This window comes from Nocardioides ginkgobilobae, assembly GCF_054781275.1.
The window spans coordinates 55,846-112,173 of the sequence record NZ_BAAGUS010000008.1 but is presented as its reverse complement, the minus strand read 5'-3'; the positions used below and the strand labels follow the sequence as shown (position 1 = coordinate 112,173).

The 56,328-nt window shown below is 72.0% G+C and carries 52 protein-coding genes (2 of these 52 cut by a window edge); 28 read left to right on the top strand and 24 right to left on the bottom strand.

The genetic code is table 11. The features are described 5' to 3' along the window. The 3 genes in view from ACYVID_RS09840 to ACYVID_RS09830 are tightly spaced (each overlapping or abutting the next) and all read right to left on the bottom strand, a layout consistent with a single transcriptional unit that may run on beyond the window. On the bottom strand, positions 1-670 hold the 5' portion of the coding sequence (locus tag ACYVID_RS09840; protein ID WP_460736532.1) for an acyl-CoA dehydrogenase family protein. It extends 239 nt beyond the left edge of the window; the window shows 670 of its 909 coding nt (coding positions 1-670); the start codon lies at positions 668-670; the stop codon falls past the left edge of the window. Beyond that, a complete protein-coding gene (locus tag ACYVID_RS09835) occupies positions 667-1,860 on the bottom strand; it encodes an acyl-CoA dehydrogenase family protein (RefSeq protein ID WP_460736531.1) in 1,194 nt (397 codons plus the stop codon). The genes ACYVID_RS09840 and ACYVID_RS09835 overlap by 4 nt, the downstream gene beginning before the upstream one ends. Continuing rightward, entirely contained in the window at positions 1,857-3,389 is a 1,533-nt protein-coding gene (locus ACYVID_RS09830; protein ID WP_460736530.1) for a FadD3 family acyl-CoA ligase, read from the bottom strand. Before ACYVID_RS09830 ends, ACYVID_RS09835 begins: the two co-directional genes overlap by 4 nt. A gap of 61 nt (positions 3,390-3,450) precedes the next feature. On the opposite strand from ACYVID_RS09830, the gene ACYVID_RS09825 reads away from it, so the two are divergent. The 4 genes from ACYVID_RS09825 to ACYVID_RS09810 are packed head-to-tail and all read left to right on the top strand — an operon-like array spanning position 3,451 to position 7,243. Continuing rightward, a complete protein-coding gene (locus ACYVID_RS09825; RefSeq protein ID WP_460736626.1) occupies positions 3,451-4,671 on the top strand; it encodes an acyl-CoA dehydrogenase family protein in 1,221 nt (406 codons plus the stop codon). A gap of 2 nt (positions 4,672-4,673) precedes the next feature. Continuing rightward, positions 4,674-5,477: an SDR family oxidoreductase gene (locus tag ACYVID_RS09820; RefSeq protein WP_460736529.1), complete on the top strand. Its 804-nt coding sequence runs from the start codon at positions 4,674-4,676 to the stop codon at positions 5,475-5,477. Then, positions 5,470-6,087, top strand: a complete 618-nt coding sequence (locus ACYVID_RS09815) for a TetR/AcrR family transcriptional regulator (RefSeq protein ID WP_460736528.1) — start codon at positions 5,470-5,472, stop codon at positions 6,085-6,087. The genes ACYVID_RS09820 and ACYVID_RS09815 overlap by 8 nt, the downstream gene beginning before the upstream one ends. Beyond that, a complete protein-coding gene (locus tag ACYVID_RS09810; RefSeq protein WP_460736527.1) occupies positions 6,080-7,243 on the top strand; it encodes an acetyl-CoA C-acetyltransferase in 1,164 nt (387 codons plus the stop codon). The genes ACYVID_RS09815 and ACYVID_RS09810 overlap by 8 nt, the downstream gene beginning before the upstream one ends. 27 nt (positions 7,244-7,270) lie before the next feature. On the opposite strand, the gene ACYVID_RS09805 is transcribed toward ACYVID_RS09810, so the two are convergent. Continuing rightward, positions 7,271-8,794, bottom strand: coding sequence for a right-handed parallel beta-helix repeat-containing protein (locus tag ACYVID_RS09805; protein ID WP_460736526.1), 1,524 nt, complete (start codon positions 8,792-8,794; stop codon positions 7,271-7,273). Positions 8,795-8,956: 162 nt separating this feature from the next. After that, positions 8,957-10,249 (bottom strand): CehA/McbA family metallohydrolase, encoded by a 1,293-nt coding sequence (locus tag ACYVID_RS09800; protein ID WP_460736525.1) that lies wholly within the window; start codon positions 10,247-10,249, stop codon positions 8,957-8,959. Between the two features lie 157 nt (positions 10,250-10,406). Here ACYVID_RS09800 and ACYVID_RS09795 point away from each other — a divergent pair, with 157 nt between their 5' ends. After that, positions 10,407-11,060, top strand: coding sequence for a sulfotransferase family protein (locus ACYVID_RS09795; protein ID WP_460736524.1), 654 nt, complete (start codon positions 10,407-10,409; stop codon positions 11,058-11,060). 13 nt (positions 11,061-11,073) lie between these two features. Here ACYVID_RS09795 and ACYVID_RS09790 read toward each other — a convergent pair whose 3' ends face one another. From ACYVID_RS09790 to ACYVID_RS09775, 4 genes are read right to left on the bottom strand one after another with little or no spacing between them, the layout of a single operon-like run. Continuing rightward, the gene (locus ACYVID_RS09790; RefSeq protein WP_460736523.1) at positions 11,074-12,156 is read right to left on the bottom strand and encodes an NAD(P)H-dependent flavin oxidoreductase; all 1,083 of its coding nucleotides are present in this window, start codon (positions 12,154-12,156) and stop codon (positions 11,074-11,076) included. Further along, entirely contained in the window at positions 12,156-12,938 is a 783-nt protein-coding gene (locus ACYVID_RS09785; protein WP_460736522.1) for a CoA-transferase subunit beta, read from the bottom strand. Before ACYVID_RS09785 ends, ACYVID_RS09790 begins: the two co-directional genes overlap by 1 nt. Beyond that, positions 12,935-13,843: a CoA transferase subunit A gene (locus ACYVID_RS09780; RefSeq protein WP_460736521.1), complete on the bottom strand. Its 909-nt coding sequence runs from the start codon at positions 13,841-13,843 to the stop codon at positions 12,935-12,937. The genes ACYVID_RS09785 and ACYVID_RS09780 overlap by 4 nt, the downstream gene beginning before the upstream one ends. Beyond that, entirely contained in the window at positions 13,840-14,595 is a 756-nt protein-coding gene (locus ACYVID_RS09775) for an enoyl-CoA hydratase family protein (protein ID WP_460736520.1), read from the bottom strand. Before ACYVID_RS09775 ends, ACYVID_RS09780 begins: the two co-directional genes overlap by 4 nt. Positions 14,596-14,705: 110 nt before the next feature. Here ACYVID_RS09775 and ACYVID_RS09770 point away from each other — a divergent pair, with 110 nt between their 5' ends. Further along, the gene (locus ACYVID_RS09770; RefSeq protein WP_460736519.1) at positions 14,706-15,452 is read left to right on the top strand and encodes an SDR family oxidoreductase; all 747 of its coding nucleotides are present in this window, start codon (positions 14,706-14,708) and stop codon (positions 15,450-15,452) included. A gap of 32 nt (positions 15,453-15,484) precedes the next feature. After that, positions 15,485-16,366, top strand: a complete 882-nt coding sequence (locus ACYVID_RS09765; RefSeq protein ID WP_460736518.1) for an SDR family oxidoreductase — start codon at positions 15,485-15,487, stop codon at positions 16,364-16,366. 142 nt (positions 16,367-16,508) lie between these two features. Here ACYVID_RS09765 and ACYVID_RS09760 read toward each other — a convergent pair whose 3' ends face one another. Continuing rightward, positions 16,509-17,444 (bottom strand): type IV toxin-antitoxin system AbiEi family antitoxin domain-containing protein, encoded by a 936-nt coding sequence (locus ACYVID_RS09760; protein WP_460736517.1) that lies wholly within the window; start codon positions 17,442-17,444, stop codon positions 16,509-16,511. Between the two features lie 181 nt (positions 17,445-17,625). Next, positions 17,626-18,789: a steroid 3-ketoacyl-CoA thiolase gene (locus ACYVID_RS09755; protein WP_460736516.1), complete on the bottom strand. Its 1,164-nt coding sequence runs from the start codon at positions 18,787-18,789 to the stop codon at positions 17,626-17,628. A 164-nt stretch (positions 18,790-18,953) separates the two neighbouring features. Between ACYVID_RS09755 and ACYVID_RS09750 the strand changes: the two genes are divergently transcribed. The 3 genes from ACYVID_RS09750 to ACYVID_RS09740 all read left to right on the top strand — a co-directional run bounded on the left by ACYVID_RS09750 (position 18,954) and on the right by ACYVID_RS09740 (position 22,804). Further along, positions 18,954-20,210 (top strand): cytochrome P450, encoded by a 1,257-nt coding sequence (locus tag ACYVID_RS09750; protein WP_460736515.1) that lies wholly within the window; start codon positions 18,954-18,956, stop codon positions 20,208-20,210. Between the two features lie 88 nt (positions 20,211-20,298). Further along, a complete protein-coding gene (locus ACYVID_RS09745; RefSeq protein WP_460736514.1) occupies positions 20,299-21,543 on the top strand; it encodes a cytochrome P450 in 1,245 nt (414 codons plus the stop codon). 25 nt (positions 21,544-21,568) lie between these two features. Continuing rightward, positions 21,569-22,804, top strand: coding sequence for a SpoIID/LytB domain-containing protein (locus ACYVID_RS09740; protein WP_460736513.1), 1,236 nt, complete (start codon positions 21,569-21,571; stop codon positions 22,802-22,804). 9 nt (positions 22,805-22,813) lie between these two features. On the opposite strand, the gene map is transcribed toward ACYVID_RS09740, so the two are convergent. Genes map through ACYVID_RS09720 form a run of 4 tightly spaced genes read right to left on the bottom strand, consistent with a single transcriptional unit; the run spans position 22,814 to position 26,801 of the window. Next, a complete protein-coding gene (gene map / locus ACYVID_RS09735) occupies positions 22,814-23,581 on the bottom strand; it encodes a type I methionyl aminopeptidase (RefSeq protein WP_460736512.1) in 768 nt (255 codons plus the stop codon). A gap of 30 nt (positions 23,582-23,611) precedes the next feature. After that, positions 23,612-24,772, bottom strand: a complete 1,161-nt coding sequence (locus ACYVID_RS09730) for a thiolase domain-containing protein (protein WP_460736511.1) — start codon at positions 24,770-24,772, stop codon at positions 23,612-23,614. After that, on the bottom strand, positions 24,772-25,821 hold the full coding sequence (locus ACYVID_RS09725; RefSeq protein WP_460736510.1) for a thiolase domain-containing protein: 1,050 nt from the start codon (positions 25,819-25,821) through the stop codon (positions 24,772-24,774). The genes ACYVID_RS09730 and ACYVID_RS09725 overlap by 1 nt, the downstream gene beginning before the upstream one ends. 17 nt (positions 25,822-25,838) lie before the next feature. After that, positions 25,839-26,801, bottom strand: a complete 963-nt coding sequence (locus ACYVID_RS09720) for a Zn-ribbon domain-containing OB-fold protein (protein ID WP_460736509.1) — start codon at positions 26,799-26,801, stop codon at positions 25,839-25,841. Positions 26,802-26,859: 58 nt separating this feature from the next. Here ACYVID_RS09720 and ACYVID_RS09715 point away from each other — a divergent pair, with 58 nt between their 5' ends. Beyond that, the gene (locus ACYVID_RS09715; protein WP_460736508.1) at positions 26,860-27,903 is read left to right on the top strand and encodes an LLM class F420-dependent oxidoreductase; all 1,044 of its coding nucleotides are present in this window, start codon (positions 26,860-26,862) and stop codon (positions 27,901-27,903) included. A 70-nt stretch (positions 27,904-27,973) separates the two neighbouring features. After that, positions 27,974-29,578, top strand: coding sequence for a fatty-acid--CoA ligase FadD8 (fadD8, locus tag ACYVID_RS09710; protein WP_460736507.1), 1,605 nt, complete (start codon positions 27,974-27,976; stop codon positions 29,576-29,578). A gap of 28 nt (positions 29,579-29,606) precedes the next feature. Here the strand turns inward: fadD8 and ACYVID_RS09705 are convergent, their stop codons facing one another. The 3 genes from ACYVID_RS09705 to ACYVID_RS09695 all read right to left on the bottom strand — a co-directional run bounded on the left by ACYVID_RS09705 (position 29,607) and on the right by ACYVID_RS09695 (position 31,739). Then, a complete protein-coding gene (locus tag ACYVID_RS09705; protein ID WP_460736506.1) occupies positions 29,607-30,185 on the bottom strand; it encodes a LemA family protein in 579 nt (192 codons plus the stop codon). Beyond that, positions 30,182-30,883: a hypothetical protein gene (locus ACYVID_RS09700; RefSeq protein ID WP_460736505.1), complete on the bottom strand. Its 702-nt coding sequence runs from the start codon at positions 30,881-30,883 to the stop codon at positions 30,182-30,184. Before ACYVID_RS09700 ends, ACYVID_RS09705 begins: the two co-directional genes overlap by 4 nt. Positions 30,884-30,956: 73 nt before the next feature. Further along, complete coding sequence (locus ACYVID_RS09695; protein ID WP_460736504.1) at positions 30,957-31,739, bottom strand: crotonase/enoyl-CoA hydratase family protein; 783 nt, start codon at positions 31,737-31,739, stop codon at positions 30,957-30,959. Positions 31,740-31,786: 47 nt separating this feature from the next. Between ACYVID_RS09695 and ACYVID_RS09690 the strand changes: the two genes are divergently transcribed. Genes ACYVID_RS09690 through ACYVID_RS09680 form a run of 3 tightly spaced genes read left to right on the top strand, consistent with a single transcriptional unit; the run spans position 31,787 to position 36,054 of the window. Continuing rightward, positions 31,787-33,430, top strand: coding sequence for an acyl-CoA synthetase (locus ACYVID_RS09690; protein WP_460736503.1), 1,644 nt, complete (start codon positions 31,787-31,789; stop codon positions 33,428-33,430). A gap of 46 nt (positions 33,431-33,476) precedes the next feature. Then, entirely contained in the window at positions 33,477-34,583 is a 1,107-nt protein-coding gene (locus tag ACYVID_RS09685; RefSeq protein ID WP_460736502.1) for an NAD(P)H-dependent flavin oxidoreductase, read from the top strand. Between the two features lie 4 nt (positions 34,584-34,587). Continuing rightward, positions 34,588-36,054: an LVIVD repeat-containing protein gene (locus ACYVID_RS09680; RefSeq protein WP_460736501.1), complete on the top strand. Its 1,467-nt coding sequence runs from the start codon at positions 34,588-34,590 to the stop codon at positions 36,052-36,054. 27 nt (positions 36,055-36,081) lie between these two features. Here the strand turns inward: ACYVID_RS09680 and fadD1 are convergent, their stop codons facing one another. From fadD1 to ACYVID_RS09660, 4 genes are all read right to left on the bottom strand, one after another. Next, a complete protein-coding gene (fadD1, locus tag ACYVID_RS09675) occupies positions 36,082-37,659 on the bottom strand; it encodes a fatty-acid--CoA ligase FadD1 (RefSeq protein WP_460736500.1) in 1,578 nt (525 codons plus the stop codon). Positions 37,660-37,720: 61 nt separating this feature from the next. Then, positions 37,721-39,340: an AMP-binding protein gene (locus ACYVID_RS09670; RefSeq protein ID WP_460736499.1), complete on the bottom strand. Its 1,620-nt coding sequence runs from the start codon at positions 39,338-39,340 to the stop codon at positions 37,721-37,723. A 15-nt stretch (positions 39,341-39,355) separates the two neighbouring features. Then, on the bottom strand, positions 39,356-40,459 hold the full coding sequence (locus ACYVID_RS09665) for an acyl-CoA dehydrogenase family protein (protein WP_460736498.1): 1,104 nt from the start codon (positions 40,457-40,459) through the stop codon (positions 39,356-39,358). 40 nt (positions 40,460-40,499) lie between these two features. Next, on the bottom strand, positions 40,500-41,687 hold the full coding sequence (locus tag ACYVID_RS09660; RefSeq protein ID WP_460736497.1) for an acyl-CoA dehydrogenase family protein: 1,188 nt from the start codon (positions 41,685-41,687) through the stop codon (positions 40,500-40,502). Between the two features lie 138 nt (positions 41,688-41,825). Here ACYVID_RS09660 and ACYVID_RS09655 point away from each other — a divergent pair, with 138 nt between their 5' ends. Genes ACYVID_RS09655 through ACYVID_RS09645 form a run of 3 tightly spaced genes read left to right on the top strand, consistent with a single transcriptional unit; the run spans position 41,826 to position 44,427 of the window. Then, on the top strand, positions 41,826-43,022 hold the full coding sequence (locus ACYVID_RS09655) for a Rieske 2Fe-2S domain-containing protein (protein WP_460736496.1): 1,197 nt from the start codon (positions 41,826-41,828) through the stop codon (positions 43,020-43,022). A gap of 1 nt (position 43,023) precedes the next feature. Continuing rightward, the gene (locus tag ACYVID_RS09650; protein WP_460736495.1) at positions 43,024-43,329 is read left to right on the top strand and encodes a hypothetical protein; all 306 of its coding nucleotides are present in this window, start codon (positions 43,024-43,026) and stop codon (positions 43,327-43,329) included. 6 nt (positions 43,330-43,335) lie between these two features. Then, on the top strand, positions 43,336-44,427 hold the full coding sequence (locus ACYVID_RS09645; RefSeq protein WP_460736494.1) for a 2Fe-2S iron-sulfur cluster-binding protein: 1,092 nt from the start codon (positions 43,336-43,338) through the stop codon (positions 44,425-44,427). Here ACYVID_RS09645 and ACYVID_RS09640 read toward each other — a convergent pair. Then, positions 44,418-44,729, bottom strand: a complete 312-nt coding sequence (locus tag ACYVID_RS09640) for a GNAT family N-acetyltransferase (protein ID WP_460736493.1) — start codon at positions 44,727-44,729, stop codon at positions 44,418-44,420. The two genes, ACYVID_RS09645 and ACYVID_RS09640, sit on opposite strands and share 10 nt — an antisense overlap. A gap of 24 nt (positions 44,730-44,753) precedes the next feature. On the opposite strand from ACYVID_RS09640, the gene ACYVID_RS09635 reads away from it, so the two are divergent. Both ACYVID_RS09635 and ACYVID_RS09630 read left to right on the top strand, forming a co-directional pair. Continuing rightward, on the top strand, positions 44,754-45,149 hold the full coding sequence (locus ACYVID_RS09635) for a DUF6338 family protein (protein WP_460736492.1): 396 nt from the start codon (positions 44,754-44,756) through the stop codon (positions 45,147-45,149). Positions 45,150-45,158: 9 nt separating this feature from the next. Then, positions 45,159-45,320, top strand: coding sequence for a hypothetical protein (locus ACYVID_RS09630; RefSeq protein WP_460736491.1), 162 nt, complete (start codon positions 45,159-45,161; stop codon positions 45,318-45,320). Positions 45,321-45,326: 6 nt separating this feature from the next. Here the strand turns inward: ACYVID_RS09630 and ACYVID_RS09625 are convergent, their stop codons facing one another. Continuing rightward, on the bottom strand, positions 45,327-46,037 hold the full coding sequence (locus tag ACYVID_RS09625; RefSeq protein ID WP_460736490.1) for an MBL fold metallo-hydrolase: 711 nt from the start codon (positions 46,035-46,037) through the stop codon (positions 45,327-45,329). 210 nt (positions 46,038-46,247) lie between these two features. Between ACYVID_RS09625 and uvrA the strand changes: the two genes are divergently transcribed. The 8 genes from uvrA to ACYVID_RS09585 form a co-directional block, all read left to right on the top strand. After that, positions 46,248-49,307, top strand: coding sequence for an excinuclease ABC subunit UvrA (gene uvrA / locus ACYVID_RS09620; protein ID WP_460736489.1), 3,060 nt, complete (start codon positions 46,248-46,250; stop codon positions 49,305-49,307). A 70-nt stretch (positions 49,308-49,377) separates the two neighbouring features. Further along, positions 49,378-49,884 carry a Rieske (2Fe-2S) protein gene (locus ACYVID_RS09615; protein ID WP_460736488.1) on the top strand — a complete coding sequence of 169 codons (507 nt, stop codon included), beginning with the start codon at positions 49,378-49,380 and terminating at the stop codon, positions 49,882-49,884. A 95-nt stretch (positions 49,885-49,979) separates the two neighbouring features. Then, positions 49,980-51,992, top strand: coding sequence for an excinuclease ABC subunit UvrC (uvrC, locus tag ACYVID_RS09610; protein ID WP_460736487.1), 2,013 nt, complete (start codon positions 49,980-49,982; stop codon positions 51,990-51,992). Between the two features lie 2 nt (positions 51,993-51,994). Then, a complete protein-coding gene (gene rapZ / locus ACYVID_RS09605) occupies positions 51,995-52,885 on the top strand; it encodes an RNase adapter RapZ (RefSeq protein ID WP_460736486.1) in 891 nt (296 codons plus the stop codon). Between the two features lie 7 nt (positions 52,886-52,892). After that, on the top strand, positions 52,893-53,963 hold the full coding sequence (locus ACYVID_RS09600; RefSeq protein ID WP_460736485.1) for a gluconeogenesis factor YvcK family protein: 1,071 nt from the start codon (positions 52,893-52,895) through the stop codon (positions 53,961-53,963). Positions 53,964-53,985: 22 nt separating this feature from the next. Next, positions 53,986-54,972, top strand: coding sequence for a DNA-binding protein WhiA (whiA, locus tag ACYVID_RS09595; RefSeq protein ID WP_460736484.1), 987 nt, complete (start codon positions 53,986-53,988; stop codon positions 54,970-54,972). Positions 54,973-55,143: 171 nt separating this feature from the next. Continuing rightward, on the top strand, positions 55,144-56,139 hold the full coding sequence (gene gap, locus ACYVID_RS09590) for a type I glyceraldehyde-3-phosphate dehydrogenase (RefSeq protein ID WP_460736483.1): 996 nt from the start codon (positions 55,144-55,146) through the stop codon (positions 56,137-56,139). Between the two features lie 2 nt (positions 56,140-56,141). Beyond that, positions 56,142-56,328: the start of a phosphoglycerate kinase gene (locus tag ACYVID_RS09585; protein WP_460736482.1), read on the top strand. It continues 1,019 nt past the right edge of the window; 187 of the gene's 1,206 nt are visible here — the first part of the coding sequence; the start codon lies at positions 56,142-56,144; its stop codon lies off the right edge, out of view.

Genomic DNA, 56,328 nt, shown 5'->3' with positions numbered 1-56,328 from the left:
GCACCAGAGGTCGGGCGAAGTCGAGCGCGATCCGCACGTCGGCCAGCGCGTGCTTGATCGCCTGGTACGACCCGATCGGGCGGCCGAACTGGGTGCGCTGCCCCACGTAGGTCACCGAGTCGGCCAGCACCCGCTCCCCGGCACCGAGGAGCTCGGCGGAGCAGGCCAGCACGGCCAGGTCGAAGGCCTCCTGGTGCAGCGGGGCGCCGGAGCCCTCGGAGTCCTCGACCCGGAACAGCCGGCGCGTGCGGTCCACGGAGCCCAGCGGGTCACCGATCGACGCGCCGCTCGGAGCCGGGTCGCCGCCGACGTACACCGCGTCGGCGACGTCGGCGTCCAGCGCGAGGGGCACGTGCGGGGGGACGACGGCGGTCGCGACCCCCTCGACCTCGTGGCCCAGCAGCACCGGGAGGAAGGCCGCGGACTCGATCCACGGGCCGGGCACGACGTGCCGGCCGATCGCCTCGAAGGCGATCGCCACCTCGACCGGCGAGGCCTCGGTCGCCAGGGAGGTCACGCCGAGGTCGGCCAGCCGCTTCCACAGCCCCAGGCCGGGGGCGTGGTCGCCCTCGGCCCAGGCGCGGGCGGCCGCCACCGTGCCGGCGCCGGCGAGCAGGGACTCCAGCGCGGACGCGAAGTCGCGCTGGTCCTCGTCGAGCTCGAACCTCACGTGACTGCCCCCTTCGACTCGGGCTTGGGCTGGTGGGCCTTCGGCTCGCGGGGGAGCCCCAGGATCCGCTCCGCGACGATGTTGCGCTGGACCTCGTTGGTGCCCGCGTAGATCGGCCCGGACAGCGAGAAGGTGTAGCCGTCGAGCCAGGTCGACTCGACCTCGCCCTCGGGGCCGAGCAGGTCGAGCGCGGTCTCGTGGAGGGCCACGTCGAGCTCGGACCAGAAGACCTTGTTGACCGAGCCCGCTGCGCCCATGTCGCCGCCGTCGCGCAGCCGCGTCACGGTGCCCCAGGTGTAGAGGCGGTAGGCCTGCGCGGCGATCCACGCGTCGACGACCCGGTCGCCGGCGGCGGCGGGCGCGTGCGGCGTACGCCGGTAGAGCTCGAGCAGCCGGTCGGCGGCGGCGCAGAACCGGCCGGGGGAGCGCAGGGAGAGCCCGCGCTCGTTGCCGGCGGTGCTCATGGCCACCCGCCAGCCGTCACCGACGCCGCCGAGCACGTCGGCGTCGGGGACGAAGACCTCCTCGAAGAAGATCTCCGCGAAGCCCGCCTCGCCGTCGAGCTGGGCGATCGGGCGCACGGTGATGCCGGGGGCGTCGAGCGGGAAGAGGAAGTAGGTGAGCCCGGCGTGCTTCTGCGCCTCGGGGTCGGAGCGGAAGAGCCCGAAGCCCCAGTGGGCCAGCGCCGCGCGGGAGGACCAGGTCTTCTGCCCGTTCAGGACCCAGCCGCCGCGCTCGTCGTCGCGCCGCGCGGTCGAGCGCAGGGAGGCGAGGTCGGAGCCGGCCTCCGGCTCGGACCAGCACTGCGCCCAGACCTGCTCGCCGGTGGCCATGCTGGGCAGGAAGCGCTGCTGCTGCTCGGGGGTGCCGTGCTCGAAGAGGATCGGGGCGAGCAGGAAGATGCCGTTCTGGGAGACCCGGCCGGGGGCCCCGGCACGGTAGTACTCCTCCTCGAAGACCACCCACTCCACGAGCGAGGCCTCGCGGCCGCCGAACTCCCGGGGCCACGACACCACCGAGAAGCGGGCGTCGGCGAGCGTGCGCTCCCACTCCTGGTGCCGCGCCCAGCCCTCGGGGGTGTCCATGGAGGGGAGCGGCTCGGCCGGGACGTTCTCGGCGAGCCAGGCCCGGGCCTCGGCCTGGAACGCCAGCTCGGACTCGGACAGGTCCAGGCTCATGGTCTCGTTCATCGCAGATCCTTCTTCAGCACCTTGCCGGACAGGTTGCGCGGCAGCGCGCCCGTGAACTCCACCTGTCGCGGCACCTTGAAGTTCGCCAGGTGCTCCCTGGCGAACGAGGCGACGACCTCGTCGGTGAGGTCCTCGCCGGCGGGGGTCGCGGCCCGGACGACGAAGGCCTTGCCCACCTCGCCCATCCGCTCGTCCGGGACCCCGACCACGGCGACGTCCGCCACGCCGTCGAGGCGCATCAGCTGCTGCTCGACCTCGGCGGGGTAGACGTTGAAGCCGCCCGAGATGTACATGTCCTTGAGCCGGTCGGTGATCCGCAGGTTCCCGGCCCCGTCGAGGACGCCCACGTCGCCGGTGTGCAGCCAGCCGTCGCCGTCGATCGCCTCGGCCGTGGCCTCCGGGTCGTCGAGGTAGCCGAGCATCACGAAGTCGCCACGCACGAGGAGCTCGCCGCTGCCGTCCTCGCCGGGGGAGTCGATCCGCGTCTCCATGCCGGGGATCGCGCGGCCGCACGTGGTGGCCACGAGCTCGGCCGGGTCGCCGTCGCGGGCCATCGTGACGACCACGGCCTCGGTCATCCCGAAGGCGGTGACGACCTGGTCGATGCCGAGCCCCTCGGGGGCGGCGGCGCGCATCCGCTCGATGAGCACGACCGGCACCACGGCGGCGCCGGTGACGGCGAGGCGGAGGCTGGAGAGGTCGCGCTCCGCGCGGCCCGGCGCGGCCAGCAACGACTGGTAGATCGTCGGCGCGCCGGGGAGGACGGTGATCCGCTCGGTCTCGATCAGCCGCATGGTCTCGTCGAGGTCGAAGGTCGCCACCGGGTAGAGGGTGGCGCCGGTGAGAAGGCCGACGAGGATGCCGATCTTGTAGCCGAACGAGTGGAAGAATGGGTTGACCACGAGGTAGCGGTCGTCCTGCCGGACGCCCCCGAGCTCGGCCCACGCGCGGGCGACACCGATCGACTGGCGGTGCGCGGACATCGCGCCCTTGGGCTTCCCGGTGGTGCCCGAGGTGAACAGGACGTCGGCGACGTCGTCGGTGGTGACCGCGTCGGCCCGCTCCTCGACCTCGGCTGCCGGCACCTGCTCGCCGGCCTGCCGCACCCGAGCGAGGTCGGCCAGGTCGACGATCGCCTCGGGGGCGTCACCGCCGCGGGCGGCGGCCAGCTCCGCACGCTGGCTGCGGCCCAGGAAGCCGTCGGCCAGCACCACGACCGGGGCCGCGGTCCGGGCGACCAGGTCCGCGACCTCCGCGCCGGTGTAGCGGGAGTTCGCGGGGACGAGCACGCCGCCGGCGTACGTCACCGCGAGGGCCGTGACGGCCCAGTCGATGCTGTTCGGTGCCCACAGGACGACCCGGTCGCCGACGCCGAGGCCGTGGGCCACCAGGCCTCGGGCCACCGCGCGCACCTCGTCGAGGAGCGCGGCGTGGGACAGGGTGCGGTCGCCCTCGACGTACGCCGGGTGGTCGCCGAAGCGCGCCGCAGCGGCGCGGAGCACCGCGGGGATGGTCTGCTCTGTGATCACGCTGATCGACGTCGCCTCTCACTCAACCAAGCAAGTGCTTGGTAGGGTAGCACCCGTGGACATGGGTTACTCAGCAGCCGACGAGGCGTTCCGCGCTGATCTGCGCGCCTTCCTCGAGGACCACCTGGCCGGGGAGTGGAAGGGCCTGCGCGGCCTCGGCGGACCCGGTCGCGACCACGAGGCCCTCGACGAGCGGCTGGAGTGGAACCGCTTCCTGGCGCGCGAGGGCTGGACGTGCGTGGGGTGGCCGACCGAGCACGGCGGACGGGGACTGAGCCTGTGGCAGCAGGTGATCTTCCACGAGGAGTACGCCCGGGCGAACGCTCCCGCCACCGTCAACCACCTGGGCGAGCAGCTGGTCGGGCCGACCCTGCTGGCCTTCGGCACCGACGCGCAGCGCGAGCGGTTCCTGGGTCCGATCCTGCGCGTCGAGGAGCTGTGGGCCCAGGGCTACTCCGAGCCCAACGCCGGCTCCGACCTCGCCAACGTCCAGACCCGCGCCCGGCTCTCCGACGACGGCTCCCAGTGGGTCGTCGACGGGCAGAAGGTCTGGACCTCCAACGCGCACTTCTCCCAGTGGGTCTTCGTCGTCGCCCGCACCGAGCCCGGCTCGCAGCGCCACCACGGCCTCTCCTTCCTGCTCGTCCCGCTGGACCAGCCGGGCATCGAGGTGCGCCCGATCGAGCAGCTGACCGGCGGGTCGGAGTTCAACGAGGTCTTCTTCACCGGTGCCGTCACCGACGCCGACCTCGTCGTGGGGGAGCCCGGTCGCGGCTGGGGCGTGGCGATGGGCCTGCTGGGCTTCGAGCGCGGCGTGTCCACGCTCGGCCAGGTCGTCGGGTTCCAGCGCGAGCTCGCCGTGGTCTGCGAGCGGGCTCGCGCCAACGGCGCGATCGACGACCCCGTGCTACGCGACCGGCTCGCCTCGCTGCAGGCGGAGCTGAGCGTCATGCGCTCCAACGGCATCCGCGGCCTGTCGGCGGTCAGCGGCGGTGAGGACTCCGCCGCCGGCGGCGGAGCCGGATCGATCTTCAAGATCGTCTGGGCCAACTGGCACCAGCGCCTCGGCGAGGTGGCGATGGACGTGCTCGGCACCGACGGACTGCTGCAGGCCGCCCCCGAGCAGTCCGGTGCCGGCCACGGCACCTACGAGCTGGACGAGCTCCAGCGGATCTTCCTCTTCGCGCGTGCCGACACCATCTACGGCGGCAGCGACGAGGTGCAGAAGAACATCCTGGCCGAGCGCGTGCTCGGTCTGCCCCGCGAGCCCAAGGGAGCCTGACCATGACGAACACTCGGCCGGAGCAGCCGACCCCGGCGTACGTCCCCCCGCACGACCTGCTGCGCGGCAAGGTGGTCGCCGTGACCGCCGGTGCGGGTGCCGGCATCGGCGCCGCGGTCGTGCGGCGGGTGCTGGAGGAGGGCGCGAAGGCGGTCGTCTTCTCCGACACCCACGCGCGCCGGCTCGCCGAGGCCGAGGAGGCCCTGGCGGCTGAGTTCGGCGCCGAGCGGGTGCGCCAGCTGGTCTGCGACGTGACCGAGGAGGAGGACGTCCAGGCGATGCTCGACGTCGCCGACGAGCTCGGTGGCGTGGACGTGATGATCAACAACGCCGGCCTCGGCGGCACCGCCTCGGTGCTGGAGATGACCGACGAGCAGTGGCTCAAGGTCCTCGACATCACGCTCAACGGCGCCTTCCGGTGCGTGCGGGCCGCCGGCCAGCGGATGGTCGCCGCGGGCACCCGCGGGGTGATCGTCAACAACGCCTCGGTCATCGGCTGGCGGGCCCAGGAGGGACAGGCCCACTACGCCGCCGCGAAAGCCGGCGTCATGGCACTGACCCGCTGCGCGGCGCTCGACCTGGCGCCCCACGGCATCCGGGTCAACGCGGTCAGCCCGTCCCTGGCCATGCACCCGTTCCTGGAGAAGGTCACCTCCCCGGAGCTGCTGCACGAGCTGAAGCAGCGCGAGGCGTTCGGCCGCGCCGCCGAGCCGTGGGAGATCGCCAACGTGATGGTGTTCCTGGCCAGCGACTACGCCTCCTACCTCACCGGCGAGGTCGTGTCGGCGAGCAGCCAGCATGCCTGACCAGGCCGACGGCTCGACGACCACGGAGTCGCGGCGCGAGGAGCTGCTGCGGATCGCGGCCGACCTCTTCGCCAGCAAGGGCTTCCGCAACACCACGGTCCGCGACATCGCCGACGCCGCGGGCATCCTCTCGGGCAGCCTCTACCACCACTTCGACTCCAAGGAGTCGATGGTCGACGAGCTCATGCGCACCTTCCAGGCCGAGCTCTTCGCGGCGTACGACGAGATCCTGGCCAGCAGCGACGACGCCCGCACCAAGCTGGAGCGGGCCGTGCGGCTGTCCTTCGACACCATCGAGCGCCGCGGCGCCGAGGTGGCGATCTTCCAGAACGAGGCGGCCACGCTCGGCACCTCGGAGCGCTTCGGCTACCTCGCCGAGCGCAACCGACAGTCCCGCGACGTCTGGGTCACCTTGCTGACCGAGGGGGTGGAGTCCGGGGCGCTGCGCCCGGACCTCGACATCACCCTGACCTACCGTTTCATCCGCGACACCGTCTGGGTCGCGGTCCGGTGGTACCGCCCCGGGGGGCCGCACACGGCCACCCAGGTGGCCGACCAGTACCTCACCATCCTGCTCGACGGAATCGCGAAGGGAACCCCCCATGCCTGAGGCCTACATCATCGACGCCGTCCGCACGCCGGTCGGCAAGCGCGGGGGCGCCCTCGCGGGCGTGCACTCCGCCGACCTCGGTGCGCACGTGCTCTCCGCCCTGATGACCCGCACGGGCGTCGACCCGGGCGCCGTGGACGACGTGATCATGGGGTGCTGCGACACCATCGGCTCGCAGGCGGGCGACGTCGCCCGCTCCGCCTGGCTCGTCGCCGGGCTGCCCGACCACGTGCCCGGCGTGACCATCGACCGGCAGTGCGGCTCCTCGCAGCAGGCGGTCCACTTCGCCGCCCAGGGCGTCATGTCCGGCACCCAGGACCTCGTCGTCGCCGGCGGCCTGCAGAACATGTCGGCGATCCCGATCTCGGCTGCGATGCTGGTCGGTCAGCAGTACGGCTTCACCACGCCCTTCGCGGAGTCGCCGGGCTGGAACGCGCGCTACGGCGACCAGGAGGTCTCGCAGTTCAGGTCGGCCGAGATGATCGCGGAGAAGTGGGACATCTCGCGCGAGGACATGGAGGCCTTCGCGCTCGCCTCGCACCAGCGTGCGCTCGCCGCCATCGCCGAGGGCCGCTTCGCCGGCGAGATCGCTCCGGTCACGCTCGCCGACGGCACGGTCTTCGACACCGACCAGTGCCCGCGGGAGACCTCGCTGGAGAAGATGGCCGGCCTACAGCCGCTGGCCCCCGGCGGCCGGATCACCGCCGCCGTGGCCTCGCAGATCTGCGACGCCTCGACCGCGATGCTCATCGCCTCGGAGGGGGCCGTCTCCGAGCACGGGCTCACGCCCCGCGCCCGCGTGCACCACCTGTCGGTGCGCGGCGACGACCCGATCTGGATGCTCACCGGCCCGATCGAGGCGACCAAGCACGCCCTGGCCAGGTCCGGGCTCTCGATCGACGACATCGACCTGTTCGAGTGCAACGAGGCCTTCGCCTCCGTCGTCCTGGCCTGGATGAAGGAGACCGGCGCGCCGCACGAGAAGGTCAACGTCAACGGCGGCGGCATCTCGCTCGGCCACCCGATCGGCGCCACCGGCACCCGGCTCATGACCACGATGCTCAACGAGCTCGAGCGCACCGGCGGCCGCTACGGCCTGCAGACCATGTGCGAGGGCGGCGGCCAGGCCAACGTCACCATCATCGAGCGTCTCTGACGGCGCGGCGCCCGGCTCTCCTGGACCTCAGGGGAGCCAGGTGTCGCCGATGCCGAGCGGGAACCAGAGCTCCCCGCGGTAGTGGTTGTCCCTGCTGGTGAAGGTGCCGTCCACCCATCCGACGTACCAGCCCGCGCGGATGTCGTTGCCCCTCAGCACCAGGTGCGCGGGCGTGCAGGCGCCGTAGCAGCCGAACCCGTAGGACTTCGCGCCGGTGAGCCGGACGGTGTTGCCGGTGGCCACCGTGTCGACGACCGGGCCCCAGACCTGCCCCGGGCCGCGGGTCATGAGGAACGTGCCCTCCTCGGCGCTGCTAGTCACGGTGTTGCCCAGGACGCGGGTCCCCGTGGTGCGGGAGCCGCCGAGCTCGGTGAACGCCAGGTCGTCGGTGGAGGTGTTGCCCTCGATCAGGGTGTCGACGGCCTGGTAGACCTCGACCGCGGCGCCGTCGACCCGGTAGTCCGGCGAGGGGGCGTGGTGCCCGGAGATCCGGTTGCCGAGGACCCGGGCGTGGTCGCCGTTCACCTCGATGCCGAAGGCGCCGTAGTCGTCGTCCGGACCGTGGGTGTCGGGTGCCATGAGCGTGTTGTCGTGGACGTACGACGCCGTGACGGTCGCGCGCTGCGAGCCCTCGCGGATCCAGACGCCGGCGACGCTGCCCGAGGCCTCGACCCCGTCGAGCAGGACGTCGTCGCCCTCGACCCGGAAGCCGGCGCGGCCGCAGTCGTGGGCGTGCACGCCGCTCACGGTCGACCAGCTGCCCTGCAGCAGGACGCACCGGCCGTCGGAGACCAGCGGGGCGGATCCTTCGCCGTACGCCTCGACCCGGATGGGTGCGGCGGCAGTGCCGCTCTCGCCGAGGACGAGCTCACCCACGTGGACCGAGCCGGCACGCAGCCGCAGCACCTCGCCGGGGGCCAGGGTCTCCGCGCTCGCGCGGGTCAGGGTGCGCCAGGCCGTGGCGGGGCTGCGTCCGTCGGCGGTGTCGGAGCCCGCGACCGGGTCGACGTGGAAGGCGGTCGGTGCGGGGTCGGGGGTGGCCGTGGGACCCGGGGTCTCGGGCGTGGGGGTGGGCTGCGGGGTGGGCAGCACGGTCGGCTCGGTCGTCGGCGAGGACGACACGGTCGCCGTGGGCGTCGGCTCGGCAGTGGGGGTCGGCTCGACGGTGGGGGTGGCGGTCGGCTCGGCAGTGGGGGTGGCTGTCGGGGTGGCGGTCGGCTCGACGGTGGGGGTGGTGCCGCCGCCCGTACCGCCCTGCCCGCCCTTGCCGCCGCCCTTGCCCCCCTTCTTGTCGTCCTGCTGCCGCTTGCAGCGGCGCTCGCGCTTGGCGCTGTCGAGCTTGGCGCAGGCCCGGCGCTGGGCGCGCTCGCCCGTGTCCGCGCGTCGTGCGCTGGTCGACACCGCGGCGGCGCGTGAGCCGAGGTCGTCGGTGCCACGGGAGACCGGCTCGTCGGCGGTGCGGGCCGAGACGGGCGTGGTGGCCATGGCGGCGAGGATCACCAGGACCGAGACCGAGAAGAGCAGGAGTCGCCAGAGGGACGCAACGGGCATGGGGGTGCTCCGAGACCAGGGGGGGTGGGGGGTGAGCCCACCGGTGGGTCGCCGGAGGGATCACCCCACGCTTCGGTCGCGGGACACGCGGACCTGAGGTCCCGCGCACGAAACCGCCCTCGTGGTCCCGGAGATGGCCCGAACGGGCCATGCCGGGCAGCGTCAGGCGGCGGGTTCCACCCACCACGGACTGGTGTAGGCGATCCCCAGGTCGTTGCAGGGGTGGCCGTCGGGCCCCGGCGTGTCATTGGCCTGGTCGGGGTCGGAGATCCGCACGAGCAGCCAGTCGCCGTCCGCCACGTCGACCCGGGTCCCCAGCTCGAGCACGGGCCCGACCGAGAACTCCTCGACGGCCACCACCTCCGGCACCTCGTTGCCGGGTCGCAGCACCTGGGCGGCGAGGCGCCGCCCGCGCCAGGAGCGGTCCCGGGCCAGGTCCAGCCGCAGGGTCAGCTCCCCCTTCCCGCCGCGCAGGGGGATGGTGCTGCCCATCCGTACCGGGCGGCCGCGGCGTGGTGTGGCCGTGGCGTCCAGGCGCAGCCCCGAGGTGCGGGTCGCGAAGAACCGGCGCTGCCGCATCGCGCGCTTCACCTCGGCGCGGGTGTGGTCGGTGACCCACAGCCCCGTGCGGCCCTTGCCCTCCGGGAAGCCCCAGTCGGTGCCGTGCTCGTCGGTCACCCCGGCGATGCCCGTGCGCCAGCCGGCGTTGAGGCAGGCCACCAGGGGACTGGACCGCCCGTCGGCGTACCCCTCGAAGAGGTAGTCGTCGGTGCGGTTGAACATCTCCAGGCTCACCACCCGGTCGCGCACCCGCTCGTCGTAGTAGAACTCCTGGAAGCGGCCGGGCTCGCGGCCCGGGTGGTTGAAGCCGGCCAGGCCGTCCGCGCCTCCGTCGAGGAGCAGGCCGGGCTCGCGGGCCAGCCAGCTGAGGAACGGCTGCATGAGGCCGGCTTGCAGCACGTCGACGTAGTGCTCGGTGAACCACACGTTGACGTGCCCGATCAGGGGCTCGGTCCACTCGAACCCACGGATGGCCGTGAAGGCGCCGTCGGTGTCGGCGGCGTCGGCGAGCACCTTGGTCCGGGCCCAGTCGGCCTGGTGGATGCCCGCGAACTGCTTGTACTCCGGCGGCAGGGCCCCCGCGAGGACCTCGCCGAGCAGGTTGTCGCCGATGGTCGCGTGGTCGGTCAGCGCCGCGACGTCCAGACCCGCCGCGCGCATCGAGTCGAAGGCCAGCGCCGGGTCGCCGTCCCCGTCGGAGAGCAGCGTGTGGTTGTGCAGGTCGGCGTGCAGCAGGTGGGTGCCCCGGGTGATCCGGCTGGTGCGGCTCGCCCCGGTGCCGGGCCGGGCCTCGGCCGACAGCGCCGTGCCGGTCGCGGCACCCAGTCCGGCGCCGGTCCCCGCACCGGCGATGAGGAGGCCGGCGCCCGCTTGCGCGAAGGTCCGGCGCGACATGGGGCGGGTGGGGGCTACGTGGCGGTGGCCGTGGCCGTCGGTGCACATGTCCTGGTCAACGTCCTGGTCGGAGGGAGGTGAGGGAAGCCCGGGTGAACGCTCGTCGACGAGCGGGCGCCAGGCGGCGGAGGGGTGCCGGTGGGATAGGTTCGCGCACGTGATCGCCCTGCCCGCCCACGGCTTCGTGATGCTCTCGATGCCCAAGTGCGCGTCGACGACGCTGGTCACCACGCTCAAGGGCCACGCGGAGATCCTCATGCGGGTCAACCCCAAGCTCAAGCACATGAACACCCGCACCTTCACCAAGCGGATGGTTCCCGTGCTGGCGGGAGCCGGCTACGCGCGCAGCGACTACGAGCTGGTCACGCTCTTCCGCGAGCCGGTGTCCTGGCTGGAGTCGTGGTGGCGCTACCGCCAGCGTCCCGCCCTGGCCGAGAAGGCGGACGGCAAGTGGACGGGCGAGATCTCCTTCGAGGAGTTCGTCGTGGCCCACATCGAGGGTGCGCCGGGCTCGATCTCCGGCCGGCAGGCGCGGTTCGTGTCGCTCGACGACGACCTCACCATCGGGGTCGACCGGATCTTCGCCCTCGAGCGCCCGGACGCCTGGCAGGGCTACATCGGCCGCAGGCTCGGGCGTGAGGTCGAGGTCGTCACCAAGAACTGGTCGACCTCGCAGGCGCTCCCCGAGCTCTCCGAGGGCACGCGTGCGCGTCTGACCGAGCACTACCGCGCGGAGTACGACATCTGGCAGCACCTGCTCGACCACGAGGGTGAGTGGGCGCCGCCGGCGGGGTACGTCCCGGGGCGCTGAGCCCCGGCCCGGCTCAGAGCACGTACGAGGCGCCGCGGCGCAGCTCCGCGACCGCGCCGCTCACGACCCGGTCGATGAGCTCCTCGCAGGTCGGCAGGTCGTCGATCAGGCCGACCACCTGGCCCGAGGCGAGCACGCCGGCGTCGGTGTCGCCGTCGACGAGGCCCGCCTTGAGCATGGTGGGGGTGTTGGCCGCGAGCGCCATCTGGCCCAGGGTGCGACCGGAGGCCTTCTTCATGGCCCGGCCGTCCTTGGCGATCTCCACCCACGACATCCCGGAGTCCTTCTTGAACTCCAGGGTGCGCTTCGTGGTGGGGCCCAGACGCTTCCAGCGCGAGGACTCCTCGACCTGCTCGACCAGGTCCGTGCGCAGCATCCGGTGCGGCATCCCGTCCACCTTCGCGGTGACGACGGTGTCGGTGAGGCCCCGCTCGAGGTAGAGCTGCTTGACCGCGTCGGGCACGGCCGAGTCGGCCGTGAGGAGGAACCGGGTGCCCATGCCGACCGCCGAGGCGCCGTACGTCAGGGCGGCCGCGAGGCCGCGACCGTCGAAGAAGCCGCCGGCGGCGACGACGGGCATGTCGCTGCCGATGCCCTTCAGGGCGTCGAGGACCGAGGGCAGCAGCAGCGTGGTCGGGACCGGGCCGGTGTGGCCGCCGCCCTCGCCGCCCTGCACCATCACCGCGTCCGCGCCCCAGCCGGCGACCTTGACCGCGTGCTTGGCCGCGCCGATCGAGGGCATGACGACGATGCCATGGTCCTTGAGCCGCTTGACGAGCTCGGGCTTGGGCTGGAGGGCGAACGAGGCGACCTTGACGCCGTGCTCGATCAGCAGCTCCACGCGCTGCGGGGCGTCGCCGGCGTCGGCACGGAGGTTGACGCCGAAGGGCTGGTCGGTGCGGCCCTTGACCTCGACGATCGCCGACTCCAGCTCCTCGTAGGACATCGTCGCGCTGGCGAGGATGCCGAGACCGCCGGCGTTGGCGGTGCCACTGACGAGACGGGGGCCGGAGACCCAGCCCATGCCGGTCTGCACGACCGGGTGGCGCACGCCGACCAGGTCGGTGAACGGGGTGCGCAGCTGCTGCTCGATCATCAGCTCTCCTCCTTCGGCTGCGGGACCTCCTTGAAGCGCAGGCCCTTCGGGTCCAGCACTTCGCGGATGACCAGCAGCTCCTCCGTGGTGGGGGTGCGGGTCTCGGGGACGTCGTCGTCCCCCACGTGGATCGCGCAGCCGCTGGCCTCGAGCACCTGGTCGACGCTGACGCCAGGATGGACGCTCAGCAGCCGCAGGGTGCGGCCGGGGCCGTCGACGTCGAGCACCGCGAGGTCCGAGACGATCCGGTGGATGTCGTTGAAGCGAGCCGCGGCCGGACCCGCCTCGGCCGCCCGGGTCGGGCCGACGCCGGAGACGACGTCCACGGCCTCGACGAAGACGCGCGGGGAGTGCCGGGGCACCCAGTACGACGTGCGGTTGTTGACCGTGTTGCCCGGGGCGCCGCGCGAGCCGAGCAGCTGGCGCGTGGGCCGGTCGAAGTCACCGATGGCGGAGATGTTCTGGTTGCCGAAGCGGTCGACCTGGGTGGCGCCCATCATCACGTGCCGCTTGCCGTAGGCCACGACGTCGAAGACCCGGCGGAACGGGATCCAGCCCTCGACCTTGTCGGCCTTCGCGAACAGCGGGGGAGTGCCGGCCAGGAAGAGCGACTCCCCGTCGGAGATCACCAGGTCGGGGTTGGAGGTCAGCCGCGCGAGCCGGACACCCAGCATCGGGAGCATCCCCATCGGGCTGGCGAAGATCTCGCCGTCGTCCTTGAACGCGTCGGCGATGGCCGCGGCGCAGACGTCTGCGCGGGTCACGGTCTGCTCGGTGCTCACTTCGCAGCCTCCTTCTCGGCATGCTTCTCGGCGCGGAACGCCTCGACGGCGGCCTGGTAGGCCGCCTCGTCGCCGGCCAGGAACCGGTCGTGGAAGGCCTGCCAGTCCTCGTCGGACCCGCCGGCCGCAGCGGCGTACGCCCGCTGGAACGCCTCGTCGCGCTCGTAGTCGGGGGTGCACGTGGTGAAGTGCGCGCCGTGGGGCGTCTCGACGACGCCGCTGACCATCATCCGGTTGAGCAGCAGCCGCTGGACCGGGGTCTCGTAGGTGAGTCCAGCGGTGTCGACCACCTGCTCGCACGAGACGTAGGCGCGGTCGGCGGCCATGCAGAACAGGTCGTCGAAGTAAGGGTCGGGGCCGAGGTACGTCGCGTTGCCGTGGGCGTCGGCGCGGTTCATGTGCACCAGGGCCACGTCGAGCCTGAGCGCGGGGACGGCGACGAGCTCCTCGTGGCCGTGCCCCTCGTCGTACGGGCTCTGGACCGTCTTGATCCAGGGGTTGTGCACCAGGACGTCGGACCCGAGCCCGGCGCGCATGGGCAGGAACGGCAGTCGCTGCGCTGCGGCCTGGAGGCCGGTGTTGAACATGCCCTCGTCCAGCTCGACGACCTCGGGGATCGTGCCGAGCTGGCGGGCGCGCTGGAAGTTGGGCTCCAGCGGGATCGAGTCGAGGGAGACGAAGGCGTAGACCAGCTTGCGGACCTTGCCGGCGCGCGTGAGCAGGCCGACGTCGGCGCCACCCCAGCTGACCAGCGTGAGGTCCTTGAGGTCCGAGCGGTAGATCGCCCGCACCAGCGCCATCGGCTTGCGCCGCGGGCCCCAGCCGCCGATCCCGATGGTCATGCCGTCCTCGAGGGTGGCGACCACCTCGTCGATCGTCATCCGCTTGTCGCGTGGCGCCTTCACTTCTTGCTCTTCTCCGTCCCCGCGAACTCGTCGCGCAGCTCGTCGGCCACCCCGGCGAGGTTCAGCTCGAAGGTGAACCCCTGCTCGAAGCGGTAGGACTTGTTGACGTCCACGGGGTCGATCCCGTTGAGCGCCTCCTTGGCCGCGCGGATGACCCGGGTGTCCTTCTGCGCGATCTCGCCGGCCACCTTGAGGGCCGCGTCGAGGAGCTGCTCGCGCGGCACGGTCTCGAGGACCGAGCCGAACTGCACGAGGTCGACCGCCTTGATCGTGCGGGCGGTGAAGTAGAGCGTGCGCAGCATGTGCGGCGGGACCAGCCGTGCCATGTGGGTGGCCGCGCCCAGCGCCCCCTGGTTGACCTCGGGCACGCCGAAGTAGGCGTCGTCGCTGGCCACGATGCAGTCGGCGTTGCCGACCAGGCCGACGCCGCCGCCGACGCAGAAGCCGTTGACCGCCGCGACCACCGGGACCGCGCACTCGTAGACCGCCTTGAACGCGACGTAGCAGCCCTTGTTGGCGCCGAGCAGCGCCTCGAAGCCGCTGGTGTGCTGCATCTCCTTGATGTCGACGCCGGCGTTGAACCCGCGACCCTCGGCACGCAGGACGACGACCTTGGTGCTCATGTCGGCACCGGCCTCGTCGAGGGCCGCGGCCACGTCGAACCAGCCCTGGACCGTGAGGGCGTTGACGGGCGGGTGCTCCATGGTGATGACGCGGATGCCGTCGTCACGGAGCTCGGAGGTGATGGTCATGGGGCTCCTGCAGGTCGGTGGTCGGGATGCAGCGCCCGGTGGTCGGGCCGAGATCCCGTCGGTCGAGCCTGTCGAGACCCAACCAAGCAAGTGCTTGGTAGGGTAGCAGCATGGCGCTCTCGCTGGACCTCGCAGGACGGGTCGTCCTCGTCACCGGCGGCACCCGTGGCATCGGCCGCGGCATCACCACCGCGTTCCTCGACGCCGGGGCCACGGTGGTGACCTGCTCCCGCTCGGACGTCGAGCCCGTGCCGGGCAGCAGCCACCGCGTGTGCGACGTCCGGGACGCCGAGGCGGTGGCCGCCATGGTCGAGGCGGTCGCGGCCGAGCACGGTCGGCTGGACGTGCTGGTCAACAACGCCGGGGGGGCGCCCGCCACCGACGCGGCCACCGCCTCGCCGCGCTTCCACGACAAGATCCTCGCGCTCAACCTCAGCGCGCCCCTGGTCCTCGCCCAGGCCGCCAACCGGGTCATGCAGGGGCAGGAGACCGGCGGCGCGATCGTCAACATCTCCTCGATCTCCGCGCACCGGCCCGCGCCCACGATCGCCGCGTACGGCGCCGCGAAGGCCGGCCTGGACTCCCTGACCAGGTCGCTGGCGATGGAGTGGGGCCCCCGCGTGCGGGTCAACGCCATCGACGTGGGCCTGTGCCGCACCGAGCAGACCGACGACCACTACGGCGACGACGCGCGGGTCGCCGCGATCGAGTCGACGATCCCGCTCGGTCGGATGGCGACGCCCACCGAGGTGGGCCACGTCGCGGTCTTCCTGGCCAGTCCGCTGGCGTCGTACGTCTCGGGGGCGCGCGTGACCTGCGACGGCGGCGGCGAGCCGCCGGTCTTCCTCCACCTCTGACCCGTCCCACCCCCCACACCTCTAGGAGCCCCATGTCCGACCTCCTCGCCGGTCGCGTCGCGATCGTCACCGGTGCCGGCCGCGGCATCGGCCGTGCCCACGCCCTCGAGCTGGCCCGCCACGGCGCGGCCGTGGTCGTCAACGACTACGGCGTCTCGCTCGCCGGTGAGGACACCGGCGAGACCCCGGCCGAGCAGGTCGTGGCCGAGATCGAGGCCGCGGGCGGGCGGGCGGTCGTCAACACCGCCGACGTGGCCGACTGGGAGCAGGCCGCGGCGATGGTCCAGCAGGCGATCGACACCTTCGGCGGCCTCGACATCCTGGTGAACAATGCCGGCTTCGTCCGCGACCGGATGCTCGTGAACACCTCCGAGGAGGAGTGGGATGCCGTCGTGCGGGTGCTCCTCAAGGGCCACTTCGCGCCGCTGCGCCACGCCGGCGCCTACTGGCGCGAGGAGGCCAAGGCCGGCCGGACCCGCGCCGCGCGTGTCGTCAACACCTCCTCCGGGGCGGGCCTGCAGGGGTCGGTCGGCCAGTCGGCGTACTCCGCCGCCAAGGCAGGCGTCGCCGGCCTCACCCTCGTCGCCGCCCAGGAGATGGGCCGCTACGGCGTGACCGTCAACGCCATCGCCCCCGTCGCCAAGACCCGGATGACCGAGGGCGCCTTCGACACCTCGCAGATGGCCCTGCCCGAGGACAACTCGCCCGTCGTCGCCTGGCTGGTCTCCGAGGAGGCCGGCGACGTCACGGGCCGGATGATCGAGATCGACGGCTCGGTCATCACCCTCGAGAACGGCTGGTCGCACGGGGAGTCCCGCGACGCCGGCACCCGCTGGGTTGCCTCCGACGTCGGGCCCGCCCTGCGGGAGATGATCGCTGCCGCGCCGGACCCGGAGCCGGTGTACGGGGCGTGAGGCGGGAAGGTTCAGCGGCCGGCCGCTGAAACTGACGGTGGTTTCATCGTCCCGCCGTCAGTTTCGTCCCCATGGCTCGGCAGTTGCTTCCGCGGAGCTGTCAGCGCTGGTGAGGACCGAGGCACGACCGGTCGGCTCTGACTCAGGCGGCAGCGCGGGCAACGAGGGTCCGGAGCCTGGCGACGAACTGGCCGGGATGCTCGAGGTCCTGCCAGGTCATCCGCACCACGAGCCATCCCTGAGCTCGCAAGCGGTCCTCCCGACGCTTCTCCCTCATGACGGCCTCCTCGACGCTCTCACCTGGCCGACGGTGCTCTCGATACTTCACCTTCCCGTCGAACTCGACGATGACCTTCCGCTCTGGCCACGCGAAGTCCACTCGTCCGATAAAGGTCCCGTCCGGCTCGAAGAGGTCCAGCTGCAGGACCGGGCGGGGGAGACCGTGGTCCTGGAAGAGCAGCCTGGCCCGCGACTCACCGACGCTCTCGCTCTCGGCGCTCGTTGCGTCCAGCTTCACCATCACGTCCAGGTGGTGCTGCCACTGGGTGCGTCGCTCGAGTGCCGCAGACAGCTCGTCCCGTGTCACCAGTGACTGGTTGAGGAACCAGTCGAGGGTGCACACCGCCGCCTCGCGCGGCAGGACGCTGGCTACGTCGAGAGCCGTGCGGATCGGTGTGGTGATCCAGTGCCCGTTTCGTCGCGTCACGTCGTGCACGTCGCACTCCCCGTGGTGATGCCTGACCGAGGCCTGGGTGCGCTCACCCGCGCCGAAGAGGTCAGTCATGTGGACCAGGCCGAGGGGCACTTGCCAGTCGGGCGAGCCGTACTCCAGTGAGGCGCTCGTGTGCGACAGGGCGACGTCGTCGCCGTACAAGCGCATCACTCCGCTCACGAGCATCGCGTGACGCTGCCTGGGCGTGGACTGCTCGAGGCGGCCGGCAAGTGCGTAGACCCCGTGTCGCAGACGGACCAGCACGCCACCGCGGCACAGGCGCCTGATCGCTGAGTCGTGGATCCCGGCTGCGACCATGTCGCGGCGCAGCACGACCCCGAGGTCGTCGCAGAGGTGCTCGATCATGGCCTCAGCCTGGGCGGCAGCGCAGTCCGCCGCCAGCCTCACTGGGCGCGCCTGTGGACAACCGGGTCGGCAGTTTCAGCGGCCGGCCGCTGAAACTGACGGCGGGCCGACGATGTTTCAGCGTCCCTCCGTCAGTTCTAGCGGCCGGCCGCTGAAACTGCCGCGACCTCCGAGCCGACCCTCAGATCAGCTCCAGCACCGTCCCGGTCGCCATGGCACCCCCGGCGCACATGGAGATGAGGGCCGTGGAGGCGCCGCGGCGCTCGAGCTCGTGGAGGGCGGTGGTGATGAGGCGGGTGCCGGTGGAGCCGACCGGGTGGCCCAGGGCGATGGCGCCGCCGTTGACGTTGACCTTGTCCATGTCGACCTTGTGCTCGCCGGCCCAGGACAGCACGACCGAGGCGAAGGCCTCGTTGACCTCGAACAGGTCGAAGTCGGAGATGGACATGCCGGTGCGGTCGAGCACCTTCTGGGTGGCGGCGACAGGGCCGTCGAGGTGGAAGTAGGGGTCGGAGCCGACGAGGGTGTGGGTGACGATCCGGGCCCGGGGGCGCAGGCCGAGGGAGCGGGCGAGGTCCTCGTCCATGATCAGCACCGCGGAGGCGCCGTCGGAGATCTGCGAGGAGGTGCCGGCGGTGTGCAGGCCGTCGGGCAGCACGGTCTTGAGCGAGGCCAGGCCCTCGAGCGTCGTCTCGCGCAGGCCCTGGTCGGCGTCGACGGTACGACGCTCGCCGGTCGGCTTGCCGTCGGCGTCGAGCACCGGGGCGTCGTACGCCGCGATCTCGCGCTGGAAGCGTCCCTCGTCCACAGCGACGCGGGCCTTCTGCTGGGAGGCGAGACCGAATGCCTCGAGGTCGGCGCGGGTGATGCCCCGGTGGCGGGCGATCCGGTCGGCGGCCTCGAACTGGTTGGGCATGTCGATGGTCCAGTCGTCGGGCCGCGGGTCGCCCATGCCGGGGGGAACGTTGGCGCCGAGCGGGATGCGCGACATCGCCTCGACACCGCACGCGATGCCGACCGAGATGGTGCCGGCGGCGACCATGTCGTTCACGAAGTGCGCCGCCTGCTGGCCCGAGCCGCACTGGGCGTCGATGGCGGTGCCGGCGGTGTGCTGGGGGAGTCCGGCGTGCAGCCAGGCCCGGCGCACCATGTCGTTGGACTGCTCACCGGCCTGGGTCACGCAGCCGCCGACGACCTGCTCCACGAGCTCGGGGTCCACCCCCGCACGGCGCAGGACCTCGCCCTGCACGAAGCCCAGGAGCTGGGCGGGGTGGACGCCCGCGAGCCAGCCCTTGCGCTTGCCGAGGGGGGTGCGGACGGCATCGACGATCACTGGTGTTCCCATGGCAGCAAACTAGAACACGTTCTCGTTCGTGTCACGGCAGTGCCACTCCGGGTGAGATCGTTGCCGCCGTACCGACGGTATGTAATGCTGCTCACTAGAACGTGTTCCACATCGCACGACCGTGCCGTCGGACGAGCAGGTCACGCCCACCCCACCACGAGCCCATGACGAGGGAGCAGCCCGTGACGATCGCCGAGACCCCCCTGGCGCCGTTCGACCCGACCGACCCCGACCTGATGCTGGCCCGGATGCCCCACGAGGAGCTGCTCGCGCTGCGTCGCACCGCGCCGGTCTCGTTCGTCGTCCAGGACGAGGTCGCCCGGGCGGGCTTCCCGGACCACGAGGGCTACTGGGCCATCAGCCGCCACGCCGACGTCGCAGCGGTCTCGAAGAACCAGACCGACTTCTCCACCAACGCCAACGGCGTGATCATGCGGTTCGCACCCGACATGACCAAGGAGAACCGCGAGGCGTCGAACTTCCTGCTCATCAACCACGACGCACCCGAGCACACCAAGCTGCGCCAGATCGTCTCCCGCGCCTTCACCCCGCGCGCGATCGCCGCCCTGCACGACGACCTGCAGGCCCGCGCGCGGACCATCTGGGCCGAGGCGGTCGAGTCCGGCAGCGGCGACTTCGTGGAGCAGGTGGCAGCCGAGCTGCCGCTCCAGGCGATCGCCGACCTCCTGGGCGTGCCGCAGGCCGACCGCGGCAAGCTCTTCGACTGGTCGAACCAGCTCATGTCGTACGACGACCCGACCGTCGAGGGTGACCAGATGGTCGCGTTCGCCGAGATCCTCGGCTACTCGATGGCCCTGGCCGACGAGCGCCGCAAGAACCCGCAGGACGACATCGTCACCAAGCTGGTCAGCGCCGACGTCGACGGCCGCGGCCTCACCGACGACGAGTTCGGCTTCTTCATGATCCTGCTGGCCGTGGCCGGCAACGAGACCACGCGCAACGCCATCACCTGGGGCATGCACGCCTTCGCCACCCACCCCGAGCAGTGGGAGACCTTCGTCGCCCAGCGCCCGGCGACGGCGACCGACGAGATCATCCGGTGGGCCACCCCGGTGACGGCCTTCCAGCGCACCGCCGTGCGCGACGTCGAGATCGGGGGCATCCAGGTCCCGGCCGGCGAGCGCGTGGGCCTGCTCTACGCCAGCGCGAACTTCGACGAGGACGTCTTCACCGACCCCTTCACCTTCGACGTGCTGCGCGACCACAACCCGCACCAGGCGTTCGGCGGCCACGGGGCGCACTACTGCATCGGCGCCAACCTGGCGCGCATGGAGGTCGACCTGATCTTCAACGCCATCGCCGACAGCGGCGTGAGGGTCGAGCTGCTCGGCGAGCCGGCCCGCCTGCGCAGCGGCTGGCTCAACGGCGTGAAGTCCATGCCGGTCGCCTACCACCACTGACACACTGCCCGCACCGCACCCCGCACCGCATCCAGAACCGCACCCAGCACCGCCACCACTGCTCGACACCCCACGCACGAGGAGCGCCATGTCCGTCGCCGACGTCCTGCCCGAGGGATTCTCCGACTTCACCGACCCCTTCCTGCTCGAGCGGGGCATCCCGCACGAGTCGTTCCGGGCCGCGCGCCGGCAGTTCCCCGTCACCTGGGTGGAGCAGGAGAAGGGCACCTACGACGGCATGTCGGAGGAGTCCGGCAGCGGCTACTGGGCGGTGACCAAGCACGCGGACGTCTCGGCGGTGTCGAAGAACTCCAAGGACTGGTCGACCGAGGAGAACGGCGCGATCATCCGCTTCTCCGAGGGCATGCTGCGGGAGCAGGTCGAGCTCCAGCGCACCATCCTGCTCAACCAGGACCCGCCGCACCACACGCAGCACCGGGCGATCATCAGCCGCGGCTTCACGCCCCGCTCGATCGCCGAGCTCGAGGAGACGATGGAGCGGCGCTCGCGCCAGATCGTCACCGACGCGTTGGCCCAGGGCAGCGGCAACTTCGTGGAGCAGGTCGCCGCCGAGCTGCCCCTCCAGGCGATCGCGGACCTGATCGGCGTCCCGCAGGAGGACCGGCACAAGCTGTTCGACTGGTCGAACCAGATGCTCGCCTCCGACGACCCCGACATCGCGGGCGAGCCGGACGTCGCGGCCGCCGAGATCCTGGCCTACGCGATGATGATGGCCGCCGACCGCAAGGCCAACCCGCGCGAGGACATCGTCACCAAGCTCGTCCACGCCCACAGCGGCGACCGGGGGCTGACCGACGACGAGTTCGGCTTCTTCGTGATCCTGCTCGCGGTCGCCGGCAACGAGACCACCCGCAACGCGATCACCCACGGCATGAACGCCTTCTTCGACAACCCCGAGCAGTGGGAGCTGTGGAAGGCCGAGCGCCCCGACACGATGGTCGACGAGGTCGTGCGCTGGGCCAGCCCGATCAGCGTGTTCCAGCGCACCGCGCTGCGCGACACCGAGGTCGGCGGGGTGCCCGTCGCCAAGGGCCAGCGCGTCGGCCTGTTCTACGCCAGCGCCAACTTCGACGAGGACGTCTTCACCGACCCGTTCCGGTTCGACATCACCCGCGACCCCAACCCGCAGCTCGGCTTCGGCGGCCACGGGGCGCACTACTGCCTCGGCGCCAACCTCGCCCGCCAGGAGATCCGGGTGATCTTCCGCGCCCTGGCCGACCTGGTGCCGGACATCTCCCGGCTCGCCGAGCCCTCGCGGCTGCGCCACGCCTGGGTCAACGGCATCAAGGACCTGCAGGTCTCCTACACCTGAGCACCGGGCGGCCGATGGGAGCGGGGTGACCCGCCCCTCTCGGACGTTCCTCGCGGCCCTCGCCGCCGTCACGTCGGTGTCCCTCGTGCCCGGCCCGGCGCACGCGGTGCCGCACGGCGAGGAGTCCGTGGCCGCGCCGGTGGAGGCACGCGAACGGCACGTGGCCGGGCTGCTGGCGGTCCCGGGCGACAGCTGGGTGGTGCTCCGGGGGCACGGCTGGGGCCACGGGCACGGCATGAGCCAGTACGGCGCCGGCGGGGCCGCAGCAGCGGGACTGACCTGGCAGCAGATCCTCGACTTCTACTACCCGGGCACCCGCCGCGGCGCAGCCACCGGTGAGATCCGCGTGCTGCTCACCGGTGACACCACGCCCGACCTCGTGGTCCGGCACCAGCCCGGGCTGCAGCTCGTCGCGGGCGGCACCGTGACCGTGCTCCCGGACGGCGTCACCGACCAGTGGCGGCTCGCGCTCACCCCGCGCGGGCCGCGGCTGCAACGTCGGGACACCGCGGCGGGGACCCTGCGGTGGCGTCCCGACCGACCGGTGCCCGCCGGGGCCGGCTTCGCGGCCGGTGGGGGACCGCTGGTGCTCGTGACCCCGACCGGCGAGGCGTCGTACCGCGGGCGCCTCGTCGCCGTGCCCGGGGTCGGCACGGTGAACACCCTGCCGCTCGAGGAGTACGTCCGCGGCGTCGTGACCCGGGAGATGCCTGCGTCCTGGCCCGCGCACGCGGTGGCCGCCCAGGCCGTCGCGGCCCGGACCTACGCCGTGCGGTCACGGAGCGCGGAGCGGGCCTGGGACGTCTGCGACACCACCTCGTGCCAGGTGTACGGCGGCGTGGGGGGCGAGACCGCAGCGGGCGACGCCGCGGTGTCCGCGACCACCGGCACGATCCTCACCCACGGCGGCCTCCCGGCCCTGACGATGTACTCCTCGAGCAACGGCGGCCGCGCCCTGGCGGCCGGGCTGCCCTACCTGGTCGATCAGCGCGACCCGTGGGACGACTGGGCACCCAACCCGAACCACACCTGGCGGCGCATGGTCGCCGACACCGCCCTCGAGCAGCTGCGGCCCGCCGTCGGCGACCTCACGGCTGTGGAGGTCGTCGGGCGCGAGGGCGGCGGTGAGTGGGGCGGGCGCGTGACGACCCTGCGGCTGGTCGGCACGACCGGCACCGCCACCGTGCCCGGTGACGAGGTGAAGGCCCGACTGGGGCTCAAGGAGCGGTGGTTCACCCTGGTCGGCGCCCGCCGACGCTGAGTCGGTGGGTCAGTCGCGCGCGGTGAGGACGAGCGGGCCGTCCTCGGTGATGGCGACCGTGTGCTCCATGTGGGCGCCCCGGCTGCCGTCGGCGCTGCGCAGGGTCCAGCCGTCGGGGTCGGTGTAGATCTCGTCGGTGGTGTGCAGGAACCACGGCTCGATGGCGATGACCAGGCCGGGCTGGAGCTTGAAGCCGCGGCCGGCGCGTCCGTCGTTGGGGATGTGCGGGTCGCCGTGCATGGTGCGGCCGACCCCGTGCCCGCCGAACTGGGTGTTGATGGAGAGCCCGGCGGCGCGCGCGACCCCGGCGATCGCGGCGGAGATGTCGCCGATCTTGTTGCCCGGACGTGCCGCCTCGATGCCGGCCTCCAGCGCGCGACCGGTGACCTCGATGAGTCGCAGGTCCTCCTCGCGGGGCGTGCCGACGACCACGGAGAGCGCGGAGTCGGACACCCAGCCGTCCACCGAGGCCGCGAAGTCGACGGAGAGCAGGTCGCCGTCGGCCAGGACGTAGTCGTGGGGGAGGCCGTGCAGGACCGCGTCGTTGACCGAGGTGCACAGCACCTTGCCGAACGGCGAGGCCCCGAAGGAGGGGTGGTAGTCGATGTAGCAGGACTCCGCACCGGCGGCCCTGATCATGTCGTGGGCCAGGGCGTCCAGCTCGAGCAGGTTGACCCCGGGCGCGGCCTTCTCGGCCAGGGCGGAGATGACCGAGGCGACGAAGCGGCCCGCGGGTCGCATCTGCTCGATCTGGGTCGGCGTCCTGAGCTCGATCATGACGCCGACCCTACCGAGGGGCGGCCACCGCTAGTTGCTCGGCTTCTCCGACCCGACGACCCACATGGCGAAGAACTGCGAGCCGCCGCCGTACGCGTGGCCGAGCGCCTTGCGGGCCCCGTCGACCTGGTGCTCGCCGGCGGCGCCCCGCACCTGCAGCGCCGCCTCGCCGAAGCGGAGCATCCCGGAGGCGCCGATCGGGTTCGACGACATGACGCCGCCCGAGCAGTTGACCGGGATCCGGCCGTCCATCGCCGTGGCGCCGGACTCGGTGAGCTTCCAGCCGGTGTACTCCTCGGCGAACCCGAGCGACTCCAGCCACATGGGCTCGAACCACGAGAAGGGAACGTAGATCTCGGCCGCGTCGATCTCGTCGATCGGTGAGGTGATGCCGGCCTGCTTCCACAGCGCGGCCGCCGCGTCACGCGAGGCCTGCGGGTTCACCTGGTCGCGCTCGGCGGCGGTGGTGGCCTCCGAGCGCATGATCGTGCCGTGGATCCAGGCCGGGTTCGGCGAGGCCTTGGCGGTGTCCTCGTCGACGATGACCAAGGCGCAGGCGCCGTCGGAGGAGGGGCAGGTCTCGTCGTACCGGATGGGGTCCCAGAGCATCTGGGAGGCCAGCACCTGCTCGACGGTCTTGGCCTCGCGCAGGTGCGCGTAGGGGTTCTTCAGCGCGTTGGTGCGGTCCTTGGCGGCCACGATGGCGCCGACGTGCGTGGGTGCCTGGGCGCGGCGGATGTAGGAGCGCACGTGCGGTGCGAAGTAGCCGCCGGCACCCGCGTGGACCGGCATGTTGAACGGCACGGGCACCGACAGCGCCCACATCGCGTTGGACTCCGACTGCTTCTCGTAGGCCACGGTCAGGACGCGCTTGTGCACCCCGGCCTGGACGAGCGAGGACGCGACGATCGCCGTCGAGCCGCCCACCGAGCCCGCGGTGTGGACCCGCAGGAGCGGCTTGCCGGCCGCACCGAGGGACTCGGCGAGGAACAGCTCGGGCATCATCACGCCCTCGAAGAGGTCGGGCGCCTTGCCGACGACGATCGCGTCGATGTCGTCGAGGGTCATCCCGGCGTCCGCGAGGGCCCGGTCGATGGCCTCGCGGCACAGCCCGGCCATCGAGACGTCGGCGCGCTGCGCGCGGTGGTGGGTCTGGCCGACGCCGACGACCGCTGCGGGGAGCTTGGGCATCAGCTCTGTCCTTCCAGGGTGCACATGAAGTTCTGCTGCAGGGCCGGGCCGCTCGTCGCGTGGGCGAGCGCCTTGTCGGACTCCCCGGCCCAGATCCGGGCGGCGGCCTCGCCGACCCGGATGCCGCCGGCGGAGAACATCGGGTTGCTCGCGAGCGCGCCGCCCGAGGGGTTGATGGTGACGTCGTCGGCCAGGCCGGCGGCGCTGCGCAGCACCAGCTCCTGGTGGCTGAACGGCGCGTGCAGCTCGGCGGTGTCCACGCCGCCGAGGTCCAGCGCCTGGGCGCAGCGGCGGGCCGAGTCCGAGACGGTGAGGTCGCGCGACATGGTCATCGCGTCGACGTACGTCGACAGGCCGGTCAGCCACGCGGGGCGCTCGCGCACCTCGCGCGCCTTGTCGCCGGCGGCCAGCACCAGCGCCGCGGCGCCGTCGGTGACCGGGGCGCAGTCGTGCTTGCGCAGCGGGTCGGCGTAGAGCGGGCGCGCCAGCAGCTCCTCGACCGAGGACCCGCCCTTGCGGACCGCCCACTCGTTCTTCTCCGCGTCGGTCAGCGAGCGGTTGACCACCTCGGCCATGGCGCGCTCGTCCCAGAGACCGGCGTCCATGCCGGCGCGGGCCTGCAGGCCCGCCAGCGACACGGTGTCGGGCCACAGCGGGGTCATCGTGTAGGGCTCCAGCTGCAGCGACAGGGTGCGGCGCAGCACGCCGGCCGAGGACTTGCCGAAGGCGTAGACGAGCGCGGTGTCCACCTCGCCGGTCTGGATCTTGATCCACGCCTCGTACATCGCCCAGGCCAGGTCCATCTCCACGTGCGACTCGTTGACCGGCGGGATGACCCCGATGGCGTCCACGGCCTGCACGAAGGAGAAGGACCGCCCGGCGAGGTAGTCCGAGGAGCCGGAGCACCAGAAGCCCACGTCGCGCCGGGTCCAGCCGGTCTGCTCGTAGCACTCCTTGAACAGCGGGACCAGGAGCTCCACACAGGTCGGGGACCCGTCGAACTCGGGCATCTGTCGCTGGGCGAACCCGACGACGGCGACGTCTCTCATCAGTTCTCTCCCGCGTCTCAGAGGTGCTGCTTGTAGGTGTCGAAGTCCGCGTCCGGGTCCCCGGTGGGCGCGAAGTGGCTGATGTTCTCGATCGTGGTGCCCCACTCCTCGCGGGGCTTCCAGACCGCCTTCACGCGCATGCCCATGCGGACCTCGTCGGCGGGGATGTCGAGGATCAGGTGCAGGACGGCGATGTCGGCGCCGTCGAGCAGGATGTAGGCCGAGACGTACGGCGGGGTGATGCGCTGCCCGAGGAAGGGCACGTTCACGATGCAAAACGTCGTGACCGTCCCGGTGTGCGACAGCTCGACCTCCTCGTCGGTCGGCGTCCCGTCCGAGGGGCAGGCCGCACGCGGCGGGATGTAGACCTTCCGGCACGAGGGGCACCGCTGGCCGACGATCCGGCCCTCGGCCAGGCCGCGGTAGAAGGCGGACTCCTCCGGGCTGGCGGCGTAGGTGTAGTCGAGGCTGACCGGCACGACGATGCCGGTCACCGGGTCGACGGCACCGGCGGGCGCGACCTCGGCGGGGGAGGGCTCGCCGTCGCGCACCGGCTCGAAGCACTCGATGTCGGTGATGGCGCCCACGCGCTCCGGGGCCCAGCGGATCCGCACCCGCATCCCGGTCGTGACGTCGTCGGGGGAGGAGACGTCCAGCGCGTGCAGCAGCGGCTTCGTCGCCCCGTCCAGCGTCACGAGGGCGAAGGCGAAGGGGCGGTCGAACGGCTGGTGCTTGACCGGCTCGGGCACCCAGGTCCACGAGCTCACCGTGCCCTCGGAGGAGACCTCGACGAAGTCGTCCATGGCCTGGTGGGTCACCGGGTCGTACTCCGGCGGCGGGACGACGACCTGGCCGTCGGAGGTCCGCCCGGCCACCACGACGCCGTCGCGCAGGCCGGTGAGGAAGCGTCCGAGGACGGGTCCGGTGGATCGGGTGTAGTCGAAGGCGACCGTCACCGGTGCCGACAGGGTGCGGGACATGGGATGAAACTAGAACGTGTTCTATGCCGAAGGCAACTGTTCTGGCAGGGTGTCCACCATGAAACTGGGACTTCAGCTGGGCTACTGGCAGGCACAGATGCCCACGCACCACGGCGACCTCGTGCAGGCCGCCGACGAGTCGGGCTTCGACGCGATCTTCACCGCCGAGGCCTGGGGCTCCGACGCCTTCACCCCGCTCGCCTGGTGGGGTCGCGAGACGAGCAACGTCCGCCTCGGGACCTCGATCGTGCAGATGTCCGGACGCACGCCGACCTCGATCGCCATGCACGCCCTGACGCTGGACCACCTCTCCGGTGGCCGGCTGGTGCTCGGCATGGGCGTGAGCGGCCCCCAGGTGGTCGAGGGCTGGTACGGCCAGCCCTTCGCCAAGCCGCTGGCCCGCACCCGCGAGGTCGTCGACATCATCCGCCAGGTGCTGCGCCGCGAGGGCCCTGTCACCAACGCCGGCCCGCACTACCCGCTGCCCTACACCGGGCCCGGCTCGCTCGGCCTCGGCAAGCCGCTGAAGCCGATCACGCACCCGCTGCGCGCGGACGTGCCGATCTGGCTGGGCGCCGAGGGACCCAAGAACGTCGCCCAGACCGCCGAGATCGCCGACGGCTGGATCCCGATCTTCTACACGCCCAAGTCGGCGGGGATGTACCAGCCGTGGCTGGACGAGGGCTTCGCCCGCCCCGGCGCCCGCCGCACCCGCGACGACTTCGAGATCGCGGCCACCTGCCACCTCGAGATCGTCCCGGACGCCGACGCCAAGCGCCGCGCCCTGGATGCCATGAAGCCGTTCGCGGCGCTCTACATGGGCGGCATGGGGGCTGCGGAGATGAACTTCCACAACCAGGTCTTCATCCGCATGGGCTACGAGGACGTCGCGGTGAAGGTGCAGGAGCTCTACCTCGCCGGCAAGAAGGACGAGGCGACCGCGATCATCCCCGACGAGCTGGTCGAGGACCTGCACATCATCGGCACGCCCGAGGAGGTCAAGGACAAGGTCGCGGAGTGGGAAGACACCGGCGTCACGACCCTGCTGGTCAGCCTCCACACCCCCGACGAGGTACGCCGGGTGGCGGACCTGCTCGCCTGAGCAGGGCCGGCGCGTCCGCCGGCGCGCAGGGTGCTGGACCCGAACTGGAACACGTTCTAGTCTCACGGCCATGACCGCGACCGACACCCTGCGCACCGGCACCCACAACGGCCACCTCATGGTCGCCGCCCTCAAGCGGCATCGCACGAAGCCGGTGATGCACCTCGGCGACACGGTCCTCACCGGCGGCGAGACCGCCGACCGGATCAGCCAGTACGTCCAGGCCTTCGAGTCCCTCGACGCCGGGCGCGGCACTGCCGGCGCGCTGCTCGCGCTCAACCGCCCCGAGGTGCTGTTCATCCTCGGCGCGGGCCAGACCCAAGGCTACCGGCGCACGTCGCTGCACCCGCTCGGCTCGCTCGACGACCACGCCTACGTCATCAACGACGCCGAGATCAGCGTCCTCGTCGTCGACCCGGTCTTCGCCGAGCGCGCCGTCGGCCTGCTGGAGAAGTGCCCGGGGCTCGAGCAGGTCCTCACGATCGGCCCGGTGCCCGAGTCGCTCGCCCACGTCGGCAAGGACCTCGTCGCCGCGGCCGCGCAGTTCGAGCCGCGGCCGCTCGAGGCGGTGCTGCTGCCCCCGGACCACATCACCTCGATCACCTACACCGGCGGCACCACCGGCAAGCCCAAGGGCGTCATCGGTCTCTCGCAGTCGTTCTCCACCATGAGCGCCGTGCAGCTCTCGGAGTGGGAGTGGCCGGAGAACCCACGCTTCCTCATGTGCACCCCGCTCTCGCACGCGGGGGCAGCCTTCTTCACCCCGACCGTCATCAAGGGTGGCGAGCTCGTCGTGCTGACGAAGTTCGACCCCGCCGAGGTGCTGCGCACCATCGAGGAGCGCAAGATCACCGCCACCATGCTGGTGCCTTCGATGCTCTACGCCCTCATGGACCACCCCGACAGCCGAACCCGCGACCTGTCCTCGCTGGAGACCGTCTACTACGGCGCCTCACCGATCAACCCGGTGCGGCTCAAGGAGGCCATCGAGCGCTTCGGGCCGATCTTCGCGCAGTACTACGGGCAGTCCGAGGCCCCGATGGTCATCACCTACCTCTCCAAGTCCGACCACGCCGAGGCCGTGGCCAGCGGCAACGACGCGCGGCTCTCCTCTTGCGGGCGGCCTGCCGCGATGGTCCGCACCGCGCTGCTGGGCGAGGACGGCAACCCGGTCCCCGTGGGCGAGCCCGGCGAGATCTGCGTCGCCGGGCCGCTGCTCTCCGGCGGCTACTGGAAGCTCCCGGAGGTCACCGCGGAGACCTTCCGCGACGGCTGGATGCACACCGGCGACGTGGCCCGCGAGGACGAGGACGGCTTCTGGTACATCGTCGACCGCACCAAGGACATGATCGTCACCGGTGGCTTCAACGTCTTCCCGCGCGAGGTCGAGGACGTCGTGGCCGAGCACCCCGCGATCGCCCAGGTCGGGGTCATCGGCACCCCGCACGAGAAGTTCGGCGAGGCGGTCACCGCCATCGTCGTGCTGCGCGAGGGCCACGAGCTCACCGAGCAGGTCGTCCACGAGATCCAGGAGATGGTCAAGGAGCGCAAGGGCTCGGTGCAGGCGCCCAAGCAGGTCATCACCACGGACGCCCTGCCGCTCACCGGCCTCGGCAAGCCCGACAAGAAGGCCCTGCGCGCACAGTTCTGGACCGGCGACCGCTCCGTCGGCTGACCGCTCGGCGTACGACGGTGGACGGGTCTCAGCCCAGACCGGTCGTCGGGGCGGCCCGGTGGGCCGGGTCGGCCAGCTCGAAGAAGTCGCGCTCGTCGAACCCGAAGGCTGCCGCCACGAGGTTGGACGGCACGGTGCGGACCCGGGTGTTCAGCGCGGCCACGTTGCCGTTGTAGAACCGCCGTGCCGCGGCGATCCGGTCCTCGGTGAGCGCGAGGTCGTCCTGCAGCGCGAGGAACACCTCGCTGGCCCGCAGGTCGGGGTAGGCCTCGGCCCGGGCGAGCACCCGGCCGAGCGCCGAGCCGACCCGGTCCTCGTAGGAGCCGCGTGCGGCGGGGCGGTCGCCGGCGTGGGCGGCGGCGTCCTCGCGGGCGCGGACGAGCACGTCCAGCAGCTCCCGCTCGTGCGCGGCGTAGCCGCGCACCGCCTCGACCAGGTTCGGGATCAGCTCGTGGCGGCGGGTGAGCTCGACGTCGATGCCGCTCCAGGACTGCTCGACCAGCGCCACCTGCCGGACGAAGCGGTTGTACATCACCACGACCGCGAGGCCGAGCACGAGCAGGAGGCCGCCGCCCACCAGGAGCAGCACGCCCGCTCCGCCGCTCATCCCTGGCCCCGCAGCTGGCGCCAGACGAACTCGGGGATGCGGTCGGCGATCCCGTCCATGGCGGCGAGCCGGTCCTCGACGAGGGCGGGGGAGTGCTTGCCCGAGCTGATCATCACCAGCGAGTCGCCCTCGGTGCGCCAGGCCAGGTCCGGGCGGGTCAGCAGCATCTCGATCATCTGCGGGTGCAGCACGTCGTAGGCGAACTTCCGGTCCGGCGCCCCGACCGTGAAGGCGCGGTTGAACTGCTCGGAGTCCAGCTGCACGTCGCTGTCGAAGACGCGCCCGAAGAAGCGGCTGACGACGTTCTCCGGGGTCACGGACAGCTCGGGCAGCGCGACGCCGAGGTGCGTGGCCACCACCGAGAAGTGGTAGGTCGAGGTGCGTCGGTTCTTCCCGGAGCCGGTGCGCTGGGAGTACTGGTAGTCGAAGGCGACCGTGGCCCTGCCGTCGTGCTGGCCGAGCAGCACGTTCTGCGCGCGCCGGCCGAAGCCGCGCCCGAACGGCGCGCCCGTGAACCGGTGGACCAGGGCAGGGTCCTCGCGGACGTAGGTCCACCCGCGCGACGCAGCGTACGCCGCGAAGGCCTCGCGCCGCTTGCGGGCCTGCTCCAGCGTCCACCACACCGCGACGCCCGCGAGGACGACAAAGGCGAGCGGGAAGAGCAGCGGCAGCGTGCCCGCCAGAGCCGAGAGGTCCACGGCGCCAGTCTCGCCGACCGGCGCCGCGGCGGAACCCCCGGGGCGCACACGCGCGAGGGCAGCGGGACCGCGCTCAGCGACCCTTGAACTCGGGCTTGCGCTTCTCCAGGAACGCCCGCGGGCCCTCCTTGGCGTCGTCGGAGGAGAAGACCGCCGCGCCCACCTTGGCGTCGTCGGCCCAGCACTCCTCCTCGTGCTTGCCCTCGGAGTCGCGCATCGTCTTGAGGATCGCCTGGACCGCGAGCGGGCCGTTGGCGGCGATCATGTCGGCGATCTCGCGCGCCTTGGCCAGCGCCTGGCCGTCGGGCACGACGTGGCCGATGAGACCGAGCTCCTTGGCCTCGGGAGCCAGCAGGGTGCGGCCGGTCAGCAGCAGCTCGGCCGCGACGGTGTAGGGGATCTGGCGGGGCAGCCGCACCGCGGAGCCGCCCATCGGGTAGAGCGACCAGCGCGCCTCGGCGACGCCGAACTTCGCCGACTCACCGGCGACCCGGATGTCGGTGCCCTGCAGGATCTCGGTGCCGCCGGCGATCGCCGGGCCCTCGACCGCCGCGATGAGCGGCTTGGTGAGGCGGAAGCCCTTGAGCAGGCCCTTGATGACGGAGGGGTCGAACTCGCCGGACTCGAAGCTCTCCGAGGGCGGCTTCTCGTCGGCGTTCTTGAGGTCCATCCCGGCGCAGAAGTAGCCGCCGGCGCCGGTGAGGATGCAGACGCGGATGGAGTCGTCGGAGTTCACCCGGTCCCAGGCGTCCTCCATGATCCGCAGCATCTCGCTCGACAGCGCGTTGCGGCGCTCGGGACGGTTCATCGTGACGATCAGGACGTGGCCGTCCTGCTCCACCAGGCAGTCGCTCATGGGCCGTGATGCTAGCCACAAACGAGAACGTGTTCTAGTCTCGGGCCGTGGCCCTGAACATCGCAGACCTCTTCGAGCACGCCGTCGACGCCGCCCCGCAGAACCCCGCCCTGAAGGTGGGGGACCGGGTGGCCACCTACGCCGACCTGGAGGCGGAGTCCAACCGCCTGGCGCACTACCTGCAGAGCCAGGGCGTCGGCCCCGGCGACCACGTCGCCATCTACGCCAAGAACTCCATCGAGCACGTGGTGGCGGTCCTGGCGACGGTCAAGATCCGCGCGGTGACCATCAACGTGAACTACCGCTACGTCGAGGGCGAGCTCAACTACCTCTTCGACAACGCCGACGTCGTGGCCGTGGTGATGGAGCGCTCCTACGCCGACCTGGTGGCCAAGGTCGCGCCGAACCACGCGAAGCTGAAGACCTTCGTGGTCATCCCCGACGCGATCGACCCCGACGACGCCTCGGACATCTCCGCCTTCGGCGGCGTGCTGTACGCCGACGCGGTCGCCGGCCAGAGCGCCGAGCGCGACTTCGCCGAGCGCAGCGCCGACGACATCCACATCATCTACACCGGCGGCACCACCGGCTTCCCGAAGGGCGTCATGTGGCGCCACGAGGACTTCTGGCGCGTGCTCGGCGGCGGCATCGACTTCTACACCGGTGAGCCCCTGGAGGAGTTCGACCAGTCCAAGCAGGCCACCGACCCCCGGATGACGACCTTCCCGCTGAGCCCGCTCATGCACGGCGGCGCCCAGGCGGGTCTGCTCATGCACCTCTTCGCCGGCCACCTGACGGTGCTCGAGCCCAAGTTCGACCCCCAGCGCACCTGGGAGATCATCGAGCAGGACAAGGTCCAGCTCATCTTCATGACCGGCGACGCGATGGCGCGCCCGCTCATCGAGGAGTACGAGCGCAAGAAGGCCACCGGCACGCCGTACGACGCCAGCAGCCTCTTCGCCATCTCCAGCTCCGCGGCGATCTTCTCCCCGCCGGTGAAGAAGCGCTGGATGGACGAGTTCACCAACGCGATCTTCACCGACTCGATCGGCGCCACCGAGACCGGCTTCTCGGGCATGGGCATGCAGGACAAGAACGCGATCTCCACCGACGGCCCCGTGGTCGGCCTGGGCCCCGCCTCGGTCGTGCTCGACGAGGACAACCGCCCGATCCCGATGACCGAGGTCGGCAGGATCGGCCGGCTGGCCCGCGGCGGCAACGTCCCCGTCGGCTACTACAAGGACCCCGAGAAGTCCGCGGCGACCTTCCTCGAGGTCGACGGGGAGCGCTACTCCGTGCCCGGCGACTTCGCCCGGATCGAGACCGACGGTCGCGTGACCCTGCTGGGCCGCGGCTCCAACTGCGTCAACACCGGTGGCGAGAAGGTCTACCCCGAGGAGGTCGAGATGGCGATCAAGGGCCACCCGGCCGTCTACGACACCCTCGTCGTCGGCATCCCGGACGCGACGTACGGCCAGGCGGTCGCGGCCGTGGTCCAGCTCCGCGACGGCGCGACCCTCGAGCTCGAGGAGCTGCGCGAGTACCTCCGCGCCCACCTGTCGGGGTACAAGCTGCCCCGCTCGCTCACGGTCGTCGACACGGTCCCCCGCAACGCCACCGGCAAGGCGCAGTACCCCGCGGCCAAGGAGATGGCGCTCGCCTCCCAGGCCGCGACCGCGCCCGCCGGCTGAGCCCGTCCCGCCTTCCCCCCCACCACCTGCCAGGAGACACCTGACCATGCGCACCGCGATCTGCGACCAGTTCGGCATCGACTACCCGATCATGGCGTTCACCCCCTCCGAGCACGTCGCCGCGGCGGTCTCCCGCGCCGGTGGCCTCGGGGTGCTGGGCTGCGTGCGGTTCAACGACACCGAGGAGCTCGACCGCACCCTCACCTGGATGGACGAGAACACCGACGGCAAGCCGTACGGCGTCGACGTCGTCATGCCGATGAAGATCCCCACCGAGGGCACCTCGACCGACCTGTCGGCCTACATCCCCGAGGAGCACAAGAAGTTCGTCGACGAGACCCTGCTCAAGCTCGGCGTCCCGCCGCTGCAGGAGGGCGAGGGTCGCGAGGGCGTCCTCGGCTGGCTCCACTCCATGGCCCGCTCGCACGTGGACGTGGCGCTGACCCACCGCCCGGTCTTCATGGCCAACGCGCTCGGCTCCCCGCCGGTCGACGTGATCGAGCAGTGCCACGCCGCCGGCGTGAAGGTCGGCGCGCTGGCCGGCGCCCCCAAGCACGCGCTCAGCCACGTCGCCAACGGCGTCGACATCATCATCGCCCAGGGCTACGAGGCAGGCGGCCACACCGGCGAGATCGCCTCCATGGTCCTGACCCCCGACATCGTCGACGCGGTCGGCCCCGACGTGCCGGTCCTCGGCGCCGGCGGCATCGGCTCGGGCCGCCAGATCGCCGCCTCGCTCGCACTGGGCTCCCAGGGCGTCTGGACGGGGTCGATCTGGCTCGGCACCGAGGAGTACCGCAACCTCTCGGCCAACCACGAGGCCTGGGAGACCGCGTTCACGCGCGCCACCTCCGCCGACACCGTCCGCACCCGGGTCTACACCGGCAAGCCGGCGCGCCTGCTCAAGACCAAGTGGACCGAGGCCTGGGCCGAGGAGGGTGCCCCGCAGCCGCTGCCGATGCCGCTGCAGAACCTGCTCGTGGCCGAGGCGCACAACCGGATCGTGGCCAGCAACGACCCCGACGTCATCTCGATGCCCGTCGGCCAGATCGTCGGCCGGATGAACGAGGTGCGCCCGGTCGCCGACGTCATGGCCAGCCTGGTCTCGGAGTTCGAGGAGGCCGTGGCGGCCCTCAACAAGGTCAACGGCTGACCCCGTGACCGCCGCGGGGCCGCTGCGCCGGCTCGCCGTCAGCGTCGCCTCGGTGGCGCTGGCCGGGGTCGGCGTCGCCGGCCTCGGCCCGGCCGACGGCCGCGCGTTCCCGAATCCGGTCCCGACCGCAGACTGCGGGCCAGGCGCCCGCCCCGAGACCGACGTTCAGGGTCGGGTGCCGGCCGAGGACTTCGAGTCCGGGCGCGCCGCGAGGGGCTACCGCTGCAACACCAGGCCGGTCGGGCACCTCGACGGCACCGGCGGCTTCAAGGTGCTCCGGTACGTCGACGCGCGCGGCCGGGAGTGCGCCTACTACGACGCCAGCCAGATCCTCCCCGTGGCGCCGCCGTTCCAGGTGACCGGCGCGTCCAGCGGGCAGGGCGTGCGCGTGGTCGACATGTCCGACCCCGCCGAGCCGGTCGTGACCACCAGCATCACGACGCCGACCATGCTCAGCCCGCACGAGTCGCTGCTGGTCAACGAGCGGCGCGGCCTGCTGGCGGCGGTCATGGGCAACGCCTACTCCTCGGCCGGGGTGCTCGAGGTCTACGACATCGACACCGACTGCCGCGAGCCGGTGCTGCTCTCGCGCACGCAGTCGGCGACGCTCGGGCACGAGTCCGGCTGGACCCGCGACGGGCTGACGTTCTACGCCGCGTCGTCGGGCGGCCAGACGTTCACCGCGATCGACCTGACCGACCCGACCGCGCCCGTGCAGCTCTTCGAGCAGTACAACGTCAACTATCACGGCATGCGGCTCTCGCCCGACGGCCGCACGCTCTACGCCGCGCACATCGGCAACGACCTCACCGCCGTCCAGCTTCCCGGCGAGGGCCTGCGGATCCTCGACGTCAGCGAGATCCAGGACCGGGTCGAGAACCCGTCGGTCACGGTCCTGTCGAACCTCACCTGGCCCGAGGGCTCGATCCCGCAGGTCGCCGAGCCGTTCCGCCGGGCCGGTCGGGACTACCTGTTCCAGGTCGACGAGTTCTCCACGGTGGGGCTCAACGGCACCTCCGTCGACCCGGCCGACTACACCGTCGGCGCCGCGCGGATCATCGACGTCACCGACCCGAGGCGGCCGCGGGTCGTCTCCTCGGTGCGGCTGCAGGTGCACCAGCCCGCCGAGCGCCGCGCGGCCGCGGGGGACCCCGGCGCGAGCAGCCCGGTCGGCGGCTACACCGGCCATTACTGCTCGGTCCCGACGCGCCGCAGCCCGCGCCTCGCGGCCTGCTCGATGATCGCCTCGGGCCTGCGGGTCTTCGACATCTCCGACGTACGGCGCCCGCGCGAGGTCGCCTACTTCAACATGCCGGTCGCCCCCGGCACCGAGGCCGCCGACTCCGGCGGCGCGTCGGCCTACTCCCAGCCCGCCTGGGACCTCGAGGGCCGCTCGATCTGGTACTCCGACGAGACCAGCGGTTTTTGGGCGGTCCGGCTCACCAACGGGGTCCAGCGGCTCCTGCGCTGAGCGGCTGGGCACCCCGTCGGCCGGTCCTCACGAGTAGGAGAGGCCGCGCTCCTCGCGGGTCCACAGCTCGCCGCCGTCGGCGGTGACGCCCTGGGCCATCAGCTCGCGCTTGAGCACCTTGTTGGTGGCGGTGGCGGGCAGGTCGGCGTTGATCCGCACGTAGCGGGGCCAGGCCTTCGGGGAGAGGTCGGGCTGCTCGGCCAGGAAGGCCTCGAGCTGCGCGGGGGTGAGCTCCTCGCCCTCGTTGAGCACGACCGCCGCCATGACCTGGTCGCCCACGTGCTCGTCCTTGACGGCGTAGACCGCCACCCGGTTGAGCTGGGGGAGCCGCTGGAGGATCCGCTCGATCGGTCCGGCGGCGAGGTTCTCGCCGTCCACGCGCATCCAGTCCGCGGTGCGGCCCGCGAGGTAGATCCACCCCTCGGCGTCCTTGTAGGCCAGGTCGCCGGACCAGTACATGCCGTGCCGCATCCGGTCGGCGTTGGCGTCGGGGTCGTTGTAGTAGCCCTGGAAGTAGCCGCCGCCGGTGGTGTTGACCAGCTCGCCGACCGCCTCGTCGGCGTTGAGCAGGGCGCCGTGCTCGTCGAAGCGGGCCGGCGGGCACTCGGTCACGGTCTCGGCGTCGTAGATCGCCACGCCGTCCATGCCCTTGCCGATCGAGCCGGGCGGGGTCCCGGGCTCGCGCAGGATGATGATCGCCAGCTCGGTGGAGCCGAAGCCGTCCATCACCTCGCAGCCGAAGCGCCGGGAGAACTCCGCGATGTCGCGGTCGCTGGCCTCGTTGCCGAACGCCACGCGCAGGGTGTTGTCGGCGTCGTCCTCGCGCTCGGGCGTGGCGAGCACGTAGGCCAGCGGCTTGCCGACGTAGTTCATGTAGGTGACGCCGTGGCGGCGCACGTCGTCGAGGAAGCGGGAGGCCGAGAACCTCGTGGGGACCATCGTGGCGCCGGAGGCGACGGCGACGGCCCAGCCCGCCACCACCGCGTTGGAGTGGAACAGCGGCATCGAGAGGTAGCAGACGTCGTCGGGCGTGATGGTGAAGCGGTCGACCAGGTTCAGCCCGGAGAACAGCACCATCAGGTGCGCCACCTGCACGGCCTTCGGGTCACCGGAGGTGCCGGAGGTGAAGATCATCATGAAGGTGTCCATGGCCTCGACCTCGCGCAGCGGCACCAGCCCGCCCGCAGCACCGGCGGCCGCGACCTCCTCGGCCCAGGCGGCCGAGTCGACGTCGACGACCCGCACGTCCCCGAGGTCCACGCCCTCGAGCAGGGGCAGGTGCTCGGCATCGGTCAGCAGCACCTGGCACTCGGCGCGGCGCACGTCGGCGGCCAGCCCCTCGCCGCGGCGGGTGGTGTTGATCCCGCACAGGACGTAGCCGCCCAGCCCGGCCGCGGCCATCGCGCGCAGCATCGAGGGGGAGTTGCCGAGGAGGGTCCCCACGTGGACCGGACGCTCCCGGTCGACTCCCGCGAGGACGGCGGCGGCCTCGGCGGAGGCCTCGGCGAGGTGCTCGCGCCAGGTCCATGACCGGTCCCCGCTGACGACGGCGGTGCCGTCGTCCTCGAGGCGCTCGCGGAGCAGCTGCTGCACGTTCTCGGCCATCGGGCCTCCTGGTTGCGACTGGAACACGTTCTAGTTGACGCGCGTCAACGTATGTCCCGCGTCACACCCGGTCAAGCACCTCGACGTACGTCGTGCCTCGCTCGTCCCGCTCCAGCAACCGTCCGCGACCGGCCACCGGGCCCTGGGCGGCGAGGTCGCGCTTGAGCACCTTCGTCGTCGCGGTCCGCGGGAGCTCGTCGAGGTCGGCGAGCAGGCGCACCCAGCGGGGGCGGCCCTTGGTCGGCAGGTCGCCCTGGGAGTCGAGGAAGGCGCCCACCTCCTCGGCCGAGAGCGGCCGGGAGGTGACGAGCGCGGCCACCACCTGGTCGCCGACGCCCATCGGGCCCGGGTCGGCGACGGCGTACACCGCCGCCTGCTCGACGGCCGGGTGCCGCAGCCAGATCCGCTCCAGCGGCGCCGCGGCGAGGTTCTCGCCGTCGACCCGCAGCCAGTCGGCCGTGCGACCGGCGAAGTAGACCCACCCGTCGGCGTCGCGGTAGGCCAGGTCGCCGGACCAGTACATCCCGCCGCGCATCCGCTCGGCCTCGGCGGCGGGGTCGTCGTAGTAGCCGGCGAAGGCCCCGCGCCCGGTCGTGTTGACCAGCTGCCCGACCGCCTCGTCCGCGTTCAGCAGCCGGCCCTCGGCGTCGAAGACCGCGTCGGCGACAGGGGAGCCGTCCTCGTGCAGCACCGCGACGCCCGGCAGCGGCCACCCCAGCGCGCCGGGCGGCATGTCGGGGCGCCGCTGCACGACGACGGCGTTCTCGGTGGAGGAGTAGGAGTCGACGACGGTGCAGCCGAAGCGCCGGCCGAACTCCGCGATCGCGCGCTCGTTGGCCTCGTTGCCGAAGACCAGCCGCAGCGGGTTGTCGGCGTCGTCGGCCCGCTCGGGCGTGCCGAGCACGTAGGTCAACGGCTTGCCGACGTAGTTGGCGTACGTCGCCCCGAACCGTCGCACGTCGGGCAGGAACCCGCTCGCGCTGAACCGCCGGGCCAGCGCGACGGTCGCGCCCCCGGCCAGCGCCGGGCCCCAGCCGGCCATGACGGCGTTGGAGTGGAAGAGCGGCATCGAGAGGTAGGCGACGTCCTCCGGGCCGAGCCCGAACCGCTCGGCCAGCATGGTCCCCGGCCCCGCGACCTTGGCCTGGGTCACCCGCACCGCCTTGGGGTCCCCGGAGGTGCCCGAGGTGAAGATGAGCATGACCAGGGTGTCGGCGTCGACGTCGGCCTCCGGCACGGGTGCGCCGCGGTGCCGCTCGAGGAGGTCGGACCAGTCGGGTGACTCGACCGGCACCACCGGGACCCCGACGTCCCCGAGCAGGTCCGCGTGCCCGGCGTCGGTCAGGACGAGCTGGCAGTCGGTGCGTCGCACGTCGCCGGCGAGCCCCTCACCGCGGCGGGTCGGGTTGAGCCCGACGACCACGAGGCCGCCGAGGGCGGCCGCGCCGAGGGTCAGCAGGAAGTCCGGGGTGTTCTCGAGGAGCACGCCCACGTGCGGCGGCCGGTCGGGGTCCAGCAGGCTGCGCAGCGCGGCGGCGCGGTCGCACCCCTCGGTGACGACCTCGGCCCAGGACAGCTGCTCGTCCTCGAACAGCAGTCCCGGGCGCGGGTCGTCGCAGCGGGCCAGGAGCAGGTCGCGGAGGGTCTCGACGCCCGCTCGCTGCGCTCGCTGCTCGACCACCGGGGGTGCGGTGGGTCAGGCCGGCTCGGCCGCGAGCACGCGGCCGATCGAGAGCGCCTGCTCGGTGGCGCCACCGAAGGCGAACTCGAGCCGCTTGGCGGTCGTGAAGTAGCGGTGCGCCTCGCCGTCGAGGTCGATGCCGACGCCGCCGTGCACGTGGACGGTCGTGTGGGCCAGGCGGTGGGCGGCGTCCGCGGCCCACAGCTTGGCGATCGCCACCTCGGTGTCGGCAGGCAGGCCCTCCGCGAGCCGCCAGGCGGCCGACCACAGGGTCAGCCGCTGGCCGAGCACGTCGATGTAGCCGTCGGCCAGTCGCTGCGAGACCGCCTGGAACGTGCCGATCGGGCGGCCGAACTGCTCACGGGTCTTGGCGTACTCCGAGGTCAGCCGCAGCGCGCCTTCGGTGATCCCCAGCAGCTCCGCGGCCGTGGTGACGGTGACCAGGTCGCCCAGGCGGTTCGCGGTGCTGCCGTCGAGCGCGCCGACCGGGGTGCCCGGCGTGCGCAGCAGGTCGAGGCGGACGACGGTGTCGCCGTCGCTCGTGCGACCCGGGGTGGTGCCGGCGCCGGTGGCACCGGCCTCGACCAGGAACACCCCGACGCCGTCGGGCGTGGTCGCGCTGACGAGGTACGCCGCGGCGCGGTCGCCCGCGCGGACCAGCGACTTGCTGCCGGACAGCACCCACCCCTCGTCGGTGGAGGTGGCGGAGACGACCGGGAGGGTGGGGAGGTGCGTGCGCTCCTCGGCCAGGGCCACGGTCAGCACCGACTCGCCGGTCGCCGCACCGGGGAGCCAGCGCTCCTGGAGCTCGGGGGAGCCGGCCTCGGCCAGGAGGAGGGCAGCCGCGCCGTGGGTCGCGAGCGGGACCGGCGCGACCCGGCGACCCGCCTCGTCGAGCACCCGGCACAGCTCGATGAGGCCGAGCCCGGCGCCGCCGTACGACTCCGGGACCGCGAGGGAGAGCAAGCCGGCCTCGCCCAGCGCGGCCCAGAGGTCGGGGTCGAAGCGGGAGCCGGTGGTCTCGACGGCCTTCTGCCGGTCGTTGGTCACACGGGCGTCGAGGATCTGCGCGGCCAGCGCAGCGGCGTCGTCCTGCTCGGGGGTGAAGGAGAAGTCCATGGCGGTCCGTCCTGGAGGCAGAGGGAAGAGGGAGGCGGGGTCAGCGCTTCGCGGCGGGCAGGCCGAGACCGACGTAGCCGATGATGTCGCGCTGGATCTCGTTGGTGCCGCCCCCGAAGGTCATGACGAGCGAGGAGCGGTGGAAGCGCTCGAGGCGCCCGGCGAGGACCGCACCCTCGGAGTCGGCGGTGAGGCCGGAGTGCGGGCCCACGACCTCCATGAGCGAGCGGTAGACCTCGGTGGCCAGCTCGGAGCCGTAGATCTTCACGGCCGACGCCTCGGCGGGCGAGAGGTCGATGCCGCGGTCGGCGTCGGAGGCCAGCTTCCAGTTCAGCAGGGTCAGCATCTCGACACGCGCGTGGGCGCGGCCGAGCGCGATCTGCACCCACTCGGCGTCGATGACGCGGTGGCCGTCGGGGTTCTTGGTCTGCTGCGCCCACTCGCGCACCAGCTTCAGCGACTGGGTGAGCGGCGCCGAGGAGGTCAGTGCGACCCGCTCGTGGTTGAGCTGGTTGGTCATCAGCGACCAGCCGCCGTTGAGCTCGCCGACCAGGTTGGAGACGGGGACGCGCACGTCCTCGTAGTAGGTGGCGCTGGTGTGGACGCCGGCGACGGTGTGGACGGGGGTGTAGGAGAAGCCGGGGCAGTCCTTGGGGACCAGGATCATCGACAGGCCCTTGTGGCGGGGCAGGTCGGCGTCGGTGCGGCACGCGAGCCAGATCCAGTCGGCGTACTGGATGAGGGAGGTCCACATCTTCTGGCCGTTGATGACCCACTCATCGCCCTCGCGCACGGCCTTGGTGCGCAAGGAGGCGAGGTCGGTGCCCGAGCCGGGCTCGGAGTAGCCGATGGAGAAGTGCAGCTCGCCGGCGAGGATCTTGGGGAGGAAGTAGTCCTTCTGCTCCTGGGTGCCGTAGCGCATGATCGTCGGCCCCACGGTGTTGAGCGTGAGGTAGGGGATCGGCACGCCGAAGTCGGCGGCCACGTCGGTGAAGATCAGCTGGTCGACCATCGAGCGCGCCTGGCCGCCGTACTCCTCGGGCCAGCCGATGCCCAGCCAGCCGTCGGTGCCGAGCTGGCGGATGACGGCCTTGTAGACGCCCTCCTCGCCGAACTCGCCGGTCGCGGACGACAGGCCCGCGCGGATCTCGGGCGTCACCAGGTTGCCGAAGTACTCCCGCAGCTCCTCGCGCAGGGCGATCTGGGCGGGTTCGAGGGCGAGGTGCATGGGGTGCTCCCATCGGGGCGGAACGGGGGAGGATGAGTCACAGGCGGGGCGCAGGTCCGGGTGTCGCTGGTCACGCCTCGCCAAAAACTATAACCTGTTCTCGTTTTGGTCCACCGTCCCCAGATCCGGGAGGTCCACATGACCGGCACGGCCACCCCCACCGGCACCCGCCACCTCGACCAGGGCATCGCGCCCGACCGCTACGCGCGGGGCTGGCACTGCCTCGGGCTGGAGCGACGCTTCACCGACGGCAAGCCGCACTCCGTGCCCGCCTTCGGCGGCAAGCTCGTCGTCTGGCAGGACAGCACCGGAGGGCTCAACGTCCTGGACGGCTACTGCCGCCACATGGGCGGGGACCTGACGCAGGGCCAGGTCAAGGGCGACGAGATCGCCTGCCCCTTCCACGACTGGCGGTGGGGCGGCGACGGCAAGTGCAAGCAGATCCCCTACGCCCGCCGGGTCCCGCTGCGCGCCCGCACGCAGCGCTACGCGACCGCGATCCGCAACCAGCAGCTGTTCATCTGGTACGACCCCGAAGGCTCGGCCGCCGACGAGTCGCTGCTGCCGCCGGAGCTGCCGGGCCTCACCAGCGGCAAGTACACCGACTGGGTCTGGGAAACCGAGCAGATCGAGGGCTCCAACTGCCGTGAGCTGATCGACAACGTCGTCGACATGGCGCACTTCTACTACGTGCACCTGGCGTTCCCGACCAGCTTCCGCAACGTCTTCGAGGGCCAGCAGGCCACCCAGTTCATGGAGTCCAAGGGCCGCCCCGACGTCAGCGGCGGCTACGGCTCGGAGGAGTTCTTCCTCAAGTCCGAGGCGACCTACTACGGCCCGAGCTACATGATCAACTGGCTCTGGACCGACTACAAGGGCTTCAAGACCGAGGTCGTGCTCATCAACACCCACATCGCCACCGGCCCGGACTCCTTCACGCTGCAGTACGGCATCATCGTGGAGAAGCCCGAGGGCATGGACGACGAGACCGCCGCCTTCATCGGCCAGAAGTACGCCGACATGTTCGGCCAGGGCTTCCTCCAGGACGTCCACATCTGGAAGAACAAGGTCCCGGTCCAGAACCCGCTCCTGTGCGAGGAGGACGGCCCGGTCTACCAGCTGCGCCGGTGGTACGAGCAGTTCTACGTCGACGTCGCCGACATCACCCCCGACATGACCGACCGCTTCGAGTTCGAGGTCGACACCGACAAGGCCAACGAGTTCTGGCAGGACGAGGTGGCGGCGAACCTGGCGCGCAAGGCCGAGGAGGACGCCGCCGCCGAGGCCGCCGCGGACAACGAGGGTGCCGACCCGGCCCTCATGTCGGGGACCTGAGGTGGCCTCCTTCGTCCCCACCGACCCCGAGACCCTCGAGGACCAGCGGCGCTACACGCAGGCCCGGCTCACCCGGGTCGCCTGCCTGGACTGCCTGGCCGCGGTCGGGGTGAAGAAGAACAGCGAGCACCACACCTCGGTGCAGTGGAGCAGCGAGGCCGCGGCTGCGTGCCCCGACCTCGTACGCCGGCGCGCCGAGAGTCCCGACGGACGGCTGCTCCACCACGCGTGCCCGCGGATGTCGGCGAGCATCGAGGCCGCGGTGCGGGACGGGCGGCTGACCATCGGAGCAGAGGACGGATACTGAGCCATCGTGACCGACTCGTACGTGCTGGAGGTCGTCGCCGTCAAGGACGAGACGGCTGACGCCCGCTCCCTCTCCTTCGCCGTGCCCGACGGTGCCGAGGACGCCTTCCGCTACAAGCCCGGGCAGTTCCTCACCCTCGCCGTCCCGAGCGACCGCGACGGTCTCGCGGCGCGCTGCTACTCCCTGTCCTCCTCGCCGCACGACGGGGGACCGCTCACGGTCACCGTCAAGCGCACGGTGGACGGCTACGCCTCGAACTGGGTCTGCGACCACCTCGAGGTGGGCTCGACGATGCGCGTGCTCCCGCCCAGCGGCATCTTCACCCCTGCCTCGCTCGACGCCGACCTGCTGCTCTTCGCCGGCGGCTCCGGGGTCACCCCGATCATGTCGATCACGCGCACCGCCCTCGACCAGGGCTCGGGCCGGATCGTGGTCTTCTACGCCAACCGTGACGAGCGGTCGGTGATCTTCGCCTCCGAGCTCAGGCGGCTCGCGGCCGAGCACCCCGACCGGCTCCAGGTCGTGCACTGGCTGGAGTCGGTGCAGGGCCTGCCGACGGGTGAGCAGCTGCGCGCCTTCGCGTCGGCCTACACCACGTGGGACGCGTTCGTGTGCGGCCCCGCTCCGTTCATGAAGCTCGTCACCACCGCACTGCGCGAGCTGGACTTCCCCCGCGAGCGCCGGCACCAGGAGAAGTTCGTCTCCCTGGGCGGCAACCCCTTCGGCGGCGTGGCCGAGGCGGCTGTTGCTGCCGCGGAGGTCGCGGAGGCCGAGTCGGACGAGGAGGACGGCGGCGCCGGCCTGCCCGAGGGGCCGACCGACCCCGTGAAGCTCGAGGTCGAGCTGGACGGCGAGACCCACGTCTTCGACGACTGGCAGCCGGGCACCACGATGCTCGAGCACCTGGAGGCCAAGGGCGTGAAGGCGCCCTACTCCTGCCGCGAGGGGGAGTGCTCGGCGTGCGCCGTGCGCCTCCTCGAGGGGGAGGTCACGATGCTGCGCAACGACGTCCTGGACGACGAGGACATCGCCGACGGCATCCGGCTGGGCTGCCAGTCGGTGCCGGTCACCGACACGGTGCGGGCGACCTACTCCTGAGGTCGAGCCCGGTGCAGCAGTACCGGTGACGGCCCGAAGCCCGCGCGGCGGTAGAGCGGCACCGAGCGGGTCCCCGCGTGGACCGTGACGCGCTCGGCCCCCCGCTCCCAGGCGTACGACGCGGCAGCGTCGACCAGAGCGGCGCCCAGCCCCTGGCCGCGGTGCTCCGGCACGACGTACAGCGTCTGCAGGTCCCCGCAGCACCGGTCCCAGCCGCCGGGGCGGGGAACCCGGTCCAGCAGCGCCAGCCACACCATCCCGACCGGCTCGTCGCCTACTGGCCGTTGTCGCAGTCGGGACATCCGCTGTCGTGGTGGATGTGGCTCGTGCCGCTGGCCTATGTGCTGCTGCCTCTGGCCACCGGCACGGGGATCGGTCTGGCGAGTCGCGCCGGCCGGACCTGGGTCCGCGTCTTCACGGGACCGGACCCGGCACCGCGTGCCTGGGACTACCTCTTCCAGGGCAACCGGGACGGGTGGATCCGGCTGCGGTTGAAGTCCGGTACGTGGATCGGCGGCGCGTTCGCCACTACGGAGGGCGGGCTCAGGTCCTACACGTCCGGCTACCCGGAGGCTCAGGATGTCTTCTTCGCGACGGCAGCGGATGTCGACCCGGACACCGGCGACTTCCTCTTCACCGAGGACGGCACGCCGCAGCTCCGTGCGGGCGGTGTCCTCGTTCGCTGGGAAGAAGTCGAGTACCTTGAATTCATCGATGCCTAGGAGGCACCCATGAGCGAGAACCCGCGCAAGTCGCGTCGCCTCGTCACCGAGGTGCGCGGCGGGTACAGCTCGTCAGCCAAGCTCGTCAGTGCGCTCAAACCGCCGCCTCGTGGAGCCGCTCCCGGGGCCAGGGCCGAGACGTCCTCCAAGCCCGCCCGGGCGTCGGACTGAGTCGATTCACCAGCCACGCTCGCGCCACTCCGCCAGGTGCGGGCGCTGCTCGCCCAGCGTGGAGTCCCCGCCGTGCCCGGGGTAGAACCACGTGTCGTCGGGCAGCGTGCCGAAGATCTTGGTCTCGACCTCGTCGATGAGCTGGGCGAAGGCGTCGGCGTCCCCGAAGGTCGCGCCCACGCCGCCGGGGAAGAGCGAGTCGCCGGTGAACAGGTGGGTGCCGCCGTCGGCCGTGCGGTGCACGAGTGCCACCGAGCCCGGCGTGTGGCCGGCGATCGCCAGCACCTCCAGCTCGCAGCTGCCCACGGTGACGGTGTCGCCGTGGACGAGGCGACGGTCCACCGCCACCCCCGTCTGCTCGGTGACGGCGTCGGCGTCCGGCTCGCCCACCAGGACGCTCGCGCCGGTGGCCGCGACCACCTCGGCGAGCGCACGGTGGTGGTCCCAGTGCTGGTGGGTGGTCACGACGGTGGCCAGCCCCCCGTCGCCGAGGAGCTCGAGCAGTGCGGGCGCCTCGCTGGCCGCGTCGACGAGGAGCTGCTCGCCGGTCTCGGCGCAGCGCAGCAGGTAGCAGTTGTTGCTCATCTGCGGGTCCACGGCGAGCTTGGTGAGCTGGAGGCAGCCGAGGTCGCGGACCTGCGGCGGTCCGCCGGCCGTCACGTCACCGTCGTAGGAGTCGCTGCTCGTCTGGTCGCCCGGTCCGGGAGTCGTGTGCACGCTCACATCCTGCAGGGCGCCCGGAGGGAACGCGAGGCTCCGCGCGGGTGTTCCGGTCACTGTCGGCGCTGCGTGAGATGGTGCCCGACGGGTCTCGACCGCCGATCGTGCCGGGGCCCGACGTACGATGACGAACACGTGTTCGAGCGGTCCCGACGGGGCCGGGGCCTCGGGCGCGACCGACCGGGCCCGACCCGAGGAGACCTCCCTGTGGCCGACCAGCTGATCATCCGTGGCGCGCGCGAGCACAACCTGAAGGACGTGTCGATCGACCTGCCGCGCGACTCCCTGATCGTCTTCACGGGCCTCTCGGGCAGCGGCAAGTCCTCGCTGGCGTTCGACACGATCTTCGCCGAGGGCCAGCGGCGCTACGTCGAGTCGCTCTCGGCGTACGCCCGGCAGTTCCTCGGGCAGATGGACAAGCCCGACGTCGACTTCATCGAGGGCCTCTCGCCCGCGGTCTCGATCGACCAGAAGTCCACCTCGCGCAACCCGCGCTCGACCGTCGGCACCATCACCGAGGTCTACGACTACCTGCGGCTGCTGTACGCGCGGGCCGGCCGTCCGCACTGCCCGACCTGCGGCGCCCCGATCGAGCGTCAGACCCCCCAGCAGATCGTCGACCGGGTCCTCACCTTGGAGGAGGGCCGACGCTTCCAGGTCCTCGCGCCCGTCATCCGCGGCCGCAAGGGGGAGTACGTCGAGCTGTTCGGCCAGCTCCAGACCCAGGGCTTCTCTCGCGTGCGCGTCGACGGCGAGACCCACTCCCTCGACAAGCCGCCCTCGCTGGACAAGAAGCTCAAGCACACCATCGAGGTCGTCGTCGACCGGCTCGCGGTGAAGGAGTCGGCCAAGCGCCGGCTCACCGACTCCGTCGAGACCGCGCTCGGCCTCTCCGGGGGCCTGGTCGTCCTCGACTTCGTGGACCTCCCCGCGGAGGACGAGCACCGCGAGATGCGGTTCAGCGAGAAGATGGCGTGCCCCAACGAGCACACCATCGACGTCGACGAGCTCGAGCCGCGCTCGTTCTCCTTCAACTCCCCGTTCGGCGCGTGCCCGGCTTGCACCGGCCTCGGCACCCGGATGGAGGTCGACCCCGAGCTGGTGGTCCCCAACCCCTCCGCGACCCTCGGCGAGGGCGCCATCCAGCCGTGGTCCCACGCGCACGTCTCCGACTACTTCCTGCGCCTGCTCGGCGCCCTCGGCGACGAGGTCGGCTTCGACCTCAACACGCCGTGGGAGGACCTGTCGGTTAGGGCGCAGCGCTCGATCCTCGACGGCCACGGCAGCCGCGTGCACGTCGTCACGCGCAACCGCTACGGGCGCGAGCGCGCCTACTTCGCCGACTTCGAGGGCGTGCGCGCCTACGTCGAGCGTCGCCACCGCGAGGCCGAGTCCGACACCAGCCGCGAGCGCTTCGAGTCGTTCATGCGCGAGGTGCCCTGCCCGACCTGCCAGGGCTCGCGGCTCAAGGCGGTCTCGCAGGCGGTGACGCTCCAGTCGTCCTCGGGCGAGCGCAAGGGCATCGCCGACGTCTGCCGCCTGCCGATCAACGAGTCGGCGGCCTTCCTCGCCGACCTCGAGATGACTGCCCGCGAGCGCCAGATCGGCGAGCAGGTGCTCAAGGAGATCCACGAGCGGCTGCGGTTCCTGCTCGACGTGGGCCTGGACTACCTCTCCCTCGACCGTGCCTCCGGCTCGCTGTCCGGTGGCGAGGCCCAGCGCATCCGGCTGGCGACGCAGATCGGCGCCGGTCTGGTCGGCGTCCTCTACGTCCTCGACGAGCCCTCGATCGGGCTGCACCAGCGCGACAACCACCGGCTGATCGAGACCCTCCTCCGGCTCAAGGACCTCGGCAACACCCTGATCGTCGTCGAGCACGACGAGGACACCATCAAGGTGGCCGACTGGATCGTCGACATCGGCCCCGGGGCCGGCGAGCACGGCGGCCAGGTCGTGCACAGCGGCACCGTGCCCGAGCTGCTGGCCCACCCCGACTCCGTCACCGGGCAGTACCTCTCCGGCCGCCGCGAGATCCCCGTGCCCGCGGTGCGCCGTCCGCGCACGGTCGGTCGCGAGCTCACGGTCCTGGGCGCGCGCGAGCACAACCTGCGCGACGTCGACGTGACCTTCCCGCTGGGGCTCTTCGTCGCCGTCACGGGCGTCTCCGGCTCCGGCAAGTCGACGCTGGTCAACGACATCCTCTACACCTCCCTGGCCAAGCAGCTCTACAACGCCCGCACCCTCCCGGGCCGGCACCGGGCGATCACCGGCCTCGAGCACGTCGACAAGGTCATCCACGTCGACCAGTCGCCGATCGGCCGCACCCCGCGGTCCAACCCCGCGACCTACACCGGCGTCTTCGACCACGTCCGGAAGCTCTTCGCGGCCACGCCCGAGGCGAAGATGCGCGGCTACCTGCAGGGACGGTTCTCGTTCAACGTCAAGGGCGGGCGCTGCGAGGCGTGCGCGGGCGACGGCACGATCAAGATCGAGATGAACTTCCTCCCGGACGTCTACGTCCCGTGCGAGGTCTGCCACGGCGCCCGCTACAACCGCGAGACCCTCGAGGTGCACTACAAGGGCAAGACGATCGCCGAGGTCCTCGACATGCCGATCGAGGAGGCGGTGGAGTTCTTCGCCGCCGTCCCCGCGATCGCGCGCCACCTGAAGACCCTCGTCGAGGTGGGACTGGGGTACGTCCGGCTCGGCCAGCCCGCGACCACCTTGTCCGGTGGCGAGGCCCAGCGGGTGAAGCTGTCGGCCGAGCTGCAGAAGCGCTCGACCGGACGCACCGTCTACGTCCTCGACGAACCGACCACCGGGCTGCACTTCGAGGACATCCGCAAGCTCCTGCTGGTGCTCGGACGCCTGGTCGATCAGGGCAACACCGTCCTGGTGATCGAGCACAACCTCGACGTCATCAAGACCGCCGACTGGCTGGTCGACATGGGTCCCGAGGGCGGTTCGCGCGGCGGCACCGTCGTGGCCGAGGGCACCCCCGAGCAGGTCGCCGCCCACCCCGACAGCCACACGGGCCGGTTCCTGGCGCCGCTGCTGGAGGGACGCGAGGCCGAGCAGCCCGAGGCACCGCTGCCCGCCGAGTCGGCACCCGCCGCCGTACGCGCGACCCGCCGGCAGGCGGCCCAGCGCACCGCCAACGAGCGGGCGGCCGAGAAGCGGACCGCGGCCAAGAAGGCGGCGACCACGAAGCGCGCAGCCACGAAGTCGGCAGCCAAGAAGTCGGCAGCCAAGCGGGCTGCGGGGTAGCGGCGAGGGGCCACCCGGGGGTGTGGGGCGGCTGGCTAGGCTCGCCGCACCATCCCCCGAGAGGACCCCGATGAGCGAGCACACCCAGCCCACGGACCAGCCCACCCAGCCCGTCGCGGGCACCCGGCTCTCACGCCGGCACGCCCTCACCGGGGTGGCCGGGATCGGCATCGGCGTACCACTGCTGGCCGCCTGCGGCGGTGACGAGAGCGCGGTGGACCCGCAGGCCGCGACCACCCAGACGCCCGCGACGCCCGAGGCCCCGGCCGCCGGCGAGACCGCGGAGCCCGCCGCCTCGTTCGCCTCGACCTCCGACGTCCCCGTGGGCGGCGGCGCGGTCTTCCCCGACGAGGGCCTGGTCGTGACGCAGCCCAGCGACGGCGAGTTCCTCGGCTTCTCCATCACCTGCCCCCACCAAGGGTGCCCCGTCGACCGGGTCACCGAGGAGGGCATCGTCTGCCCCTGCCACGGCTCGGTCTTCGACCTCGCGTCCGGTGCCCCGACCGCGGGTCCGGCCCAGTCGCCGCTCGGCGCCGTCCAGCTGCGGATCCAGGGCACCGACATCTCCCGCGCCTGACCGGCTCTCCCGGCCCCCTGTCGCCCCACCCCACGGCCGTCGGGCACGGGTGCACCACCCGGCCCGGTGTCGGCGCGCACTCGTAGGCTGGTCCGGTGCCCTCCCGACCCGCCCGCCGCACCACCCGAGGGCCGCTGTCGTACCGTCCCGAGCCCGGCTCGATCCCCACGAAGCCGGGGGTCTACCGGTTCCGGGACGCGCAGGGCCGGGTCATCTACGTCGGGAAGGCCAAGAGCCTGCGGGCCCGGCTGTCGTCGTACTTCCAGGACGTCGCCAACCTGCACCAGCGCACCGCCACCATGGTCACGACCGCGGCGTCGGTGGAGTGGACGGTGGTCAACACCGAGGTCGAGGCGCTGCAGCTGGAGTACTCCTGGATCAAGGAGTTCGACCCCCGGTTCAACGTCAAGTACCGCGACGACAAGTCCTACCCCTGGCTGGCGGTGACCGTCGGCGAGGAGTTCCCCCGGGTCATGGTCGGGCGGGGGGCCAAGCGCCGCGGCACGCGCTACTTCGGGCCCTACTCCCATGCCTGGGCGATCCGCGAGACCGTCGACATCCTGCTGCGGGTCTTCCCGATGCGCTCGTGCTCCAACGGGGTCTTCAAGCGCTCCGCGCAGGTGGGCCGGCCCTGCCTGCTGGGCTACATCGACAAGTGCTCGGCGCCCTGCGTGGGCAACGTGTCCGCCGAGGAGCACCGCGCGATCGTGGAGGACTTCTGCGACTTCATGGGCGGTCAGACCCGGCCCTTCATCCGGCGCATCGAGAAGGAGATGTACGCCGCGAGCGACGCCCTCGACTTCGAGAAGGCCGCCCGGCTGCGTGACGACCTCGGCGCGATGCAGCGCGCCTTGGAGAAGCAGGCCGTGGTCCTCGGTGACGGCGCCGACGCCGACGTGATCGCCCTGGCCGAGGACCCGCTCGAGGTCGCGGTGCAGGTCTTCTACGTCCGCGGCGGGCGCATCCGCGGCCAGCGGGGGTGGGTCGCGGACCGGATGGACGAGGGCGAGACACCCGAGCTGGTGGAGAACTTCCTCCTCCAGCTCTACGCCGGTGACCCCGACTCCATCCCGCGCGAGGTGCTGGTGCCCGCGCTCCCGCCGGACGCCGAGACCCTCGAGGAGCTGCTGGGCGACCTGCGCGGGAGCCGAGTGCGAATCCGGGTGCCCCAGCGCGGCGACAAGCGGACGCTCGCCGAGACGGTGGCCACCAACGCCGCCCAGGCCCTGGCGCTGCACAAGACCAAGCGGGCCAGCGACCTCACCACCCGCAACCGGGCGCTGGAGGAGATCCAGCAGGCGCTCGAGCTCGACGACGTCCCGCTGCGGATCGAGTGCTACGACGTGTCGAACCTCCAGGGCACCGAGGTCGTGGCCTCCATGGTGGTCTTCGAGGACGGCCTGCCGCGCAAGGGGGAGTACCGCAAGTTCGTCATCCGCGGCGTCGACGGGCAGAACGACGTCGCGTCCATGCACGAGGTGATCACCCGCCGCTTCCGCCGGCTGCTCGACGAGCAGGCCCGGTCCGAGCTGAGGCCCGGCGACGAGACGTCCGGCCCGATGCTGGTCGACCCCGAGACCGGACGGCCCCGCAAGTTCGCCTACGCGCCCGGGCTCGTGGTCGTCGACGGCGGTCCGCCGCAGGTCGCCGCGGCCCAGCAGGCCCTGGACGAGCTCGGCATCGACGACATCCCCGTGGTGGGCCTGGCCAAGCGGCTCGAGGAGGTGTGGGTGCCCGGCGAGGAGGACCCGGTGATCCTGCCCCGCAGCAGCGAGGGGCTCTACCTCCTGCAGCGGGTCCGCGACGAGGCCCACCGCTTCGCCATCACCCACCACCGCAACCGGCGCTCGAAGTCGATGGTGGAGTCGGTGCTCGACGACGTGCCCGGCCTCGGCGAGGTGCGTCGGCGGACGCTGATGAAGCACTTCGGCTCGCTGAAGAAGCTGCGCGAGGCCGACGTCGAGGAACTGGCGCAGGTCCCCGGCATCGGGGTCCGCACGGCCGAGGCGATCAAGCAGGCGGTCGCCCCGCAGGGGAGTGGCTCGGACGGGTCCGGCCCTACGGTGATCTCGGTCAACACCGCGACCGGCGAGATCGAGGAGCAGTGAGCATGGCTGAAGGCAGCGAGACCGAGCAGGGGCAGGCCGGCGGCCCGCTGGTGGTCGTCACCGGCATGACCGGGGCCGGTCGCAGCACCGCGGCCAAGGAGCTCGAGGACCTCGGCTACTACGTGGTCGACAACCTCCCGCCGTCGCTGCTGCGCGACGTGGTCCGCCTCGTCGACGAGTCCCGCGGCCCCCAGCAGCCGATCGCCGTGGTCGTCGACGTCCGCTCGGGCTCGTTCTTCGGGACGCTCCAGGCCAACCTCGCCCACGGTGCCACCGGGCGCCGGGCCACCCTGGTCTTCCTCGAGGCCACCGACGAGGTGCTCGTGCGCCGCCAGGAGGCCGCCCGCCGGCCGCACCCGCTCCAGGGCACCGGCCGGCTGCTCGACGGGCTCGAGCGCGAGCGCGCGGTGCTCTCGGACCTGCGCGGGGGCGCCGACCTGCTCATCGACACCTCCGCCCTCAACGTCCACCAGCTCACCGCGCGCATCCGCGAGTCGTTCGGCACCGAGGAGTCGACCCGGCTCCACATCCGCGTCGTCAGCTTCGGCTTCAAGTACGGCATCCCCGTGGACGCCGACTACGTCGCCGACATGCGCTTCCTGCCCAACCCCCACTGGATCCCGGAGCTGAGGCCCGGCACCGGGCGCGACGCCGAGGTGGCGTCGTACGTCCTCTCGCAGCCGGGGGCGGCGGAGTTCCTCGATGCCTACGTGCCGGTGCTGACCGGTGTGGCCGAGGGGTACCTCCGCGAGGGCAAGCGCTTCATGCGCGTGGCCGTGGGGTGCACCGGCGGCAAGCACCGCAGCGTGGCGATGACCGAGGAGATCACCCGCCGGCTGTGCGCCTTGGGCCACCACGCGACCGCGACCCACCGCGACCTCGGGCGGGAGTGAGGTCGACGTGCCCTCCTCCCTCGACCGCGCGCAGGCGGTCGTGGCCCTCGGCGGCGGCCACGGCCTGCACGCCTCGCTGCGCGCGCTGCGCCACCTCGTCGACGACGTGGTGGTCGACGACCTGACCGCGATCGTCACCGTGGCCGACAACGGCGGCTCGTCGGGGCGCCTGCGCGGTGAGTTCGGCGTGCTGCCGCCCGGGGACCTGCGGATGGCCCTGGCCGCCCTGTGCGGCGAGGACGAGTGGGGCCGCACCTGGGAGGGCGTCCTGCAGCACCGCTTCGCCGGCGACGGCGACATGAACGGCCACGTCGTGGGCAACCTGCTCATCGTCGCCCTGTGGGAGCAGCTCGGCGACCACGTGGCGGCCCTCGACATCGTCGGGCGCCTGCTGGGCGCGAAGGGTCGGGTGCTGCCGATGGCGTTGTGCCCGATGGACATCCATGCCGACGTCCGCGGGCTCGACCCGGACGACCCCGACGCGCTGCAGGTGGTGCAGGGGCAGGTCGAGGTCGCGACGACGGAGGGGGTCATCACCGGCGTACGCCTCGAGCCACCGTCACCGCCGACGAGCCCGGACGCGTTGGCCGCGCTCGCCGCGGCCGACTGGGTCTTCCTCGGACCGGGCTCGTGGTTCTCCTCGGTGATCCCGCACCTGCTGGTCCCCGACCTGCGCGACGCCCTGGCCCGCACCTCCGCCCGGGCCGTGGTGGTGCTCAACCTCGCCGAGCAGCCGGGGGAGACCGGGGGGTTCAGCCCCGCCGACCACCTGGCGGTCCTGCTCGAGCACGCGCCCGGGCTGGCGGTGCACACGGTGCTCGCCGACCGGCGCACGGTGGAGACCGCCGGTTCCGAGGCGGCCTGGCACCTCGAGGAGACCGTGACCGCGGCCGGGGCGCGGCTCGTGCTGGCCGACGTCGCCGCCACGGACGGCTCACCGCGGCACGACCCCCGGCGGCTCGCCGACGCCTACGAGCAGGTCATGGCAGGGGCGGACCTCGGGGCCGGCGTGGGGCCCGACGTGGGGCCCGGGGCCGGTGCCGACCCGGGGCCCGGAGGCCCCGCCGAGGGTCGTTGACGAGCGTGCGAGGATCGGCCGCATGGCGATGACGGCGCAGGTCAAGGCGGAGCTGGCGAGCACCCCCATCACCAAGACCTGCTGCCGGAAGGCGGAGGTCGCGTCCATGCTCCGCTTCGCCGGTGGGCTCCACATCGTGAGCGGCCGGATCGTCGTCGAGGCGGAGCTGGACACGGGTGCCGCCGCGCGACGGCTGCGCAAGGACATCTCCGAGGTCTACAACGCCCACTCCGACGTGGTGATGGTGCAGGGCAACGGGCTGCGCAAGGGCAGCCGCTACATCGTCCGGGTCGTGCGCGACGGCGAGGCCCTGGCCCGCCAGACCGGCCTGCTCGACCAGCGCGGCCGCCCCGTGCGCGGACTGCCTCCCGCGGTGGTCTCGGGCGGCGGCTGCGACGCCGTCGCGGCGTGGCGCGGTGCCTTCCTCGCGCACGGCTCCCTGACCGAGCCCGGCCGCTCGTCCTCGCTCGAGGTCACCTGCCCCGGCTCGGAGGCCGCCCTGGCGCTGGTCGGTGTGGCCCGGCGGCTGGGCATCTCCGCGAAGGCCCGTGAGGTCCGCGGTGTCGACCGCGTCGTGATCCGCGACGGCGACGCGATCGGGCAGCTGCTGACCCGGCTGGGCGCTCACGAGTCGCTCATGGCCTGGGAGGAGCGCCGGATGCGTCGCGAGGTCCGGGCCACCGCCAACCGCCTGGCCAACTTCGACGACGCCAACCTGCGGCGCTCCGCCCGGGCTGCGGTCGCCGCCGGAGCCCGGGTCGAGCGGGCGCTGGAGATCCTCGGCGACGAGGTCCCCGACCACCTCAAGCTCGCGGGCAGCCTCCGGGTCGAGCACAAGCAGGCCTCGCTCGAGGAGCTCGGGCAGCTGCACGAGCCGGTCCTCACCAAGGACGCCATCGCCGGTCGCATCCGCCGCCTGCTCGCCATGGCCGACAAGCGCGCCGAGGAGCTCGGGATCCCCGACACCGAGGCCTCCCTCACCCCGGAGATGCTCGCCGAGGACGCCTGAGGGCGCTGCTCGAGAGGTCCCTCAGCGCCCTACCGGTCGGTATGGCGAGACGGGACGCACCCGGGAGGAGCCGACCGGCGACAGCCGCTAGGGTGGCGGCGGCCGGGTGACTGAACGCCCGGAACGCCGTCGAGGCGGGCGACGGAACGCCCGCCACCCAGAGGAGCAGTCATGACCGTGCGCGTAGGGATCAACGGATTCGGCCGGATCGGCCGCAACTTCTTCCGGGCCGTCGCGGCCTCGGGTGCCGACGTCGAGATCGTCGGGATCAACGACCTCACCGACAACGCCGTGCTGGCGCACCTGCTGAAGTACGACTCCATCCTCGGCGTCATGCCCGAGGACGTCGAGTCGACCGGCGACGCCATCGTCGTGGGCGGCCGCGAGATCAAGGTCAGCTCGGAGCGTGAGCCCGGCAACCTCGGCTGGGGCGACCTGGGTGTCGACGTCGTCGTGGAGTCCACGGGTTTCTTCACCGACGCGACGAAGGCCAAGGCGCACGTGGACGCCGGCGCCAAGAAGGTCATCATCTCCGCCCCCGCCTCCAACGAGGACATCACGATCGTGATGGGCGTCAACCACGAGCTCTACGACCCCGCCGCGCACACGGTCATCTCCAACGCCTCGTGCACCACCAACTGCCTGGCTCCCATGGCCAAGGCGCTCAACGACGCCATCGGCATCAACAAGGGCCTGATGACGACGATCCACGCCTACACCGCGGACCAGAACCTGCAGGACAACATCCACAAGGACCTGCGCCGCGCCCGGGCCGCCGCGATCAACATCGTGCCGACCTCCACCGGCGCCGCGAAGGCCATCGGCCTCGTCCTGCCCGAGCTCAAGGGCAAGCTCGACGGCTACGCGCTGCGCGTCCCCACCCCGACCGGCTCGCTGACCGACCTCTCCTTCGAGGCCTCCCGCGAGACCTCGGTCGAGGAGGTCAACGCCGCGGTCGAGGCCGCCGCCGACGGCCGCTTCCTGCGCTACTCCACCGCGCCGATCGTCTCCTCCGACATCGTCACCGACCCGGCCTCGTGCATCTTCGACGCCCCGCTGACCAAGGTGCTGGGCAACCAGGTCAAGGTCGCCGGCTGGTACGACAACGAGTGGGGCTACTCCAACCGCCTCGTCGACCTCATCGGCTTCGTCGGCGAGACCCTCTGAGGATGACCTCGCTCGACCAGCTGCTCGAGGACGGGGTCGCCGGCAAGCGGGTCCTCGTCCGCTCCGACCTCAACGTCCCGCTCGACGGGTCCCGGATCACGGACGACGGGCGCATCCGCGCCAGCGTCCCGACCATCCGGCGGCTCGCCGAGGCCGGTGCCCGCGTCGTGGTGACCGCCCACCTGGGCC

Excerpts from the sequence above, each read along its gene's own strand:
- ACYVID_RS09835 (WP_460736531.1), bottom strand. The coding sequence starts at position 1,860 with ATGAACGAGACCATGAGCCTGGACCTGTCCGAGTCCGAGCTGGCGTTC.
- ACYVID_RS09825 (WP_460736626.1), top strand. The coding sequence starts at position 3,451 with ATGGGTTACTCAGCAGCCGACGAGGCGTTCCGCGCTGATCTGCGCGCC.
- ACYVID_RS09820 (WP_460736529.1), top strand. The coding sequence starts at position 4,674 with ATGACGAACACTCGGCCGGAGCAGCCGACCCCGGCGTACGTCCCCCCG.
- ACYVID_RS09815 (WP_460736528.1), top strand. The coding sequence starts at position 5,470 with ATGCCTGACCAGGCCGACGGCTCGACGACCACGGAGTCGCGGCGCGAG.
- ACYVID_RS09810 (WP_460736527.1), top strand. The coding sequence starts at position 6,080 with ATGCCTGAGGCCTACATCATCGACGCCGTCCGCACGCCGGTCGGCAAG.
- ACYVID_RS09805 (WP_460736526.1), bottom strand. The coding sequence starts at position 8,794 with ATGCCCGTTGCGTCCCTCTGGCGACTCCTGCTCTTCTCGGTCTCGGTC.
- ACYVID_RS09800 (WP_460736525.1), bottom strand. The coding sequence starts at position 10,249 with ATGTCGCGCCGGACCTTCGCGCAAGCGGGCGCCGGCCTCCTCATCGCC.
- ACYVID_RS09790 (WP_460736523.1), bottom strand. The coding sequence starts at position 12,156 with ATGATCGAGCAGCAGCTGCGCACCCCGTTCACCGACCTGGTCGGCGTG.
- ACYVID_RS09775 (WP_460736520.1), bottom strand. The coding sequence starts at position 14,595 with ATGACCATCACCTCCGAGCTCCGTGACGACGGCATCCGCGTCATCACC.
- ACYVID_RS09770 (WP_460736519.1), top strand. The coding sequence starts at position 14,706 with ATGGCGCTCTCGCTGGACCTCGCAGGACGGGTCGTCCTCGTCACCGGC.
- ACYVID_RS09765 (WP_460736518.1), top strand. The coding sequence starts at position 15,485 with ATGTCCGACCTCCTCGCCGGTCGCGTCGCGATCGTCACCGGTGCCGGC.
- ACYVID_RS09760 (WP_460736517.1), bottom strand. The coding sequence starts at position 17,444 with ATGATCGAGCACCTCTGCGACGACCTCGGGGTCGTGCTGCGCCGCGAC.
- ACYVID_RS09755 (WP_460736516.1), bottom strand. The coding sequence starts at position 18,789 with ATGGGAACACCAGTGATCGTCGATGCCGTCCGCACCCCCCTCGGCAAG.
- ACYVID_RS09750 (WP_460736515.1), top strand. The coding sequence starts at position 18,954 with ATGACGAGGGAGCAGCCCGTGACGATCGCCGAGACCCCCCTGGCGCCG.
- ACYVID_RS09745 (WP_460736514.1), top strand. The coding sequence starts at position 20,299 with ATGTCCGTCGCCGACGTCCTGCCCGAGGGATTCTCCGACTTCACCGAC.
- map (WP_460736512.1), bottom strand. The coding sequence starts at position 23,581 with ATGATCGAGCTCAGGACGCCGACCCAGATCGAGCAGATGCGACCCGCG.
- ACYVID_RS09730 (WP_460736511.1), bottom strand. The coding sequence starts at position 24,772 with ATGCCCAAGCTCCCCGCAGCGGTCGTCGGCGTCGGCCAGACCCACCAC.
- ACYVID_RS09725 (WP_460736510.1), bottom strand. The coding sequence starts at position 25,821 with ATGAGAGACGTCGCCGTCGTCGGGTTCGCCCAGCGACAGATGCCCGAG.
- ACYVID_RS09720 (WP_460736509.1), bottom strand. The coding sequence starts at position 26,801 with ATGTCCCGCACCCTGTCGGCACCGGTGACGGTCGCCTTCGACTACACC.
- ACYVID_RS09715 (WP_460736508.1), top strand. The coding sequence starts at position 26,860 with ATGAAACTGGGACTTCAGCTGGGCTACTGGCAGGCACAGATGCCCACG.
- fadD8 (WP_460736507.1), top strand. The coding sequence starts at position 27,974 with ATGACCGCGACCGACACCCTGCGCACCGGCACCCACAACGGCCACCTC.
- ACYVID_RS09705 (WP_460736506.1), bottom strand. The coding sequence starts at position 30,185 with ATGAGCGGCGGAGCGGGCGTGCTGCTCCTGGTGGGCGGCGGCCTCCTG.
- ACYVID_RS09695 (WP_460736504.1), bottom strand. The coding sequence starts at position 31,739 with ATGAGCGACTGCCTGGTGGAGCAGGACGGCCACGTCCTGATCGTCACG.
- ACYVID_RS09685 (WP_460736502.1), top strand. The coding sequence starts at position 33,477 with ATGCGCACCGCGATCTGCGACCAGTTCGGCATCGACTACCCGATCATG.
- fadD1 (WP_460736500.1), bottom strand. The coding sequence starts at position 37,659 with ATGGCCGAGAACGTGCAGCAGCTGCTCCGCGAGCGCCTCGAGGACGAC.
- ACYVID_RS09665 (WP_460736498.1), bottom strand. The coding sequence starts at position 40,459 with ATGGACTTCTCCTTCACCCCCGAGCAGGACGACGCCGCTGCGCTGGCC.
- ACYVID_RS09660 (WP_460736497.1), bottom strand. The coding sequence starts at position 41,687 with ATGCACCTCGCCCTCGAACCCGCCCAGATCGCCCTGCGCGAGGAGCTG.
- ACYVID_RS09655 (WP_460736496.1), top strand. The coding sequence starts at position 41,826 with ATGACCGGCACGGCCACCCCCACCGGCACCCGCCACCTCGACCAGGGC.
- ACYVID_RS09640 (WP_460736493.1), bottom strand. The coding sequence starts at position 44,729 with ATGTCCCGACTGCGACAACGGCCAGTAGGCGACGAGCCGGTCGGGATG.
- ACYVID_RS09630 (WP_460736491.1), top strand. The coding sequence starts at position 45,159 with ATGAGCGAGAACCCGCGCAAGTCGCGTCGCCTCGTCACCGAGGTGCGC.
- ACYVID_RS09615 (WP_460736488.1), top strand. The coding sequence starts at position 49,378 with ATGAGCGAGCACACCCAGCCCACGGACCAGCCCACCCAGCCCGTCGCG.
- rapZ (WP_460736486.1), top strand. The coding sequence starts at position 51,995 with ATGGCTGAAGGCAGCGAGACCGAGCAGGGGCAGGCCGGCGGCCCGCTG.
- whiA (WP_460736484.1), top strand. The coding sequence starts at position 53,986 with ATGGCGATGACGGCGCAGGTCAAGGCGGAGCTGGCGAGCACCCCCATC.
- gap (WP_460736483.1), top strand. The coding sequence starts at position 55,144 with ATGACCGTGCGCGTAGGGATCAACGGATTCGGCCGGATCGGCCGCAAC.